Annotated in this window: 62 protein-coding genes and 1 tRNA gene (2 of these 63 running past the window's edge); 34 read left to right on the top strand and 29 right to left on the bottom strand. The window is 62.4% G+C overall.

What is annotated here, in order from left to right; genetic code table 11:
• Positions 1-169, bottom strand: the 5' end (the start) of a protein-coding gene (gene ubiE / locus NKI97_RS01800; protein WP_352448275.1) for a bifunctional demethylmenaquinone methyltransferase/2-methoxy-6-polyprenyl-1,4-benzoquinol methylase UbiE. Its footprint begins 608 nt before the window's first position; the window shows 169 of its 777 coding nt (coding positions 1-169); the start codon lies at positions 167-169; its stop codon lies off the left edge, out of view.
• Between the two features lie 167 nt (positions 170-336).
• On the opposite strand from ubiE, the gene NKI97_RS01795 reads away from it, so the two are divergent.
• From NKI97_RS01795 to NKI97_RS01785, 3 genes are all read left to right on the top strand, one after another.
• Positions 337-1,311, top strand: a complete 975-nt coding sequence (locus NKI97_RS01795; protein ID WP_352448276.1) for an adenosine deaminase — start codon at positions 337-339, stop codon at positions 1,309-1,311.
• A 135-nt stretch (positions 1,312-1,446) separates the two neighbouring features.
• Positions 1,447-2,076 (top strand): uracil phosphoribosyltransferase, encoded by a 630-nt coding sequence (upp, locus tag NKI97_RS01790; RefSeq protein WP_023675320.1) that lies wholly within the window; start codon positions 1,447-1,449, stop codon positions 2,074-2,076.
• A 100-nt stretch (positions 2,077-2,176) separates the two neighbouring features.
• On the top strand, positions 2,177-2,737 hold the full coding sequence (locus NKI97_RS01785; RefSeq protein WP_352448277.1) for a TIGR02281 family clan AA aspartic protease: 561 nt from the start codon (positions 2,177-2,179) through the stop codon (positions 2,735-2,737).
• Positions 2,738-2,846: 109 nt separating this feature from the next.
• Here the strand turns inward: NKI97_RS01785 and deoA are convergent, their stop codons facing one another.
• Genes deoA through NKI97_RS01755 form a run of 6 tightly spaced genes read right to left on the bottom strand, consistent with a single transcriptional unit; the run spans position 2,847 to position 9,021 of the window.
• Entirely contained in the window at positions 2,847-4,166 is a 1,320-nt protein-coding gene (gene deoA, locus NKI97_RS01780) for a thymidine phosphorylase (RefSeq protein ID WP_352448278.1), read from the bottom strand.
• Entirely contained in the window at positions 4,166-4,984 is an 819-nt protein-coding gene (locus NKI97_RS01775) for a purine-nucleoside phosphorylase (RefSeq protein WP_352448279.1), read from the bottom strand. Before NKI97_RS01775 ends, deoA begins: the two co-directional genes overlap by 1 nt.
• Positions 4,981-5,373 (bottom strand): cytidine deaminase, encoded by a 393-nt coding sequence (gene cdd / locus NKI97_RS01770; RefSeq protein ID WP_023675315.1) that lies wholly within the window; start codon positions 5,371-5,373, stop codon positions 4,981-4,983. Before cdd ends, NKI97_RS01775 begins: the two co-directional genes overlap by 4 nt.
• A 6-nt stretch (positions 5,374-5,379) precedes the next feature.
• Positions 5,380-6,351 (bottom strand): ABC transporter permease, encoded by a 972-nt coding sequence (locus NKI97_RS01765; RefSeq protein ID WP_352448280.1) that lies wholly within the window; start codon positions 6,349-6,351, stop codon positions 5,380-5,382.
• A gap of 1 nt (position 6,352) precedes the next feature.
• Positions 6,353-7,492 carry an ABC transporter permease gene (locus tag NKI97_RS01760; protein WP_023675313.1) on the bottom strand — a complete coding sequence of 380 codons (1,140 nt, stop codon included), beginning with the start codon at positions 7,490-7,492 and terminating at the stop codon, positions 6,353-6,355.
• Complete coding sequence (locus NKI97_RS01755; RefSeq protein ID WP_352832372.1) at positions 7,489-9,021, bottom strand: ABC transporter ATP-binding protein; 1,533 nt, start codon at positions 9,019-9,021, stop codon at positions 7,489-7,491. The genes NKI97_RS01760 and NKI97_RS01755 overlap by 4 nt, the downstream gene beginning before the upstream one ends.
• A 181-nt stretch (positions 9,022-9,202) precedes the next feature.
• On the opposite strand from NKI97_RS01755, the gene NKI97_RS01750 reads away from it, so the two are divergent.
• Complete coding sequence (locus NKI97_RS01750; RefSeq protein WP_031211352.1) at positions 9,203-9,412, top strand: SlyX family protein; 210 nt, start codon at positions 9,203-9,205, stop codon at positions 9,410-9,412.
• Positions 9,413-9,496: 84 nt separating this feature from the next.
• Here the strand turns inward: NKI97_RS01750 and NKI97_RS01745 are convergent, their stop codons facing one another.
• From NKI97_RS01745 to NKI97_RS01735, 3 genes are all read right to left on the bottom strand, one after another.
• Positions 9,497-10,486, bottom strand: a complete 990-nt coding sequence (locus NKI97_RS01745; RefSeq protein ID WP_292657345.1) for a BMP family lipoprotein — start codon at positions 10,484-10,486, stop codon at positions 9,497-9,499.
• Between the two features lie 215 nt (positions 10,487-10,701).
• The gene (gene msrA, locus NKI97_RS01740; RefSeq protein ID WP_352832369.1) at positions 10,702-11,364 is read right to left on the bottom strand and encodes a peptide-methionine (S)-S-oxide reductase MsrA; all 663 of its coding nucleotides are present in this window, start codon (positions 11,362-11,364) and stop codon (positions 10,702-10,704) included.
• Between the two features lie 66 nt (positions 11,365-11,430).
• Complete coding sequence (locus NKI97_RS01735; protein WP_352448284.1) at positions 11,431-11,754, bottom strand: hypothetical protein; 324 nt, start codon at positions 11,752-11,754, stop codon at positions 11,431-11,433.
• Between the two features lie 429 nt (positions 11,755-12,183).
• On the opposite strand from NKI97_RS01735, the gene NKI97_RS01730 reads away from it, so the two are divergent.
• Positions 12,184-12,273, top strand: a tRNA-Ser gene (locus NKI97_RS01730).
• Positions 12,274-12,569: 296 nt separating this feature from the next.
• A complete protein-coding gene (locus tag NKI97_RS01725; protein WP_352448285.1) occupies positions 12,570-12,875 on the top strand; it encodes a hypothetical protein in 306 nt (101 codons plus the stop codon).
• A gap of 111 nt (positions 12,876-12,986) precedes the next feature.
• Here NKI97_RS01725 and NKI97_RS01720 read toward each other — a convergent pair whose 3' ends face one another.
• The 4 genes from NKI97_RS01720 to NKI97_RS01705 form a co-directional block, all read right to left on the bottom strand.
• The gene (locus NKI97_RS01720; protein ID WP_352448286.1) at positions 12,987-13,262 is read right to left on the bottom strand and encodes an Arm DNA-binding domain-containing protein; all 276 of its coding nucleotides are present in this window, start codon (positions 13,260-13,262) and stop codon (positions 12,987-12,989) included.
• A 383-nt stretch (positions 13,263-13,645) separates the two neighbouring features.
• Positions 13,646-14,053, bottom strand: coding sequence for a hypothetical protein (locus tag NKI97_RS01715; RefSeq protein WP_352448423.1), 408 nt, complete (start codon positions 14,051-14,053; stop codon positions 13,646-13,648).
• Positions 14,054-14,324: 271 nt separating this feature from the next.
• Positions 14,325-14,597, bottom strand: a complete 273-nt coding sequence (locus NKI97_RS01710) for a hypothetical protein (protein ID WP_352448287.1) — start codon at positions 14,595-14,597, stop codon at positions 14,325-14,327.
• A 457-nt stretch (positions 14,598-15,054) separates the two neighbouring features.
• Complete coding sequence (locus tag NKI97_RS01705; protein ID WP_352448288.1) at positions 15,055-15,663, bottom strand: YdeI/OmpD-associated family protein; 609 nt, start codon at positions 15,661-15,663, stop codon at positions 15,055-15,057.
• 505 nt (positions 15,664-16,168) lie between these two features.
• On the opposite strand from NKI97_RS01705, the gene NKI97_RS01700 reads away from it, so the two are divergent.
• From NKI97_RS01700 to NKI97_RS01635, 14 genes are all read left to right on the top strand, one after another.
• Positions 16,169-16,603 carry a DUF3597 domain-containing protein gene (locus NKI97_RS01700; RefSeq protein WP_352448289.1) on the top strand — a complete coding sequence of 145 codons (435 nt, stop codon included), beginning with the start codon at positions 16,169-16,171 and terminating at the stop codon, positions 16,601-16,603.
• Between the two features lie 407 nt (positions 16,604-17,010).
• A complete protein-coding gene (locus NKI97_RS01695; protein ID WP_352702982.1) occupies positions 17,011-17,241 on the top strand; it encodes a hypothetical protein in 231 nt (76 codons plus the stop codon).
• 73 nt (positions 17,242-17,314) lie between these two features.
• Positions 17,315-17,593: a DUF982 domain-containing protein gene (locus tag NKI97_RS01690; protein ID WP_352702984.1), complete on the top strand. Its 279-nt coding sequence runs from the start codon at positions 17,315-17,317 to the stop codon at positions 17,591-17,593.
• Positions 17,594-17,708: 115 nt separating this feature from the next.
• Positions 17,709-17,900: a DUF3606 domain-containing protein gene (locus NKI97_RS01685; protein ID WP_352742158.1), complete on the top strand. Its 192-nt coding sequence runs from the start codon at positions 17,709-17,711 to the stop codon at positions 17,898-17,900.
• Positions 17,900-18,082, top strand: a complete 183-nt coding sequence (locus NKI97_RS01680) for a hypothetical protein (protein WP_352448292.1) — start codon at positions 17,900-17,902, stop codon at positions 18,080-18,082. The genes NKI97_RS01685 and NKI97_RS01680 overlap by 1 nt, the downstream gene beginning before the upstream one ends.
• A gap of 200 nt (positions 18,083-18,282) precedes the next feature.
• The gene (locus NKI97_RS01675) at positions 18,283-19,722 is read left to right on the top strand and encodes a hypothetical protein (RefSeq protein WP_352448293.1); all 1,440 of its coding nucleotides are present in this window, start codon (positions 18,283-18,285) and stop codon (positions 19,720-19,722) included.
• A gap of 333 nt (positions 19,723-20,055) precedes the next feature.
• Complete coding sequence (locus NKI97_RS01670) at positions 20,056-20,145, top strand: K(+)-transporting ATPase subunit F (RefSeq protein ID WP_023675300.1); 90 nt, start codon at positions 20,056-20,058, stop codon at positions 20,143-20,145.
• 25 nt (positions 20,146-20,170) lie between these two features.
• Positions 20,171-21,874, top strand: coding sequence for a potassium-transporting ATPase subunit KdpA (kdpA, locus tag NKI97_RS01665; protein WP_352742933.1), 1,704 nt, complete (start codon positions 20,171-20,173; stop codon positions 21,872-21,874).
• A 213-nt stretch (positions 21,875-22,087) separates the two neighbouring features.
• Positions 22,088-24,181 (top strand): potassium-transporting ATPase subunit KdpB, encoded by a 2,094-nt coding sequence (gene kdpB / locus NKI97_RS01660; RefSeq protein ID WP_352832364.1) that lies wholly within the window; start codon positions 22,088-22,090, stop codon positions 24,179-24,181.
• A 12-nt stretch (positions 24,182-24,193) separates the two neighbouring features.
• Complete coding sequence (gene kdpC / locus NKI97_RS01655) at positions 24,194-24,763, top strand: potassium-transporting ATPase subunit KdpC (protein ID WP_352702993.1); 570 nt, start codon at positions 24,194-24,196, stop codon at positions 24,761-24,763.
• 53 nt (positions 24,764-24,816) lie between these two features.
• Positions 24,817-27,558 (top strand): DUF4118 domain-containing protein, encoded by a 2,742-nt coding sequence (locus NKI97_RS01650; RefSeq protein WP_352832361.1) that lies wholly within the window; start codon positions 24,817-24,819, stop codon positions 27,556-27,558.
• Positions 27,555-28,247 (top strand): response regulator transcription factor, encoded by a 693-nt coding sequence (locus NKI97_RS01645; protein ID WP_352454001.1) that lies wholly within the window; start codon positions 27,555-27,557, stop codon positions 28,245-28,247. The genes NKI97_RS01650 and NKI97_RS01645 overlap by 4 nt, the downstream gene beginning before the upstream one ends.
• Positions 28,219-28,674 (top strand): hypothetical protein, encoded by a 456-nt coding sequence (locus NKI97_RS01640; RefSeq protein WP_352568207.1) that lies wholly within the window; start codon positions 28,219-28,221, stop codon positions 28,672-28,674. The genes NKI97_RS01645 and NKI97_RS01640 overlap by 29 nt, the downstream gene beginning before the upstream one ends.
• A 130-nt stretch (positions 28,675-28,804) precedes the next feature.
• Complete coding sequence (locus NKI97_RS01635; RefSeq protein ID WP_352832359.1) at positions 28,805-29,314, top strand: NUDIX hydrolase; 510 nt, start codon at positions 28,805-28,807, stop codon at positions 29,312-29,314.
• Positions 29,315-29,392: 78 nt separating this feature from the next.
• Here NKI97_RS01635 and NKI97_RS01630 read toward each other — a convergent pair whose 3' ends face one another.
• The 6 genes from NKI97_RS01630 to NKI97_RS01605 all read right to left on the bottom strand — a co-directional run bounded on the left by NKI97_RS01630 (position 29,393) and on the right by NKI97_RS01605 (position 35,380).
• Positions 29,393-30,244 carry a citryl-CoA lyase gene (locus NKI97_RS01630; RefSeq protein ID WP_352448301.1) on the bottom strand — a complete coding sequence of 284 codons (852 nt, stop codon included), beginning with the start codon at positions 30,242-30,244 and terminating at the stop codon, positions 29,393-29,395.
• Positions 30,241-31,425, bottom strand: coding sequence for a CaiB/BaiF CoA transferase family protein (locus NKI97_RS01625; RefSeq protein WP_352448302.1), 1,185 nt, complete (start codon positions 31,423-31,425; stop codon positions 30,241-30,243). The genes NKI97_RS01630 and NKI97_RS01625 overlap by 4 nt, the downstream gene beginning before the upstream one ends.
• A gap of 15 nt (positions 31,426-31,440) precedes the next feature.
• Complete coding sequence (locus tag NKI97_RS01620) at positions 31,441-32,964, bottom strand: tripartite tricarboxylate transporter permease (RefSeq protein ID WP_352832356.1); 1,524 nt, start codon at positions 32,962-32,964, stop codon at positions 31,441-31,443.
• Between the two features lie 4 nt (positions 32,965-32,968).
• Complete coding sequence (locus NKI97_RS01615) at positions 32,969-33,502, bottom strand: tripartite tricarboxylate transporter TctB family protein (protein WP_352448304.1); 534 nt, start codon at positions 33,500-33,502, stop codon at positions 32,969-32,971.
• 155 nt (positions 33,503-33,657) lie between these two features.
• The gene (locus NKI97_RS01610; protein ID WP_352448305.1) at positions 33,658-34,635 is read right to left on the bottom strand and encodes a Bug family tripartite tricarboxylate transporter substrate binding protein; all 978 of its coding nucleotides are present in this window, start codon (positions 34,633-34,635) and stop codon (positions 33,658-33,660) included.
• 205 nt (positions 34,636-34,840) lie between these two features.
• Positions 34,841-35,380, bottom strand: a complete 540-nt coding sequence (locus NKI97_RS01605) for a GNAT family N-acetyltransferase (RefSeq protein WP_352832353.1) — start codon at positions 35,378-35,380, stop codon at positions 34,841-34,843.
• Between the two features lie 226 nt (positions 35,381-35,606).
• Here NKI97_RS01605 and NKI97_RS01600 point away from each other — a divergent pair, with 226 nt between their 5' ends.
• The 4 genes from NKI97_RS01600 (at position 35,607) to NKI97_RS01585 (ending at position 39,292) form a co-directional block, all read left to right on the top strand.
• Complete coding sequence (locus NKI97_RS01600) at positions 35,607-36,062, top strand: DUF2214 family protein (protein WP_352832350.1); 456 nt, start codon at positions 35,607-35,609, stop codon at positions 36,060-36,062.
• Between the two features lie 184 nt (positions 36,063-36,246).
• Positions 36,247-37,224: a tripartite tricarboxylate transporter substrate-binding protein gene (locus NKI97_RS01595; protein WP_352832348.1), complete on the top strand. Its 978-nt coding sequence runs from the start codon at positions 36,247-36,249 to the stop codon at positions 37,222-37,224.
• A 79-nt stretch (positions 37,225-37,303) separates the two neighbouring features.
• Positions 37,304-37,771: a tripartite tricarboxylate transporter TctB family protein gene (locus NKI97_RS01590; protein ID WP_352448309.1), complete on the top strand. Its 468-nt coding sequence runs from the start codon at positions 37,304-37,306 to the stop codon at positions 37,769-37,771.
• Positions 37,772-37,780: 9 nt separating this feature from the next.
• Entirely contained in the window at positions 37,781-39,292 is a 1,512-nt protein-coding gene (locus NKI97_RS01585; RefSeq protein WP_352832345.1) for a tripartite tricarboxylate transporter permease, read from the top strand.
• A gap of 34 nt (positions 39,293-39,326) precedes the next feature.
• On the opposite strand, the gene nth is transcribed toward NKI97_RS01585, so the two are convergent.
• Positions 39,327-40,148, bottom strand: coding sequence for an endonuclease III (nth, locus tag NKI97_RS01580; RefSeq protein WP_352832342.1), 822 nt, complete (start codon positions 40,146-40,148; stop codon positions 39,327-39,329).
• Between the two features lie 22 nt (positions 40,149-40,170).
• Between nth and NKI97_RS01575 the strand changes: the two genes are divergently transcribed.
• Positions 40,171-40,665, top strand: coding sequence for a DUF2244 domain-containing protein (locus NKI97_RS01575; protein ID WP_352448312.1), 495 nt, complete (start codon positions 40,171-40,173; stop codon positions 40,663-40,665).
• A gap of 259 nt (positions 40,666-40,924) precedes the next feature.
• Here NKI97_RS01575 and NKI97_RS01570 read toward each other — a convergent pair whose 3' ends face one another.
• Positions 40,925-41,491, bottom strand: a complete 567-nt coding sequence (locus tag NKI97_RS01570) for a class I SAM-dependent methyltransferase (RefSeq protein ID WP_352832339.1) — start codon at positions 41,489-41,491, stop codon at positions 40,925-40,927.
• Positions 41,492-41,606: 115 nt separating this feature from the next.
• On the opposite strand from NKI97_RS01570, the gene NKI97_RS01565 reads away from it, so the two are divergent.
• From NKI97_RS01565 to NKI97_RS01540, 6 genes are all read left to right on the top strand, one after another.
• Positions 41,607-42,500, top strand: coding sequence for a methylated-DNA--[protein]-cysteine S-methyltransferase (locus NKI97_RS01565; RefSeq protein ID WP_352448314.1), 894 nt, complete (start codon positions 41,607-41,609; stop codon positions 42,498-42,500).
• Between the two features lie 116 nt (positions 42,501-42,616).
• Positions 42,617-43,525: a ribokinase gene (locus tag NKI97_RS01560; protein WP_352832336.1), complete on the top strand. Its 909-nt coding sequence runs from the start codon at positions 42,617-42,619 to the stop codon at positions 43,523-43,525.
• Between the two features lie 6 nt (positions 43,526-43,531).
• Positions 43,532-44,992 (top strand): amidase, encoded by a 1,461-nt coding sequence (locus NKI97_RS01555; protein WP_352448316.1) that lies wholly within the window; start codon positions 43,532-43,534, stop codon positions 44,990-44,992.
• A gap of 103 nt (positions 44,993-45,095) precedes the next feature.
• Positions 45,096-45,710: a LysE family translocator gene (locus NKI97_RS01550; protein WP_352465943.1), complete on the top strand. Its 615-nt coding sequence runs from the start codon at positions 45,096-45,098 to the stop codon at positions 45,708-45,710.
• Between the two features lie 52 nt (positions 45,711-45,762).
• On the top strand, positions 45,763-46,131 hold the full coding sequence (locus NKI97_RS01545) for a hypothetical protein (RefSeq protein WP_352832333.1): 369 nt from the start codon (positions 45,763-45,765) through the stop codon (positions 46,129-46,131).
• 3 nt (positions 46,132-46,134) lie between these two features.
• Complete coding sequence (locus tag NKI97_RS01540; RefSeq protein WP_352448318.1) at positions 46,135-46,494, top strand: hypothetical protein; 360 nt, start codon at positions 46,135-46,137, stop codon at positions 46,492-46,494.
• A 9-nt stretch (positions 46,495-46,503) separates the two neighbouring features.
• Here NKI97_RS01540 and NKI97_RS01535 read toward each other — a convergent pair whose 3' ends face one another.
• Positions 46,504-47,445: a nucleoside hydrolase gene (locus NKI97_RS01535; protein ID WP_352448319.1), complete on the bottom strand. Its 942-nt coding sequence runs from the start codon at positions 47,443-47,445 to the stop codon at positions 46,504-46,506.
• Between the two features lie 144 nt (positions 47,446-47,589).
• Between NKI97_RS01535 and NKI97_RS01530 the strand changes: the two genes are divergently transcribed.
• Positions 47,590-48,015 (top strand): Hsp20 family protein, encoded by a 426-nt coding sequence (locus NKI97_RS01530; protein WP_352448320.1) that lies wholly within the window; start codon positions 47,590-47,592, stop codon positions 48,013-48,015.
• Positions 48,016-48,078: 63 nt separating this feature from the next.
• Positions 48,079-48,336 (top strand): BQ00720 family protein, encoded by a 258-nt coding sequence (locus tag NKI97_RS01525; protein WP_023675269.1) that lies wholly within the window; start codon positions 48,079-48,081, stop codon positions 48,334-48,336.
• A gap of 92 nt (positions 48,337-48,428) precedes the next feature.
• Here the strand turns inward: NKI97_RS01525 and ptsN are convergent, their stop codons facing one another.
• The 6 genes from ptsN to lptC form a co-directional block, all read right to left on the bottom strand.
• Positions 48,429-48,893 (bottom strand): PTS IIA-like nitrogen regulatory protein PtsN, encoded by a 465-nt coding sequence (ptsN, locus tag NKI97_RS01520; protein WP_023675268.1) that lies wholly within the window; start codon positions 48,891-48,893, stop codon positions 48,429-48,431.
• Between the two features lie 59 nt (positions 48,894-48,952).
• Positions 48,953-49,537, bottom strand: a complete 585-nt coding sequence (gene hpf, locus NKI97_RS01515; protein WP_023675267.1) for a ribosome hibernation-promoting factor, HPF/YfiA family — start codon at positions 49,535-49,537, stop codon at positions 48,953-48,955.
• Between the two features lie 291 nt (positions 49,538-49,828).
• On the bottom strand, positions 49,829-51,355 hold the full coding sequence (gene rpoN / locus NKI97_RS01510; protein ID WP_352742963.1) for an RNA polymerase factor sigma-54: 1,527 nt from the start codon (positions 51,353-51,355) through the stop codon (positions 49,829-49,831).
• A 197-nt stretch (positions 51,356-51,552) separates the two neighbouring features.
• Complete coding sequence (gene lptB, locus NKI97_RS01505) at positions 51,553-52,371, bottom strand: LPS export ABC transporter ATP-binding protein (RefSeq protein WP_292664962.1); 819 nt, start codon at positions 52,369-52,371, stop codon at positions 51,553-51,555.
• Positions 52,371-52,970, bottom strand: a complete 600-nt coding sequence (locus NKI97_RS01500; protein ID WP_352448322.1) for an LptA/OstA family protein — start codon at positions 52,968-52,970, stop codon at positions 52,371-52,373. The genes lptB and NKI97_RS01500 overlap by 1 nt, the downstream gene beginning before the upstream one ends.
• Positions 52,957-53,670 (bottom strand): LPS export ABC transporter periplasmic protein LptC, encoded by a 714-nt coding sequence (lptC, locus tag NKI97_RS01495; RefSeq protein ID WP_023675263.1) that lies wholly within the window; start codon positions 53,668-53,670, stop codon positions 52,957-52,959. The genes NKI97_RS01500 and lptC overlap by 14 nt, the downstream gene beginning before the upstream one ends.
• A gap of 308 nt (positions 53,671-53,978) precedes the next feature.
• Between lptC and sppA the strand changes: the two genes are divergently transcribed.
• Positions 53,979-54,002 carry the 5' portion of a signal peptide peptidase SppA gene (gene sppA / locus NKI97_RS01490; protein ID WP_352448324.1) on the top strand. The gene runs 933 nt beyond the window's last position, so the window shows 24 of its 957 coding nt (coding positions 1-24); it begins with the start codon at positions 53,979-53,981; the stop codon falls past the right edge of the window.

Genomic DNA, 54,002 nt, shown 5'->3' with positions numbered 1-54,002 from the left:
TCCACAATCGATGCAAGCCGGCCGACATCAGGTCGTTCATCAGGTCGTAGCGGTTCGCCACCTTGTGGAAAACATCATTGACCAGGGACTGCTTGTCGCCTGGCCCTACCCGCTTGAAACCATAGGAGGTTTCCATGCCGCCCGCAGCAGTGGTTCTTTCAACCGACATCGTTTTGATCCGCCATAAAATCGGCGGGACCATAGCCGATCGATGGTGCGGGCGCTATTGTTTAAGGCGCGGTGTTCGGCCGCGCTTCGAAGCGGGTTCCGGAAAAGTGTCACACGGTTTTCCGACAGGAACTTGTGTCATAAGAAAAAGCCTGACGGGATAATTGAATGCCTTTGAAAGCAGAACTGCACTGCCACATCGAAGGGGCAGCGGCGCCTGAACTCGTCCTCCGCCAGGCTGAGAAATACGGCAAGGAAGCCTCGCGCTACATCCAGGACGGCTCCTTCGTCTGGCGCGACTTCACCTCTTTCCTCGCCGCCTACGACTTCTCGTCGGATCTGTTCCGCACCGAAGAAGACTATGCGCGGCTGGCCGACCATTACCTGACCAGCCTCGCCCGCGACGGCGCCATCTATTCCGAGGTTTTCACCTCGCCCGACCATGCCAGCAAGGCCGGGCTGTCGCCGAAGGCCTATACCGACGCGCTCGGCGAAGGCATGGCCCGCGCCAAGGCGAAGACCGGCATCGAAGGCCGCATGATCGTCACCGGCGTGCGCAATTTCGGTGTCGAATCGATCGAGCGGGCGGCGCGTTTCGCCGCGCGCTGCGGGCATCCGCTGGTCACCGGTTTCGGCGTCGCCGGCGACGAGCGGATAGGCGACCTGGAAGATTATGTCAGGGCCTTCGAGATCGCCCGCGAGGCCGGCCTCGGCATCACCGTCCATGCCGGCGAATTGATGGGCTGGGAGAGCGTCGAGGCGGCACTCGACCACATCCGCCCGTCTCGCATCGGCCATGGCGTGCGCGCCATCGAGAACCCCGAGCTTATGCGGCGCATCGCCGACGAAGGCGTCGTGCTCGAATGCTGCCCTGGCTCCAACATCGCCCTGAAAATCTTCGACAGCTTCGCCGACCATCCCTTCCCCGCCTTGCGGGCAGCGGGCTGCAAGGTGACGCTCAACTCCGATGACCCGCCCTATTTCTGGACCTCGCTGAAACGCGAATACGACATCGCTGCCGAGCATTTTGCGATGGACGACAAGGCGCTCACCGCCGTCACCAGGACGGCCATCGAGGCAGCCTTCGTCGACAGGAAGACCAGGGCGGTGCTGCTGGGCAGGCTCGGCGCCAAGGGCAGGTGAATGGTGAATGGTGAAACCGGCGCTTCGGTTCGTCAACCGCGAGTTTTTCCGCGCAACCAAGGACTCGCAAACCAGTTCACTATTCACTATTCACCATTCACCATCCACTATTCACCTGCGCAGTTGGAGAACACCATGAAGGGCGTTACCGTCGTCGACCATCCGCTTGTCCAACACAAGCTGACCATCATGCGCAAGAAAGAGACTTCGACGGCCGGCTTCCGGCGGCTGCTGCGCGAGATCTCGCTGCTGCTCGGCTACGAGGTCACCCGCAACCTGGAACTGACGACGACGACCATCGAGACGCCGATCGAAACGATGGAGGCGCCGACGCTGGAGGGCAAAAAACTGGTCTTCGCCTCGGTGCTGCGCGCCGGCAACGGCTTGCTCGAAGGCCTGCTCGATCTCGTGCCGGCGGCGCGTGTCGCCCATATCGGCCTCTATCGCGACCATGAGACGCTGGAAGCGGTCGAGTATTTCTTCAAGGCGCCGGGCGACCTCGCCGACCGGCTGGTGATCGTCGTCGATCCGATGCTGGCGACCGCCAATTCGGCGATCGCGGCGATCGACAAGCTGAAAGGCCGCGGTGCCACCAACATCCGCTTCCTCTGCCTGTTGGCGGCACCAGAGGGCCTCGAGCGGTTTACCCAGGCACATCCCGATGTTCCGGTCTTCACCGCTTCCATCGACCGCCAGCTCAACGAAAAGGGCTACATCATGCCGGGTCTCGGCGATGCCGGCGACCGCATGTACGGCACCAAATAGATCCGTTTACCGATTGTTTACGCAAACGGCTGGTTTCCGCACTCGTTAAAGCGGCAATCACCATGTCGGACTAAGGATCGGCAACCACAAAGGCCGGTCCATGCTGCGCAAGCTCCTCATCCTTGGCGTGTTTGCCGGAACGTCGGCATCGCTGCCGATCGTGTATCAGTCCAATTCACAGGTAATCGAGCGGCTGTTGAAATCCGCCATCGGAGCCAGGCCGGCGGACACACAAACCGACCTGAATCTCGCCGCCGTCCGGGACAGGCCCACAACGCCGCAGCCGCTCGGCCGCAAGGTCGTCGTCGCCGCGGACTCGCGCGGGCATTTCATGTCGGTCTTCAAGTTGAACGGCCGGCAGATCGACGGCATGATCGATACCGGTGCCACGCTCGTCGCCATCAACACCTCGACTGCGCGCAGGATCGGCATCTCGCTCAATTCGACGGACTTCAGCCATCAGGTCAACACCGCCAACGGGGCGATCAAGGCAGCATTGGTCATGATCGACCGCCTGCAGATCGGCAGGATCACCGTCGAGGGCGTCGAGGCCGTCGTGCTCGACGACAGGGCGCTGCACACCAACCTGATCGGCATGAGCTTTCTGCAGCGGCTCGAAAAATATCAGGTCGAAGACGGCAAGCTGCTGCTGGTTCAGTAGAACGTGATCCCGAACCGCAGGTCCGCGCCAGCGAAAAGTGGGGACCGGTTTTCGGACAAGATCGTGGTCCAAAGAAAGATAGAGCCCATCCGATACCATCGGAATGGCTCTACCCGCGCGGCAGGATCCGCCGGATGACGGTTTTCTCCGTGGCCGGTTTGGAAGTGCCGATGGTATAGGCCGAAAGCACGGCGGCCGCGGCCGCTTCGGCATCCTCGCTATTGCGGGCATGGACCAGCGCCAGCGCTTCGCCGGCCCGCACTTCAGCGCCGACCGGCAACAGCCTGGTGATGCCGACGACGTGATCGATCCTGTCGTCGGGCCGCGTCCGCCCGCCGCCAAGCCCGACCACGGCAAGCCCGATCTCGCGGGTCGCGATGCCGGTGACAAAGCCGTTCGCGCTCGCCTTGACCGCGAATTCCGTTGCCGCTTTCGGCAGATATTTTTCCGGATTGTCGACAAAGTCGACGGGACCACCCAGTGCCGCCACCATGCGCGCGAAGATGGAAGCGGCGCGGCCGCCGGCCAGCGTTTCGGCGGCGCGGCGCAGGCCGTCCTGGTTGGACGATACCAGGCCTGCCGATTGTAGCATCTCGGCGGCCAGCGCCAGCGTCACGTCCTCCAGCCGCCGGTCGCGAAAGCGGCCGGTGAGAAAATCGACGGCGTTGCGCACCTCGACCGCATTGCCGGCGGCGGACGCCAGCGGCTCGTTCATGCCGGTGACCAGCGCCGAGGCCTTAAGGCCGGCGCCATTGGCGACGTCGACCAGGCTGTTGGCCAGTGCGGTTGCGTCGCGCGATTTCTCCATGAAGGCGCCGTTGCCGACCTTGACATCGAGCACCAGCGAACCAAGGCCGGCCGCCAGCTTCTTCGACAGGATCGAGGCGGTGATCAGCGGCACCGATTCCACCGTTCCTGTCACATCGCGGATCGCGTAGAGCCTGGCGTCGGCGGGTGCGAGATCGGCGGTCTGGCCGATGATGGCGCAGCCGGTTTCGAGCACGGTCTTGCGGAACCGCGCAACATCCGGCTGGCTGATATAGCCGGGGATGGCATCCATCTTGTCCAGCGTGCCGCCGGTATGGCCGAGACCCCTGCCGGAAATCATCGGCACATAGGCGCCACAGGCAGCGACGATCGGCGCCAGCATCAAGGAGACATTGTCGCCGACGCCGCCCGTCGAATGCTTGTCGGTGACCGGGCCGGGCAGATCCGACCAGTCGAGCACATCGCCGGAATCGCGCATCGCCATAGTCAGCGCCACCGCCTCGTCGCGGCTCATGCCGTTGAAGAACACCGCCATGGCAAAGGCGCCGACCTGCGCGTCGGTGACTGTGCCGGCGGTCAGACCTCCGATAAAGAACGCTGTCTCCTCAGCCGAGAGCTTCTGGCCGTCGCGCTTGCGGCGGATGATTTCCTGGGGAAGCATCAGGCGTCGACCCTGTGCTCCGGAAGCCCGTCCTGAAAAACACGCTGCAGGATGGTCGCCAGCCGCGCACCGCCGACCGGCGCCATGTCCTTGGTCTCCTGGTGCGACAGCTCGGCTCCGGTCATGCCGGCGGCAAGGTTGGTCACGACCGAACACGCGGCGACGCGCAGCCCAAGGAAGCGGGCGAGAATGACCTCCGGCACCGTCGACATGCCGACCGCGTTGGCGCCCATGACGCGCGCCATGCGTATCTCGGCGGGCGTCTCGAAGCATGGGCCGGAGAACCACATATAGACGCCCTTGTGCAGCGTGGTACCGGTGGCCTTCGCCGCCTGCTCGATGGCGGAGCGGAGACCGGCGTCGTAGGCTTCGGTCAGGCCGACGAAACGGCGGTCGCTCGGTTCGCCGATCAGCGGGTTGGAGCCCGAGAAATTGATGTGATCGGTGATCAGCATCACCGAGCCCGGGCCCATCCCGGGATCGACCGAACCGGCGGCGTTGGTGAGGATCAGCCTGGAGATGCCGAGGCCGGCGAGCACCTCGAGTGCCGGCCGCATCGCCGCCGCGTTGCCGTGCTCGTAATAATGCGCCCGGCCGGACAGCATCAGCACCGGCGTGCCGGCAAAGAGCCCCGCCACCACCTCGCCCGCATGGCCGCTGACTCCGCTTCGGGGAAACCCCGGCAAGTCGGCGTAGGAGATGCGCACCGCATCCTCGACCTGGTCGACAAGCCCGCCAAGCCCTGACCCCAGCACCAAGGCGGTAGTCGGCGCCAGCCCGTCCAGCCTTTCGACGAGGTGATCGAGCGCTTCCTTCATTTCAGCACATCGCCTTCAAACCCGTATGGCAGCAACTCGCCCATGGTCACGGTCTCGACCACGCCGCTATCATCGCACAGATAGAACTTCGTCTCCGGCCGGCAGAATTCCGCCAGCCGCTGCCGGCAGCCGCCGCAGGGCGAGCATTTTGCCACGCGTTCGGCGATCACGGCGATTTCCGTGATCTTGCCGCCGCCGCCCATGACGTAGTGGCCGAGCGCGGTGGTTTCGGCGCACCAGCCCTCCGGATAGGACGCGATCTCGACATTGGCGCCGGTGAAGACACGGCCGTCCTCGGTGCGCAACGCCGCGCCGACCGGAAATTTCGAATAGGGCGCATAGGCCTTGGCCATGGCGGCTTTCGCCGCTTCGAACAGATCATGAGCCATGATAGATCAGCGTTCCTTGACATAAGGCACGCCGCCGGCGCGCGGCGGGATTGCCTTGCCGATGAAGCCGGCAAGCAGGATGACGGTCAGCACATAGGGCAGCGCCTGCATGAATTGCACCGGCACCTTGCCGATCAGCGGCAGCGGCGTGCCTTGCAGGCGGATCGACGCGGCGTCGAGGAAGCCGAACAGCAGGCAGGCGAACATGGCGTTGACCGGTTTCCATTTGGCGAAGATCAGCGCGGCCAGCGCGATGTAGCCCTTGCCAGCGGTCATGTCCTTCACGAAGCCGCCATTCTGCACCATCGACAGATAGGCGCCGGCAATGCCGGTGAGCACGCCGGTGCAAATCAGCGCCCGGTAGCGCAGCCAGGCGACCGAGATGCCGGCGGTGTCGACCGCGGCCGGGTTCTCGCCGACGGCGCGCAGGCGGAGCCCGAAGCGGGTGCGAAACAGCACCCACCAGGTGAACGGCACGGCCAGGAAGGCGAGATAGACCAGCACGGAGTGGCCGGAGATGAGTTCCGAATAGATCGGCCCGAGGATCGGCACGCTCCTGAACGCCTCCGCGCCTGGCCAGGTGATTGCCTCGAACCGCTCGCCGGCGGCCAGCGCCGGCGTGCGCCCGCCTTGCTGGAACCAGGCCTGGCCGAGCATGATCGTCGATCCGGCGGCAATGAAATTGATCGCGACACCAGAGACGATCTGGTTGCCGCGATGGGTGATCGAGGCAAAGCCGTGGATCAGCGCGAAGGCGACCGAAATGAGGATGGCCATGCCGAGGCCGAGATAGGCCGAGTGGAAGACCGAGGCGGCGGCCGCACCGGCGAAGGCGCCGGCAAGCATCTTGCCCTCGAGCCCGATGTCGAAGACGCCGGCCCGCTCCGAGTAGAGGCCGGCGAGACAGGCGAGCAGCAAGGGCACCGACAGGCGGATGGTCGAGTCCAGGACCTGTACGATGGCGTTGAAGAAATCCATCTCAGGCGCCCTTCCCCTTGACCGCTTCCATGCCGACCGATTTCGGGCTGAGCGAGGCGAACAACGCCTGGACGTAGGGCCGGAACATATGCTCGAGCGCGCCGGCGAACAGGATGACGAGGCCCTGGATGATAACGATCATGTCGCGGCTGATCGCCGGCATCTCGAACGCGAGTTCGGCGCCGCCCTGGTAGAGCATGCCGAACAATATTGCCGCCATGACGATGCCGACCGGATGCAGGCGGCCCATCAGCGCCACCGCGATGCCGACGAAACCGGCGCCCGAAACGAATTCGAGCGCGACATTGTGCTGGTCGCCCATCGTCGGGTTGAGCGCCATCATGCCGGCTAGCGCGCCCGAGATCATCATCGCGATGATGATGATGCGGATCTCCGAAATGCCGGCATAGCGCGCCGCTTTCGGGCTGTGGCCATAGGTGCGCATCTCGTAGCCGAGCTTGGTGCGCCAGATCAGCACCCACACCAGGAAGGCCATGGCTAGCGCCAGCAGGGAACTGACGTTGAATGGCGCCGAACGGATTTTGGCGCCGAACAATTCGATGACCCAGTTGAGCTTCGGCAGTTGCGCGCCTTCGAGGAAGGTGCGCGTCTGCGGTGCCATCGAGGCGGGGGGCTTCAAGTACCCGACCAGCGCACGGACCATGACGCTGGCGGCGATGAAATTGAACATGATGGTGGTGATGACGATGTGCGAGCCGCGCTTGGCCTGCAGATAGGCCGGGATCAGCGCCCACAGCGCGCCCATCGCCGCGGCGGCGATAATGGCGATCGGGAAGGTCAGCCACCAAGGCAGCACGCTGTCGAAGGCCAGGCAAACAATGCCAATGCCGAGACCGGCGATATAGCCCTGGCCCTCGCCACCGATGTTGAACAGGCCGCAATGCGCCGCAACCGCTACCGAAAGCCCGCTGAAGATGAAGGTGGTGGCATAGAAAAGCGTGAACGCGATGCCTTGGCCGCGGCCGAAGGCACCCTCGACCAGGACGACGGCTGCGCGCAGTGGGTTCTCGCCAACCAATATGACGACGAAGCCGGCAACGACGAAGGCGACGAACAGGTTGATCAGCGGGATCAGCACGTAGTCGGCCCAGGCCGGCAGCTTGGCATAGGGAGTGCTCATTCCGCCGCCTCGCGCTGCTCGACGCCGGCCATCAGCAGGCCGAGCTCGCCCTCGGTCGCGTCGGGGCCGCGTTCGCCGACGATGCGGCCGGCAAACATCACCAGAATGCGGTCGGACAGCGAGCGGATCTCGTCGAGCTCGACCGAAACCACCAGCACCGCCTTGCCCTGGTCGCGCATGGCGATGAGGCGCTTGTGGATGAATTCGATGGCGCCGACATCGACGCCGCGTGTCGGCTGGCCGACGATCAACACGCCGGGATCTTGTTCCATTTCCCGCGCAAGCACGATCTTCTGCTGGTTGCCGCCGGAGAAATTGGCGGTCTTGAGGCGGCAGTCCGCCGGTCGGATGTCATATTTGACGATCTTGTCCCTGGCATCGTTACGGATGGCATCGATGTCAAGGAACGGCCCCTTCAGATAGCGCTCGTCGTCCTGGTAGCCGAGGATCGAATTCTCGTTCTCCTCGAAGGCCAGCACCAGGCCGACATGATGGCGGTCCTCCGGCACATGGGCGAGGCCGCGCTCGCGCAGTTCACCGGGATCGGCGGCGCCGGTGAGGTCGATCGGCTTTCCGTCGAGCATAACGGAGCCCGAAACGGCATGCCTGATGCCGGAAATCGCCTCGAGCAGTTCGGACTGCCCGTTGCCGGCGACGCCGGCAATGCCGACGATCTCGCCGGCATGGACGTCGAAGGAGACGTCGTCGACCATTGTGACGCCCCGGGAATCCTTGACCGTCAGGTTCTTGACCGCGAGCTTGACGCCGCCGGCCTTCGCCTCGCCCTTTTCGACGCGCAGCAGCACGCGCCGGCCGACCATCAGCTCGGCAAGCTCCTCGACCGTGGTCTTCCTGGTTTCGCGTGTCGCCACCATCGTGCCCTGGCGCATCACCGAGACTGTGTCGGTGATCGCCATGATCTCGCGCAGCTTGTGGGTGATCAGCACGATCGTCTTGCCCTGCTCCTTCAACTGCTTGAGGATGCGGAACAGGTGGTCGGCCTCGGCCGGCGTCAGCACGCCTGTCGGCTCGTCGAGGATCAGGATCTCGGCGCCGCGATAGAGCGCCTTGAGGATTTCGACGCGTTGCTGCAGGCCGACCGGCAACTCCTCGATGATGGCGTCGGGATCGACTTCGAGCCCGTATTCGCGCTCGAGCCGCTCCAGCTCGGAACGCGCCTTGGCGATGCTCTTCTTCAGCAGCGCATCGCTTTCGGCGCCGAGAATGACGTTTTCCAGCACCGAGAAATTGTCGACCAGCATGAAATGCTGATGCACCATGCCGATGCCGAGCGCGATCGCATCGTTCGGCGTCTTGATCGATGCCGGCTGGCCGCCGACACGGATCTCGCCGGAATCGGCCTGGTAGAAACCATAGAGGATCGACATCAGCGTCGACTTGCCGGCGCCGTTTTCGCCGACGATGCCATGGATAGTGCCGCGCATAATCTCCAGATTGATGTCGCGGTTGGCGCGCACGGCGCCAAAGCTCTTGTCGATGCCGATCAGCTCGATTGCGGCTTGCGCCATGCAGCCTGTTCCCACTGTTATTTTTTTACCGCTTGGTCAAACGCCTAGCATGACGCCCAGTCTGTGCCAATTGGGTCCGTACCAATTGGCCGGAGCAGGGTTCACTCTCGACAAATCCCGCCATGCTTGTCAATTTCCAACGTGGCCGCAGCCTGCACAATCGCCTGATCGAGGATTTCAAATGACCATGCCCGAGGACCGGCTGACGACGCTGGAAATCCGCGCCGCCGAGCAGGAGAAGACCATCGAGGAACTGTCCGGCCAGATCGCCGAGCAGTGGAAGGTGATCGAGCGCATGCAGCGCAAGCTCGACGCGCTGGCCGAGCGCTTCCTGGCGCTGGAGGAACAGGCCGCACCCGACGTGCCGGTGACCAAGCCGCCGCACTGGTGAGCGGGCCGACAAGACAAAACCGCCGGGCTTTCACCCGGCGGCTCGTCAGTTCAGCAGTGCCAGTCGATCAATAACGGCAATCGATCAATACGGGCAGGCATTGTCCGACATGTAGTCGTGCACCTTGATGGTGCCGGCGATGATGTCGGCCTTGGCTTTTTCGACCGCCGCCTTCATCGCATCGTCGACAAGCGCCTTGTTGTTGTCGTCCATGGCGTAGTCGACGCCCCCTTCCTTGAGGCCGAGATCGTTAACGCCGGCCGTGAACTTGCCGTCCTTGGCATCCATGAAGGTGTTGTAGACGGCAACGTCGACGCGCTTGACCATGGAGGTCAGCACCTTGCCGGGCTGCAGGCCGTTCTGGTTGGAATCGACGCCGATGCCGAGCTTGCCGGCGTCGGCCGCTGCCTGCAGCACGCCGACACCGGTGCCGCCTGCCGCCGCGTAGACCACGTCGGCGCCCTGGTCGATCTGCGTCTTGGCGATCTCGCCGCCCTTGGCCGGATCGTTCCAGGCCGCTGGCGTATCGCCGGTCATGTTCTGGATGACGTCGGTGGCGCCGGCCGCCTTGGCGCCGCCGACATAGCCGCAGCCAAACCTGCGGATCAGCGGAATGTCCATGCCGCCGACAAAGCCGACCTTCTTGGTCTTGGAAGCCATCGCCGCCATCACGCCGACGAGGTAGGAGCCTTCCTGCTCCTTATAGACCAGCGAGCGGACATTGGGCTTGTCGACGACCATGTCGATGATGGCGAATTTGGTATCGGGGAACTCGGTGGCGATCTTGTCAAGCGCGTCAGCCCACGAGAAGCCCGCCATGACGATCGGGTTGCGGCCGTCCTCGGCGAAACGGCGCAGCGCCTGCTCGCGCTGGGTGGCGTTGCTGACCTCGAATTCCACATAGGGGATGCCGGTCTCGGTCTTGAACTTTTCAGCGCCGTGGAAGGACGCCTCGTTGAACGACTTGTCGAACTTGCCGCCGAGATCATAGAGGATCGCGGGTTGAATGTCCGCGGCGAAGGCCGGAAGAACCATTGCAGCTGCGGCCATGAGGCCGAGAACGATACGTTTCATGTGATCCACACCCCTGTCGGTTATTTGTCCATTATGCATCGCATGCCGGCCCGGTTCTCCGGCAGGCGTGCGGTGTCGGGCAGGAGTGTCTTCCTCCCGCTTCGGGTCAATCTGGCACGGCCCGAAACAAAATTCACGTGGAATTTTGACCTTTTGGAAAAGCATGGCGCCGCATCGCGGCGCCACAGCATATTCCTTGCGTCAGGGGCATAAAATCAGGCGGAGACGGCGGCCAGAATGGCGCAGGAGACGCCGGTTCCCTGCAGGCCGCAATAGCCGTAGGGGTCCTTCGCCAGATATTGCTGGTGGTCTTCCTCGGCGAAGTAGAATTCCGGCGCCGGCGCGATCTCCGTGGTGATCTTGCCGCGTCCGGCGCCGCGCAGCGAAGCCTCGTAGGCGTCGCGCGAGGCGATCGCAGCCTGGTGTTGAGCGTCGTTGAACGTATAGATCGCCGAGCGGTAAGTGGTGCCGACATCATTGCCCTGGCGCATGCCTTGCGTCGGGTCGTGGCTTTCCCAGAACAGCTTCAAGAGCTCGGCATAAGACACGATCTTGGGGTCGTAGACGACGAGCACGACTTCGGCATGGCCGGTGAGCCCCGTGCAGGTTTCCTGATAGGTCGGGTTGGGCGTGACGCCGCCGGCATAGCCGGCCGCCGTGACCCAGACGCCCTCGACTTGCCAGAACAGGCGCTCGGCGCCCCAGAAGCAGCCCAGGCCGAACATCGCCGTTTCCATCCCTTCGGGATAAGGACCCTTGAGCGGCCTGTTCGAGACAAAGTGCTTCGATGCGGTCGGGATCGGCCGGTCGCGGCCGGGCAACGCCTCGGAGGGTTTCGGCAGGTTGAGCTTCTTGTTCAGCATGTCGCTGAGAAACATGTGTGGCTTCCTTTTCTTCTTGGTTGAGCCTTCCTGGTACGGGAACACCGGGTCAGGCTGGAAATGTCAGGTTGCGGCGAACCGCCCGCTGGGGCGCTGCCGCCTGTAACCGATGGCATAAAGAATGAACGCCAGCACCGCGAACACGGCAAAGCCGGGCTGGCTGAGCACCCAGGCGATGGCACCGTCCCACAGCAGCGGGTTGATCTTATCGCGGACGAAGCTTTCGAAGGCGCTGCGCGTATCCGGCGAGACAGCGAGCCAGCTGGTGTTGAGCGGGGTCATCACCAGCGCCGAAGCCGCCACCGAGCGGGTCGCATCGAGCACGGCCATGATGACCGAAACCGAAAGCGCAATCATTGCGGCAAGACGGAAGATAAAGCGGAACATCCGGACCCTTCCTCCCCAGGAGTTTATCAGAATGTCGTGTGGACTGTTAAATAGGATCTGCGTGCTTTATCCGCAATCGCGACACGCGAAGTTGAACCTACGGCAGCCGGGTTCGCCGAAACCGTCGGCGCGCCGGGGACGGCAAGCACACCTCCGCCGCTCCTTTCGATAGGCTCCCAACGGGTGCTCCGATAACATGGGCTGAGCATCCGTATCCGGCAAAGCGAATAGACTGCCGTTATGTCTTGGCATTCGGCACCGGATCGACTAGATGAGCCCCGCGCCTGTTGCTTTGACGGCTCGGGTGCGGGGAAAGGGTATCCGCTGGTTGACGGCGCCCACGGCCGGAATTCCGGCCGGAATCCCAAAGGAGATGCATCTCCCCAACCCGCGCGGCGAAACCGGCCGCGTCGAAAATGCTAAAAAGACGGAGAGGTGGCCGAGTGGTTGAAGGCGCACGCCTGGAAAGTGTGTTTACGGGAAACCGTAACGCGGGTTCGAATCCCGCTCTCTCCGCCAGTTGCCTCGCCAAATTGCTGAAATACCTAATAAATTTCATGGCTCGCAGTATTTGACCCACTTTTTGCCCCACATAATTGTGTGGATTAAAATGGCTGTCACAGGCTTTCTCTGGACGCTATCTCTAGCAAGAGCGCTTCATTGTGGAGCGAAGTTGAGCGCCCCTCCAACTATGTGAGTCTGGGGCCGGATGGTCCTGTCACTACGGGGACGACGGCGACGTTGGCGGGTGTGTGGAGAGGCTTTGATTTTGGTGGGCGTGTTGACCTGTCGCCCGATCCTGTGGGGAGCGAAAGATGGTGACGATACTGAAGTGGATTGCCATCGCTGTACTTGGGCTGCTGGCATTGATGCATGCGGCACTGACTGCTTCACTGATCTGGCACATGTTCCGCTACGATGTACCCGGAGCTTGGATTGCGGAGCCCGAATTAGTCAGGCAATACCTGATTCCGCTGGCTTCCATTTTTGGTCTCTTGATACTGATGCGATACGCCAAGCCGACCGAAAGAAAGGCGTGCATCGCAGTTCTCGCTGCCGTTACTGTGTCCTTTGCGCTGTTTCTATTGTTGCATTTAACCGGTCGATTGACGATCAAATAGAGGGGACACTTGGGGCCCGCGCAGCGATTTTTGGCTGTTCTGCATGCTGATTTTTGCCTCTGATAGTGCTTCGCGCGGGTAGAATTTTGCGTTCGCGGCCTGCAAATTTTGTCATCGAATCCGGTTTGCGCGCACGAAATTTGGGCTCTTCTTGCGGTAAGCTAGCGCGGTTTCTCGTGCATCGGCGAGCGAGATGATCGACGTGCCGCCCAATCCGATGTCTCTACGCCTGCCTTGGACGATGATCCGGAGGAGCCAACGCTTCGCTCCCGACGGGTCCACGACGAGGTAAAGGCCATTGCCATCGGCATATCGTCCCGGAGTCTTAGCCTGCCGCACCTCGATCGCGCTTAGCGCCTTGTCCGGGTGCTTTCCCGATTTTTGCATCGTCCGCCCAACTCACCCCACCCCACATTTTCACCCACATTGTATCGGCGATTTTGTTGGACGGCAATGAATGTCGTTGGACGAACTGAAAAATTAACGGCTTGATTTCAAAGCGTTATTGGACGTCATTGGCCGCAGACGAACAGCCGACTGGCTGCCGCTCTCTCCGCCAGATAAATCTCACCGGTTCGCCAGCCTAAAGGGACGCTGGACGGCTACTGCCGCTGCGGTGCAGGTATCTTGGGGCAGGCAGAGGGGGGCGCGAAGGCTACGGAGCGGCTTTCATCTTCGCCGCACCCTTACCTCAGATCAGCCTACAACCAATCGGCCCGCGCTTCACCAGAAGCACGGGCTTGGCCGACTCGGCGCCATCGCCGCCCCGTCTAGCGCGGGACCGCTTGTATTCCCGAGACCGAGCGCTCTGTTTCGGCGGAGAAAACCACGAAGGCAAAGATCAGCACGGCGACAGCGACAATCATTGAGCCGGTGGCGACGATCGGCTCGAGCGCCGGGTTTCCCTGCAGCATCAGGTAAAGAGCCGGCAGCATCACGACCAGGCCGAGATTGTAGACGCCGTAGTGGATCATGGCGCTCCTGCGGGCAGCCTTCGCCGGATTCAGCGCATAATAGCCGCCGAATATTGCACTGGTGACCCACCCCAGCAGGTTGATGTGCGCGTGAGCCGGAAACGCGCCGTGATCGCCTGAAATTGCCATCTGCAGGCCAGCTGCAATTCCCAGAATAAGAAAGACGATGGCTGTCTTGAAAAAGAGCTCCGAAACTTTAGGCATGCTATTTCTCCCAAACCCGTTTTGCCGCCGCATCATGCTGTGGTTCCGGCGATCTTGCCAAGGGACCGTCGGGCCTGCGGAAGCATGTGTTGCCGGCCTGACAGCCCGTTGGCGACCGGTCGCCGGGCCTGGCCGGTTGCGAGTCCAGCCGGCAAAAAATATGCGCTTACGCTAATTTAATTGCAACATCACCGGCCAGGCTTCGATGTCGTTCTCGCTAGCGAACTGTCCTGCGCGATGGTGGTGCCCATACGCGCCAAAGGTCTGCCCGTCAGTGTTGCAGCAGGGCCTCGCCAAACTTCTCCCACAGCTGTTCGCAATCTGTTGCTCTGAGGCTGGGGGTTCCGAGTGGGCCATATCTGATGACGGCGGCGTGAACATCATAGCCAACGATAGGTGCATTGGCGACAAAGTGGATAGCCTCGCCCAATCGGCGAGAGCCAATTGGCGCATCGGTTTTGTTGGTGATGTCGAAGACACCACAAATATCCACTTCCTGGTTCCTGGCTGCCAACGCAGCTTCCATTACCTGTTCGTGCATCATCGAAGTCTCTCCTATCGGTCTAAGTCTAAGAACCGCGGCTTGTGTTGGCCCGGCAACTGACAACCGGCAAATCGAAGTGCCTTTTGCAGCATTTCGATTGGCTCTTGCTGCGAGCCACTCCGCCCGCTCCCGCGGCAAGCCGATAAGGCAACTGCCAGCGAAGTCCGCAGGCACGTCCACCGTCGCATCAAACACGGCCCACGTGCCAGTCGGCTCCTGAATGGGCAAAAAACGTCATAGAAGCGCCTGCTAATATACGTATGCCGACTGTGGGGACGGAGCTTTGTTCCTACATCGATTAAACGAATGAGAAATGGAGTCGAAATGTCAGGCGACGCTGGTCGAAAACAAATCGTCGGCGACATCGCCAGGAATGCGCTTGAGCTGCGATCCGGCCGCATTCGGGGCTCGCCGACAGGGCGAGCACACGACGCAGCAGGCAAGCGCGGCCAAATGCTCATCCAGAATCGCGATTTCGTTGCGGATAGATCGTCTCGCCGCGCTTCAGCATCTCCACGAAAGCCGCGATCTTCTTCTTGCGTCCGGCTTCGGTTTTCATGTTGTGGATGCGGAAGGCGAGCGCGAAGCGGTTTTGCTGGCTGAGTTTTGCCAGCATCTCTTTCGCCATGGGCTCGGCGTCTATTGCCGCCTGGAGGTCGTCGGGGATCTTCATCTCCTTGCCGCTCTTGTAGGCGCGCGCCCAGCGGCCGTCGGCCTTGGCTGCCTCGACCTGCCTCAGCCCATGCTCGGTCATCCGGCCCTCCTCGATCAGCCGAGCGACATTGTCGACATTGATCTGGCTCCAGGTGCTCTTCTTGCCGCGCGGGGTGTAGCGCTGCAGGTAGCTTTTGCCGTCCAAGGCCTTGCGCACCGCATCGATCCAGCCCCAGCACAACGCCACGTCGATGGCTTGCTTCGGAGTGATCGACGGCAGCCCCGAATCGAGCTTATGGATCTTGATCCAGACTTCGTCCTCGCTGTCGTGATGCTCGCCAAGCCAGGCATGGAAGCTTTCGGCATCCCTGAACTCGCGCACCTTGGCGGGGTCGACCTTGACGGGCGCCATCAGCCGGTCCGCCCGTGACGCAGGCGCGTAACGACGCCGAACCGGTTGCCGGCCGCGCGCGCGCTCATCTCAGCTCCGACAACTAGGATCATGGTTCGCTCCTCTCAACGATGCGAATACGAAACCTAGACGATCTTTCTATTTTCATCATCAAGAGCGTCTCCCTCCTCGTACCGCTCCAATGCCTCCATTAGCCACCGACACTGATTTTACTGGTATGGAATCGCTCGGCATCCGCATATCTATTTGCAACTTCTAATTTAGCCCGATGCGTGCCGAGAGCCCTCAATTCGGCCGTCATCCATTGCACTTGACGGTCTCTCGAGCTGTATACGGCCCGAACTGTTGCCGTATCGGCCGATTTTTCAGCGCAACCAAGCCTTTACCTTTCGGCCAGTTCGGAGTTGCCCTTCAGCCATGTTCGTGGTCCCGTACAACCAGGGCGCTCAATGCGGCATTCGGCACCGGTCGCCTCACCGACCGTCAAGGCACACAGGAGATAGCAATGGGCATTTTCGACAGTATCAAAGGTGCGATTTTCGGAAACGCGGTTGCGGCCGAAGCGCCGCCGGCGCAACCGTCTCCCGCGCCTGCTTCGAGCACGGCCACCCAGCCGACGGCGCCTACCCGATCCGCCCCGGCTGCAACCCCGGCCTCGACCGCGCCGGCCGCGCCGTTCTCTGCCCCGAACATCGCTGCCATTCTCGACAAGGCGGTGGCCGCGAAGGGGCAGAAACTCAACTGGAAGAATTCGATCGTCGACCTGATGAAGGCTCTGAATATCGACAGCAGCCTCGGCGCCCGCAAGGAGCTTGCCCACGAGCTGAACTACACCGGCGATATGAACGACACTGTAACGATGAATCTGTGGCTGCACGACGCACTGATGAAAAAGCTGGCCGAGAATGGCGGCAAGCTTCCGAGCGACCTGGCCGCCTAGAGTCACAAGACAAGCAATTCCAGGAAAACGTGTGAACGGTTTTCCGTCGGGAATTGCGTCAAACAAAAAAGACAGACCGGTTCGGCGTTTCCGTGAAACGACGAACCGATCTAGTCCTGTCCGCACCGCGGTATTGCTGCGCTGACTTCAGCCGCAACCGAGCAAACCAGACTGCCAAGCCATCAAACTGCAAAGTAAATAAATTGGGATCCATCCCGGCCGCCGGGATTGGGTCAGTGGCGAAGTCGCATGGCACAAAAGCGCTGCCGCCTCGCCCGGCTTGTCTCACTCAAAACCGATGATTTTCGGTCGCCGTCCGCACGCTGGTAGGACCACCATTTTGCTGGCGAAACGCGACGTTCGGCGTATCATTCTCCCGGGCGAGGGTTCATGGTGGGAGGAAGCCAATGAACGTGGTGCAGAGGGTGACTGTCGCCGACTTGACGGCCCAAGAGCTTGTTTCATCTGCGCTTTCAAGATTCGGCGCCGGCGACACCATATCGACGAGGGCGATGCTGGACATCCTTCGCCGGACGGCCCCAGCCTGCGGCGACAGTGACGACGATCTGGTCGAGCTTATCGTCATGACGGCCGTTGGTAGGACCATGGGGGTCGTGTTCGACCATCGCTCCCGTTAGCAATCCGGAACGAATACCAGGCTGCACCGTTCAGTCCGCAAAACTTATCTCGCTTGAGTTGTGGAATGGTGCCATGCGTGATGAACAATTCGACGTTCCCGTGACAATCGAAACTGGGCGGAACGGACGCATTCTGACGGTGACGCGGGCGGTCGAGGCCGCATCACTGCTGGTCGAAAAGTGGCCGAACGAAAAGCGCGGGCCGAAATACCGCTCGGCCTTGCAAGCAATGATGGACGCCCTGGAGCAGCGGCGGGCGGTTGGCAGCGCTCGACGGGCATTCACCGCGGCCGCCAAAGAGGCCAGCCTTTTTGTGCGCGAAGGCCGGCCTGACACCAAGCCCTTGTTTTGAGCAAAATCGCCGCGCATACCGGGTCATGCCCGAGGGCAGGCAATTGGGCGACACGCTCGAAGGAACTCGCTGAAATCTTGCCCGTTATGCTCTCGTCGAGATGAGGAGAGCTGCCATGGCCGACGACAAAACCAAGACCGATAGTCGCGACCGCTCACGAGTGGCGGGCGGCGGCGAAGATTATGAGGTACATCATTTCGCCGAGGAAGCGGGCATTACCCCGGATCAGGCCCGTACGCTGATCAAGCGCCACGGCACCGACCGCAAGGTGCTGAACGAAATCGCCGAGAGCATAAGAGCGTTGTAATGGCTGACAAGAAAACCGCAATGGCCGACCGCAAGACGCGCGATGCGGACGAAAAGAAGGCTCTGCACCTGGCTGAAACCACCGACGTTTCGCCGAAGCAGGCGAAGGATCTGATGCGCAAGCACGGCAAGGACAGCCCGAAGGTCGAGAAGGAAGCCAAGAACTTCAAGGCCGAGGGCTGAGCCGCCGAAGGTCTTTGTGCGTCACCCGCAACTTGACAATCGCTGCTGAACGCGCCCAGCCGGTTGGACGCGCGGCATAGGGGCCGCAATCCTGCGGCTTATCGGTTTTCTAACAAATTCGGCCTATGCCTTCCGCTATCGCGGCTCAGGGATGCCATATGCGCGGGATGTCTGGTGAGGCGAGGCCGTCGATAGATGACATGCAGCATGTGAGGCTGGTGTTTTGCCTGTTGGCCGCGGTTGTGATGGCGGCGGCGCTCCTCGCCTTTGCCACCTCCCTCCTGCAGGATCCCGATAGCTGGTGGCACATTAAGGTCGGCATTGATATGCTGGCAAGCCGCACATTCCCGACCATCGACATTTACTCCTACACTTTTGCCGGCCAGCCATGGATCGCCAAGGAATGGCTTAGCCAGGTTCTCCTTGCAATTGCCTATGAAGCCGGCGGTTGGAACGGCGTGGTGCTGCTGGCGACTGCGGTAATCGCGCTGACGGCCTTCTTGACGTCGTGGTATCTCAGCGCGTGGTTGAAGCCGACGCTGGCGATAGGACTGACGCTGGTGCTCGCGCTCGTGATCGGGCCAATCTATGTCGCCCGACCCCACATCTTTACCTTGCCCATTATCGTCGTCTGGACCGCCGGTCTTTTCCAGGCCGCACGCGACGGGAAAGCGCCGCCTTTATGGCTGCTGGCGCTGCTTTGCGTGTGGGCCAATCTCCACGCCACCTTCACCTTCGGTTTCGTCATCGCCGCCTTCGCCGGCCTCGATCTGCTTATGCGCACGCGCTTATCGAACCCCCGGCTGCTGGCCAAGTGGATTGCTTTCGGGCTGCTTTGCCCGCTGGTCAGCCTGCTCAACCCCTATGGCGTCAAGGCAATACTCGCCACATTCACCGTGGCCTATGGCAATGAGGCGGTGCCTTACATTGCGGAGTGGCAGCCATTCGACGCCTCGCGGCATACCCTCCAGGAGGTGATCCTGCTGGTGGCGTTTTTCGGGCTGGTCGTGTCGAGATTGCGCATTGGCTGGGCCAAGGCGCTGTTCCTTGTCTTCACGTTGCACGTCTATCTCACCCACATACGGTTCATGTACCTGTTCTTTCTTCTCGTGCCGGTGGTCCTTACCGTCGAGGTCGCGCAACAATATCCAGTGCTTTCAGCCGAGAAATGGGCGGCGGAAAAGCGCGACGGACTTGAACAATTTTTCGCACGGAAATTTTCCAGGATTTGCGCTGGACTTGCCGTTTTGCTGGTTTTGGCGGCTGCCGCCTTCACGACCTATCCGGTCGCGCCGAGCCAGAAGACCTCGGCGAGGGACGCACTGGCCTTCGCCCAAACCCATAATCTGTCGGGCAATCTGCTGAACTCCTACGATTTCGGCGGTACGCTGATTTTTCATGGCATCAGGACGTTTATTGACGGCCGCGCGGATCAGCTCTTCCTGAATGGCTTTACGGAAACGGATGAGCAGACTGGGCACAGCCGGGGCAAGCCGATCCTGAAAGCCCAACTCGACAAATATACGATAGGCTGGGCATTGTTGACCGCCGACGACAGCCGCATTCCGTTCTTCGACCAACTGGGCTGGAAGCGGGCCTATGCGGACGATTACGCGGTGATCTACACCCGCGCGGACTGAGCCCCGGCAGCTTCGCGCGCCGGTGCGCACCTCCCCCCTGAAGCTGTGGCCAGCGCCGAGGCGGCGAAATCCTTATGGGATTTTGATTTCTTTGCTCCGCGTCCCGTCTCGAACCTTTATGGCACTTTGATCCATATTCACAGGAGCGGTGTATCCAGCCGCCGATATGATGCGGCGACGGGTTTTGATAGTTTGTTAAAGTAAACAAACAAATACAACATAAGGAAAACGCGCGGTGGACATAGTTGTTGTCGCGACTGGAATCGCGTTTTTTGCTCTATGCTTCGGCTACATCAAAGCTTGCGACAAGCTGTAAGTTTAGGGGATCGTAACATGCTTTTCGACTATATCCTCGGCGGCGCCGTGACCTTGTTTCTTCTCGCCTACCTGACATACGCCCTCGTTCGCCCGGAACGCTTCTGATCTCCGCTGGCAAGGAGCCAACCCCATGACAATCAACGGATGGCTGCAGATCCTCGTCTATTGCGGGATCGTCGTTCTGCTGGCCAAGCCGCTCGGCGGCTACATGCATCGCGTTTTCAGCGGCGAGCGCACATTCCTGTCGTCAATTCTGGCCCCGCTCGAGCGCGGGCTCTACCGCATATCAGGGACCAGCGAGCGCGAGGAGCAGCATTGGACCTCCTATGCGGCGGCCCTGCTGTTCTTTAACCTGGCCGGCTTCCTGGTGCTCTATTCGCTGCAACGGCTGCAAGGCGGCCTGCCCTACAATCCGGCCGGCATGACCGCCGTCGAACCTGGGCTGGCCTTCAACACCGCCGCCAGCTTCATGACCAACACCAACTGGCAGAACTACGGCGGCGAAAGCACGATGTCCTATCTCGTGCAGATGGCCGGCTTGACCGTGCAGAATTTTCTGTCGGCGGCGACCGGGATCGCCATTGCGGTCGCACTGATCCGCGGCTTTGCCAGAGCCTCAGGCAAATCGATCGGCAATTTCTGGATCGATATGACCCGCTGCACGCTCTATCTGCTTTTGCCGCTCTGCACCGTCCTGACGCTGGTCTATGTCTATCTCGGCATGCCGCAGACGCTCGCTGCCTACGTCAACGCGACGACGCTCGAAGGCGCGCAACAGACTATCGCGGTCGGGCCGGTCGCTTCCCAGGTTGCCATCAAGATGCTCGGCACCAATGGCGGCGGTTTCTTCAACGCCAATGCAGCGCATCCCTTCGAAAATCCCGACGCAATCTCCAACCTGATCCAGATGGTGACGATCTTCGCCCTCGGCGCGGCGTTGACCAATGTCTTCGGCCGCATGGTAGGCAACCAGCGCCAGGGCTGGGCAATTCTGTCGGCTATGGGCGTACTGTTCATCGCCGGCGTTGCCGTCTGCTACTGGGCGGAAGCCGCCGGCAATCCGCTCGTCCATGCGCTGGGCGTCGACGGCGGCAACATGGAGGGCAAGGAGAGCCGCTTCGGCATCGCCCTGTCGGCACTGTTTGCCGTCATCACCACGGCCGCATCCTGCGGCGCGGTCAACGCCATGCATGACAGCTTCACCGCACTCGGCGGCATGATCCCCATCATCAACATGCAGCTCGGCGAGGTCATTGTCGGCGGCGTCGGCGCCGGCTTCTACGGTATCCTGATGTTCATCGTCATTGCCGTTTTCGTCGCCGGGCTGATGGTCGGACGCACGCCCGAATATCTCGGCAAGAAGATCGAGGCCAAGGAGGTCAAGATGGCTATGCTGGCCGTGCTCTGCCTGCCGCTTGCAATGCTGATCTTCACCGCTGTCGCGGTGGTGCTGCCGACCGGCGTTGCTTCCATCGCCAATGCCGGCCCGCACGGCTTCTCCGAGATTCTCTATGCCTACACCTCGGCCGCGGCGAACAATGGCTCCGCCTTTGGCGGCCTCAGCGGCAACACGCCCTGGTACAACGTAACGCTCGGCATCGGCATGCTGATGGGCCGGTTCCTGGTCATTATTCCGGCGTTGGCGATTGCTGGCTCGCTGGTTGCGAAGAAGACCGTCCCTGCCTCCGCCGGCACCTTCCCGACCGACGGTCCGCTGTTCGTCGGGCTGCTGGCCGGTGTCATCCTGATCGTCGGCGGCCTGACCTTCTTCCCGGCCCTGGCGGTCGGACCGATCGTCGAGCACCTGGCGATGATTCACGGTCAGACATTCTGAAACGGCGATGCCCTGGTTCAACATCATACCTCGAAAGGTCCGGCATCGCCCCGAGCCGGAGGGGGAGAAAACGCCCCCTCCTTTCCCGACGCTGTCCACATTCCTCGCTATTGCGGCAGCCTTGATCATGATCTGGCTGCTGGCTTACGGGCCGCCGCACCTTCGTTCGGCACACGATCGACCGGTCAACAACATCGACACTGGAGCTACCAAATGAGCCCGTCGAAATCCGTGAGCATCATGGATACCCGCATTCTGTGGCCCGCTATCGGCGGTTCCTTCAGAAAACTGAACCCGCGCACCTTGATGCGAAACCCGGTGATGTTTGTCGTCGCCGTCGTCTCGGCGCTCACCACCGTGCTGTTCGTCAAGGATCTCGTTACCAGCGGCGGCGATCTTGGCTTCATGCTGCAGATCATCATCTGGCTGTGGTTCACCGTGCTCTTCGCCAATTTCGCCGAAGCGGTGGCCGAAGGCCGCGGCAAGGCGCAAGCTGACTCGCTGCGTCGGGCGCGAACCGAGACGCAGGCCAAGCTGTTGAACGGTGGCGACCGCAGCAAGTTCAAACTGGTGCCCGGCACCAGCCTGAAGGTCGGCGACATCGTGCTTGTCGAAGCCGGCGACATCATCCCCTCGGACGGCGAGGTGGTCGAAGGCGTGGCGTCGGTCAACGAGGCGGCCATCACCGGCGAATCCGCACCGGTCATCCGCGAATCCGGAGGCGATCGTTCGGCGGTGACCGGCGGCACGCAGGTCTTGTCCGACTGGATCCGCGTGCGCATCACTGCGGCTGCCGGTCATACGTTCCTCGACCGCATGATCTCGCTGGTCGAGGGCGCCGAGCGCCAGAAGACACCCAACGAGATCGCGCTCAACATCCTGCTCGTCGGCATGACGCTGATCTTCGTGCTGGCGACGGCGACGATCCCGAGCTTCGCCTCGTATTCGGGCGGCTATATCTCGGTGACCGTGCTGGTCGCCCTGTTCGTTACCCTGATCCCGACCACAATTGGCGCCCTGCTGTCGGCTATCGGCATTGCCGGCATGGACCGCCTGGTGCGCTTCAACGTGCTCGCCATGTCGGGCCGCGCCGTCGAGGCGGCCGGCGATGTCGACACGCTGCTGCTCGACAAGACCGGAACCATCACGCTGGGCAACCGTCAGGCGACGGCATTTCGACCGGTCAAGGGCGTCACCGAACAGGAACTGGCCGACGCGGCTCAGCTTGCCTCGCTTGCCGACGAAACGCCGGAAGGCCGCTCGATCGTCGTCCTGGCGAAGGAAAAATACGCTATCCGCGCCCGCGACATGGCAAGCCTGCACGCGACTTTCGTGTCCTTCACCGCGCAAACCCGCATGAGCGGTGTCGATCTGGAAGGCTCCTCGGTCCGCAAGGGCGCAGTCGATGCGGTACTTGCCCACGTCAACCTCTCGACCGTTGCCACAGGCAGTACGCGCCCCGGCAGCGACACCGTCCGCGACCTTCAGGCGATCGCCGACGAGATCGCCAAATCGGGCGGCACTCCACTCGCGGTCGAGCGCGACGGGCGCCTGCTCGGCGTCGTCCATCTGAAGGACATCGTCAAGGGCGGCATCGCAGAACGCTTTGCCGAATTGCGCCGCATGGGCATCCGCACGGTGATGATCACCGGCGATAATCCGATGACCGCGGCGGCGATCGCGGCGGAAGCCGGCGTCGACGACTTCCTTGCCCAGGCGACGCCCGAGGACAAGTTGAAGCTGATCCGCGACGAGCAGGCCAAAGGCAAACTGGTCGCGATGTGCGGCGATGGCACCAACGATGCGCCGGCCCTTGCGCAGGCCGATGTAGGCGTTGCCATGAACACCGGCACGGTCGCGGCACGCGAGGCCGGCAACATGGTCGATCTCGACAGCGATCCGACCAAGCTGATCGAGATCGTCGAAATCGGCAAGGCGCTGCTGATGACGCGTGGCTCGCTGACCACCTTCTCCATCGCCAACGACGTGGCCAAGTATTTTGCCATCATCCCGGCAATATTCGCCGTCTTCTACATCGCCCCGGGCCAGACCGCCGGGCCGCTGCAAGCGCTCAATGTCATGCATCTGGCGACGCCGCAGAGCGCTATCCTCTCGGCCATCATCTTCAACGCGCTGATCATCATTGCGCTGATCCCGCTGTCGCTGAGGGGCGTCAAATACCGCGCGGTCGGCGCCGGTGCGCTGCTCAGCCGCAATCTCATTGTCTATGGCCTTGGCGGCGTCGTAGTGCCCTTCGTCGGCATCAAGATGATCGACATGGCCATCACCGCTCTCGGTCTCGCCTAAGGAACCACGTCGATGCTCAATCAAATCAGGCCCGCGATCGTCATGATCGTCTTCTTCACCATTCTGACGGGTTTGGTCTATCCGATCGGCATGACCGGCATTGCCCAGGCGCTGTTTTCGCGCCAGGCCAATGGCAGCCTGATCGAGAAGGACGGCAAGCTCGTCGGTTCCGAGCTGATCGGCCAGGCTTTCGAAAGCGACCGCTACTTCCATGGCCGCCCGTCGGCTGCCGGCGACGGCTACAATGCCGCCGCCTCGGGCGGCTCGAATCTCGGCCCGACCAACCCGAAGCTCATCGACAGGATCAAGAGCGACGCCGAAAAGCTGAGAGTCGAAAACCCGAGCCAGCCGGTACCGATGAATCTGGTCACCACGTCCGGCAGCGGCCTCGATCCGCATATCAGCCCAGATGCGGCCTATTTTCAGGTTGCCAGGGTGGCCAAGGCCAGGGGCGTCGATGAATCCAGGATCAAATCGCTTGTCGACAGCCATGTCGAAGATCGCGAATTGGGGTTCATCGGCGAGGCGGTGGTCAATGTGCTGGCCCTCAACCTTGCGCTGGACGATGCGATGAAACAGTGAAGGACCGGCGCCGGGATCGACACCGAAGCCGGCGCCGTTCATGATTGACCCTTATGCCAGACGACAGCCGCACCGCCGAAACCAGGCCCTCTCCCGACGCGCTGCTCGAGCATGCCGAGCGGGAGGAGCGCGGTCGCCTGAGGATATTTCTCGGCGCCGCCCCCGGTGTCGGCAAGACCTACGAGATGCTGATGTCGGGCCGCGCCAGGCTGGCCGACGGGGTCGACGTGGTGATCGGCATCGTCGAGACGCACGGCCGCAAGGAAACCCAGACGCTCGTCGAAGGCTACGAGGTCATTCCTCGCCTTGAGATCGATTACAAGGGGCGGATCCTTGAGGAGATGAATCTCGACGCCATCCTCGCCCGGCACCCGGCGCTAGTTCTGGTCGACGAACTCGCCCACACCAACGTCGCCGGCAGCCGTCACCCCAAGCGCTATCTCGACGTCCAGGAAATCCTGACGCACGGCATCGATGTCTACACGACGCTGAATATCCAGCACGTCGAGAGCCTGAACGATGTCGTGGCGCAGATCACCCGCGTCAGGGTGCGGGAAACTGTCCCCGACTCCATAATCGACCAGGCCGACGACATCGAGATCATCGACCTCACCCCCGACGATCTGATCAAGCGGCTTGAGGAAGGCAAGGTCTACATCCCCAGCACCGCCCAGCGCGCCATCGAGAACTATTTCTCGCCGGGCAATCTGACGGCGCTCCGGGAATTGGCGCTCCGCCGCACTGCCCAGCGGGTCGACGAGCAGTTGCTGACCCACATGCAGGCCCACGCGATACCCGGGCCTTGGGCGGCGGGGGAAAGGGTTCTCGTCTGCGTCGATGCGCGTCCGGGCGGGGCGGCCCGTGTACGTTATGCGCGGAGGTTGGCCGACCGGCTCCGCGCCCCTTGGACGGCGCTTCATGTCGATACCCCTCGTTCAGCTGCCATGCCCGAGGAGGACAAGGATCGGCTGGCGACGCAGCTGCGCCTTGCCGAGCAGCTCGGTGCCGAGGTGACGACCATTCCGGGTCAGAACGTCGCGCAAGACATCGTTCGGCATGCGACGGCGAACAACTTCACCCATATCGTGATCGGCAGGCCGACCCGATCGCGCTGGCGGGAATTGATCGAAGGCTCGCTCACTTACGATCTCATCCGCAATGCCGGCGACATCAGCGTCCATGTCATTTCGGGAAGCGAACGCAACGCCGAGGCGACGTCGAGGACCGTCAAGGCGGCGGACGAGCAGTGGCAGTTCGAGATCTGGCCCTATCTCATGGCCACGGCCTATGTTGTTGGCTCGCTCGCCTTCGCCGTCCTTCTCGACCAGTTTCTCGACGTCCGCAATCTGGCGATCATCTTTCTCATTGGGGTCCTGACGTCGGCGGTGACCGGCGGTCTCTGGCCGGCTTTGTATGCCTGCCTCATCAGCGCCATTGCCTTCAACTATTTCTTCCTGGAACCACGCTACACGCTGACGATCGAGGATCCGGAGAGCATCGTTGCGCTGGCTGTCTTCCTGGTTGTTGCGGTCATTGCCAGCAATCTAACAGCGCGCGTGCAGCGTCAGGCGGTCGCTGCGCGCTCGCGGGCACGCGCCACGGAAGATATTTATCTCTTCTCAAAGAAGCTCGCCGGCGCTGGGACGCTTGATGACGTTCTCTGGGCGACTGCCTTCCAGATCGCCTCGATGCTGAAGCTGCGCGTGGTGCTGCTTCTGCCGGAGAACGGCACAATTGCGGTCAAAGCCGGCTACCCACCCGACGACACGCTGGCCGAGGCCGACATCGCAGCAGCCCGCTGGGCCTGGGAGCATAACCGCGCCGCCGGGCGCGGCGCCGACACGCTGCCCGGAGCAAAGCGCCTCTATCTGCCCTTGCGGACCGGACGCACGGCGGTAGGCGTTGTCGGCCTCGACAACGACAAGCAAGGTCCGCTGCTGACACCCGAGCAGCAGCGTCTGCTCGATGCGCTCGCCGACCAGGCGGCGGTCGCCATCGAGCGCATCCAGCTCGTCGCCGATGTTGACCGGGCCAAGCTTGCGGCCGAGGCAGACCGTCTGCGCTCAGCCTTGCTCACCTCCATTTCCCACGATTTGAAAACGCCGCTTGCCGCCATCATGGGCGCGGCCGGAACACTCAGGGACTTCGAGGCCGCGCTTCCCGAGCAGGACCGGGCGGAACTGCTGTCGACCGTGCTCGATGAAGCGGAGAGGCTTAACCGCTTCATCGCCAATCTGCTCGATATGACCAAGATCGAATCCGGCACGATGGAGCCGAACTATGCGTTTCACTATCTCGGCGACATTGTCGGTTCAGCTCTGTATCGGGCCCGCAAAATCGTCGGCGAGCATAAGACCGAGATCGACATTCCATCGGATCTGCCGATGTTGCGGGTCGACCCCGTTCTGTTCGAACAGGTGCTGTTCAACCTCCTCGACAATGCTGCAAAATACGCGCCGCCAGGTTCGACGATCCGCCTGCAAGCCTGGGCCGACAACGGCTTCGTCATCCTGCAGATCATGGATGAGGGACCAGGCATTCCGCCAGCGGATCTAGAGCGCGTTTTCGACACTTTCTACCGTGTGCGCAAGGGTGACCAGGTGCGTGCCGGCACGGGGCTCGGCCTGTCGATTTGCCGCGGCTTCGTCGAAGCGATGGGCGGGACGCTCTTGGCGGCAAACAGGTCCGACCGCTCGGGGGCGGTTTTCACGATCAAGATGCAACTGGTGCCGGCGGAACTGCCCAATCTCGGCGAACCCGAGACGGGCCATCAAAATATGGACGATCTGGCATGACGAGCCTGGACGTCAGGATATTGGTGGTCGACGACGAACCGCCGATCCGGAAACTGCTTCGCGTCGGGCTTGGCAGCCAAGGCTATGCGATCAGCGAGGCGCCGAACGCCAGGGCGGCGATTGAACTCATCGAGACGGAAAAGCCGGACCTTGTGCTGCTCGATCTCGGCCTCCCCGGCATGAGCGGCCATGATTTGCTGCGCAAATGGCGGGATGATGGCCTGGACATTCCCGTGGTTATTCTTTCCAGCCGCACTGATGAGGCCGGCATCGTGTCCGCCCTCGAACTCGGCGCCGACGACTATGTCACCAAGCCGTTCGGTATGAACGAGCTTGTCGCACGCATCCGCGTAGCGCTTCGCCACAAGTTTCAGCAGCAGGGTGAGAGACCGGTGTTCCAGACCGGCGACCTCTCCGTCGATCTGGTGAAGCGCGTCGTCAAGGTCGAGGACAAGGAGATAAAGCTCTCGCCGAAGGAATACGACATTCTTCGCACCTTGGTGCAGCACGCCGGCAAGGTTCTCACCCACCAGTTCCTGCTGAAGCAGGTCTGGGGCGATTCCACCGACGTTCAATATCTCAGAGTCTACGTCCGGCAGATCAGGCAAAAGATCGAAAAAACGCCCGACCAGCCCCGCTATATCACCACCGAGACCGGCGTTGGATACCGGCTGCGCGAAATCGATTGACGCGACGAGCATCCGAAGCCGAAATGCCTCTTCCAATCCGCTTCAAATCAGCGGCGGCCATGGTGTCGCCGGACAAAAGCCCTATATTAAGGAAAGATCGGTTTTGTGCGGGAATGAATGGATGTCACGGCTTCGTCTATTGACGTTTTTAGGGTCGGCAATGCTGACCGCGGCGATGCTGTCGGGCGTAAATCCTGCTGCATCGGCACAGGTCGTCAGTCCCGCCGACCGCAACGTGTTGATCCAGCAGGACCAGTTGCAGATGTTGGAGAACAGGCTGCGGCGGCAGCAATACCAGCAGCAGCAACAGCAGTACCGTGCCCAGGATCGCCAAATCCCAACACCGCAACGGCAGGAGGTGCCGCAGATGAGGCCAACTTGCCAGTTGCTGCCGTCGGGGAGCGGCTTTGTCAGCACCTGCCGCTGACGACCGGCCCTTTCCATTTATTTAGCCGACTTATATATTGTGGAAACCGTTCCGCTTGCGCCCCATTGAAAGCGGGCGAGTTTGCAACGCTGCCCTTGCCGTCTGGGCACCGATTCGACTGGATTATCGAATGGCAGCCAGCAAGAAGAAGGTTGTACGCAAGGCAAGGAAGGGCGACGGGGTTCGCCAGGTCGCGGCGATTCCCTTTCGGCTGAACGAGCATGGCGATGTCGAGGTGATGCTGGTCACATCGCGAACGACGAGGCGCTTCATCGTGCCGAAGGGCTGGCCGATGAAGGGCAAGAGCGGCCGCAAGGCGGCCACTGTCGAAGCACAGGAAGAAGCCGGCGTTCTCGGCAAGACACTGAAACAACCGGCCGGCACCTATTGCTACTGGAAGCGGCTGGCAAACCGCTTCGTCCGTGTCGACGTCGTCGTCTATTTGCTGGAAGTAACCGAGGAACTTGCCGACTGGCAGGAAGCCAGGAGGCGGCAGCGGGCATGGCTGGCACCAGCCGACGCGGCGTTGCTCATCGACGAGCCGGATCTTTCGGCGCTGGTGAGGAACATCAGGATTGCCGAGCTGGAGCATAATCCCAAAAAGCAGAGTCCGGCGTTCGGAAAAGATCCCGCTCAATAGAAGATGGAGGCCTGTCCCGACTGTGTCGGGATGGAATTGATTCCAGCGCCCGCCGCCGCCGTCTCTTGAACCGATGCCTCACTGACTGCCATCGTCTTCCTCGGGCAGAGGCCGCGCCGGCGTGCCGGCATAGGCCCACAGCCATTCGCGCGGCAGCGGCCCCTTGTTGCGGTCGCTTTCCTGCGACTGTTCCCACGCATGTGCGAGGATACCGACCGAGCGCGACAGCACGAAAAGGCCGCGCGTCAGCGGCGGCGGAAAGCCGAGCTCGCCGTAGATGACGGCCGTGGCGCCGTCGATATTGAGGGGGATTTTTTTGCCCTTGCGCCGCGCCACCTCGGCCTCGATCGCCTCGGCGATGTCGGCGAAGCGCCCGCTGACGATGCCGCGCGCGGCAAAGTCGTGGGTTAGCTCGATGAGGCGGGGCGCCCGCGGGTCGACCGGATGGAAACGATGGCCGAGCCCGGGCACATAGCCGTTTTCCCCGGCAAGGAAACGATCGAGCCGCGCCGACACGGCGTCCGCAAGCGGCATGCCGGCGTCCAGTTCGGCAGCGATGTCTCCGTAGAAGGAAAGCGCCTGTTCGCCGGCGCCGCCATGCACATCGCCAAGCACGTTGACGGCTGATGCCATGGCGCTGTTGATGCCGACGCCGCAGGTGATCGCCATACGGGCGATGGCGATCGACGGCGCCTGCGGCCCGTGGTCGACGGCAGCACCCAGCGCGATGCCAAGCAGCGCCGCCTGCTCCTCGCTTGGCAGTTCGCCGCGCAGCATCAGCCAGATCATTGCCGGAAAGCTGACGCGGCCGATCAGATCCTGGATTTCATAGCCGCGCAGCCGGATGACGCCGGGGCGCATCTCGATGATGCCGGTCTGCCACCATTCCTCGCCGCGTCCGCGACCAGTCTTGTTTTGCGTTCCGCTCATGCCTTCGCTCTTTTCCTGGCACGCGGCGGCAGGCCGGCAAAAACCTCGTCCATATGCTCGCCGAGCCCCGGCGGCGGCCTGCTCGGCAAAGGTGCCTCGCCATCGACCATGAAGCCGCCGCGCACCACGGTCAGCGGCCTGGCCATCCCGGACACAGCCTGGAAGCGTGCCGTCATGCCGCGCTCGACCACCTGTTGCTCCTGCAGGACCTGCGGGATCGTCAGCACCCGGCCGGCCGGCACGCCGGCGCGATTGAACGTCTCCTCCCAGGCGGCGGCAGAGCCGCTCGCCAGGGCGTCCTCGATCAGCGCTTTCAATGCGATCCGGTTCTGCTTGCGCGTTTCGCGCTCGGCAAAGCGGACATCCGAGGCCAGCTCCGGCCGGCCGATCAATCGGCAGAGCGCGACGAACTGCTCCTGCTTGTTAGCGGCGATGTTGAGCAAGCCGTCGCCGGTGCGAAACGCGCCAGACGGTGCGGCCGTCATGTTTTCATTGCCCATCGGCTGCGGCTCGACGTCCGCCGTCAGATAGTTCGACACCGGCCAGCCGAGCGCAGAAAGCGTGCATTCGAGCATCGACACGTCGAGGAACGCGCCCTCGCCAGTCGTCTTCTGCTTGACCAGTGCGGCGGTAATGGCGAAGGCTCCGACCAGCCCGCCAAGCGTATCGGCGACGGGATAGCCGACACGCAGCGGCGCCGTTTCCGGTGTACCGGTGATGCTCATGATGCCGGAAAGACCCTGGATGATCTGGTCGTAGGCTGGATTGTCGCGCATCGGCCCGGTCTGGCCGAAGCCCGATATCGCACAGTAGACAAGGCTTGGCCGGACCTCCTTCAGCCTGGCATGGCCAAGCCCCAGCCGGTTCATCACGCCGGGGCGGAAATTCTCGACCAGCGCGTCGGCCGAAGCGACCAGATCGAGGAAGCGTTCGCGGTCGGCCTCCTGCTTGAGATCGAGCGCCACCGAGCGTTTGCCGGCATTCTGCGCCAGGAACGAAGCGCCCATGCCCGCCCGGTTGAGCTCCGGAGAGGCGCCGAGCTGGCGCGCCAGATCACCGCCTTGCGGCGTCTCGACCTTGATGACGTCGGCCCCGAGCAACGCCAGCTGGTAGGCGCAATAGGGGCCGGCCAGTACATTGGTCAGGTCGAGAACGCGGATGCCGGAAAGCAGGTCTGTCATGACGTCACGAACAGCTCAGGCATCGCCCGGCACGTGCTCCGGTCCACGCATGCGCCTGTGCTCGATGTAGGCCCAGATATGCGGTCCAACCAGCCCGATGAAGGCCAGCGTCAGCAGCGTCAGCGACAGCGGATGCTTGTAGAACACCGTCCAATCGCCGTTCGAGATGGTCATCGCGCGGCGGAACTGCGTTTCCGCAAGCGGCCCGAGAATCATGCCGATGATGACCGGCGCGGTCGGGAAATCGAAACGCCGCATCAGGAAGCCGGCGGCACCGAGCAGATAGAGGATGACGAGGTCGATCGGCGATTGCGAGATGCCGTAGGTGCCGACCGTGGCGAACACCAGGATGCCGGCATAGAGCTGCGGCGCCGGGATCTTCAGCAATCGCACCCAAAGCCCGATCAGCGGCAGGTTGAGGACGACGAGGATGACATTGGCGATGAACAGGCTGGCGATCAGCCCCCACACCAGGTCGGCCTGTGTCGTCAGCAGCAGCGGCCCGGGATTGATGCCGTAGCTCTGGAATGCCGACAGCATGATCGCGGCCGTCGCCGAGGTCGGCAGGCCGAGCGTCAGCATCGGCACCAGCACGCCGGCCGCGGATGCATTGTTGGCGGCCTCCGGCCCGGCAACGCCCTCGATGGCGCCGACGGTGCCGAACTCCTCCTTGTGTCTGGAGAGTTTCTTCTCGATCGCATAGGACAGGAAGGTCGGGATTTCGGCGCCGCCGGCCGGCATGGCACCGATCGGGAAGCCGATCAGGGCACCGCGCAGCCATGGCTTCCACGAGCGCGCCCATTCGGCTGCGGTCATGTAGAGCGAGCCCTTCAACGGCACGATATCGTCCTTGCCGGCATAGCGGCGCGAGGCCATGTAAAGCGTCTCGCCAACGGCGAACAGGCCAACGGCGACGACGATGACGTCGACGCCGTCGAGCAATTCGCTCGTGCCGAAGGTGAAGCGCGGCTGCCCCGTCTGCAGGTCGACGCCTATCATGCCAACAACGAAGCCGACGAACAGGCTGGTCAGGCCGCGCACCGACGACGAGCCGAGCACTGCCGAAACCGTCATGAAAGCCAGCACCATCAGCGAGAAATATTCGGCCGGGCCGAAGGCCAGCGCGAATTTGACGACGATCGGCGCCAGGAAGGCAACGCCGATCGTGCCCAGCGTGCCAGCGACGAAGGAGCCGATCGCCGAGGTTGCCAGGGCCGCACCGCCGCGGCCGGAGCGGGCCATCCGGTTGCCTTCCAGCGCGGTGACGATGGTGGCGCTTTCGCCAGGCGTGTTGAGCAGGATCGATGTCGTCGAGCCGCCATACATGGCGCCGTAGTAGATGCCGGCAAACAGGATGAACGACGCCTCCGGTGCCACCTGGTAGGTGATCGGCAACAGCAGCGCGATGGTCAGTGCCGGCCCGAGGCCGGGCAGCACGCCGATCGCAGTCCCCAGCGTGGTGCCGACCAGGCACCATATGAGATTGATCGGCGAGAAGGCGACCGAAAATCCGTGCGCGAGATGGCCGAGCGTTTCCATGGCGTCAGCCCCTCAGCATGGCAACGACCGAATCGACGATCGCGTTCAGCTGGTTTTCGATGAAGCCGGCGCCGATATTGACGCCAAGCGCCCTGGCAAAGCCGAAATAGGCGGCCAGCGCCAGGATCAGCCCGAGCAGCACGTCACGCAGCGGACGCCGGCTGCCGAAACCGTGGCAGATGAGAACGAACATGACGACAGATGCAGCGGTAAAGCCGAGCGGCTGGATCAGCACGAGGTTGGCGATCAGTCCGAGGGCAGCGATGCCCATCGCCTTCCAGTCGGTCGGCGTCTCCTTTTCGTCCTCCGGCTGCCAGCCGCCCCGCAAGGCGGCAATGATGAGCAGCAGCGACAGGATCACCATCCCGGTCATGGTGATGTAGGGAAAGACGGTCGGACCGACCTTGGAATAGAGCGGCGACACCGGGATTGCCAGCGTCTGCCAGGCAACCGCACCGGCACAGGCGAGGAGCCCGACGCCGATCAGCAGTTCGGGCACTGCAAGGCGCGGCGGCGCCGGCTGGTCGCTGGTGCTCATCATCGTCCTCCCAATGTCGGTCCCTTGGGGCCGGTTCTCCTTAGACCGGTCTCACTCGGCCGATCTCGGCGTAGTTTCACCTCCGGCGCCGCGTATGTCCATGCGGCTGGCGAAAGTCGGCAAGGGTTGGCGCAGGCCGCCCCTTGCCGAGAGCATCACGCCAGGCCGAGGTCCTTGAGTATCGTCCCGATGCGGGCCGTGTCTTCGGCGACGAATTTCGTATAATCGTCACCGGTGAGCAGGATCTGCGTCCAGTTGCGGTTCTTGCATTCGGTGGCCCAGGCGTCGCTCTTGGCCATGGTCTCGATCAGCTTGATCATTGCTGCCTTGTCGGCGTCCGAGACGCCGGGCGGTGCGAAGACGCCGCGCCAGTTGAACAGCTCGACATCGATGCCGGCTTCCTTCATCGTCGGCGCATCGATTCCCTCCTGGCGTTTATCTGCGGAGATGGCCAGCAGCCGCAGCGCACCCGCCTTGACCTGTTCGGCGAACTCGCCATAGCCGGAGATGCCGGCCGCGACCTGGTTGCCGAGCAGCGCCGAGAGCGCCTCGCCACCGCCGGCAAACGGCACATAGGAGAGATTGGTGGCCGGAACACCGACGGTCTTGGCGATGAGGCCGAACAAGATGTGGTCCGAGCCGCCAGCCGAACCGCCGGCGACCGGAACCTGCGTCGGGTCGGCTTTGAGGGCGGCAACAAAGTCGGCCGCAGTCTTGAATGGCGAGGCGGCCGGCACCACAAGCGCCTCAAACTCGCCAGTAAGGCGGGCGATTGGCGTGACCTCGGTAAGGTTGTTAGCCGCCTTGTTGGCGATGATCGCGCCGACCATGACCATGCCAGCCACCATCAGCGCATTGCCCTTGCCCTTCCACTGGTTGACGAATTGCGGCAGGCCGACAGTACCGCCGGCGCCGCCGACATTGGTGATCTGCGAGCCGGAGATCAGTTTTTCGCTGCGCAGCACCTGGTCCATGGCGCGCGCCGTCTGGTCCCAGCCGCCGCCTGGCGCCGCTGGCACGAAAATCTGCAGCTGCGGCGCGTCCTGCGCGAAGGCGGGGATAAAATGCGATTGCGCGAGTCCGGCAGCACCTGCTGCCGCGGTGCTCATCAAGAATCGGCGTCTGTTCAGCATGGGATTCCTCCAAATCGCGACACCTCCTCCGGTGCCTGCCAGAAACGTGGCCTGACTTCAGACCCGCTCGACAAAATTCATGCAGAGTTTGCGTCCTCCTGTCAAAGACAGAACACTCCGCATGCGGCAATCGGCCTGCGCGATTTTCAGGCTGGCGAACCGGACGCCCGAAGACGACGTGGCAGGCAGTGCCAAACAGCATCCGTCAGGGTTGCCGCTCCAGCAGGATGGTCGGCTTGCCTTGGTAGACGGTTCGCAGCACTTCGCCATAACCACATTTTGCCGCGACGTTCAGCGATCCGGTGTTTTCCGGATCGATGATGCAGACGGCCTTCGCGGCGCCGAACGTCTCGTCGCCCCAGGCAAGCACCCGTGCGACGACTTCGCTGGCCAACCCCTGGCCATGCACGCCCGAAACCAGAGCCCAGCCGGCCTCCGGAATGCCCTCGATCGACGGCGTCATGTCGCGTTTCAGATCGTGAAAGCCGGCCTCGCCGATGAAGCGGCCGGTCGCCTTTTCCTCGATCGCCCAGAAGCCGTAGCCCAGAAGCGACCACAGGCCGGCATGCCGCAGGAAGCGCATCCAGCTTTCCTCCCGCGTGCGTGGCTTGCCGCCGATAAAGCGGGTGACGACGGGATCGGCCCACATTGCGACATAGGCGTCGAAATCGTCAAGCCGGTGCGGCCGCAGGACCGTGCGCGAGGTCTCAATCACTGGGGCGACAATTGTATGCGGACTGGCCATGATCATGTCTCGGTTGTGTTGCCGGTGCCTAATGCAGGTCTTCCAAAAGTGGGGACAGCGACACGCCCGAGACGGGAAATCCAAATCCGTTGCGAAAAACAAGAGCCAAGGCTGTGTAGATCATCTTCCAGGCTGATGTGAATCCTGCCAGGCGGTGTTAGTTTTTCTCCAGTACTGGTTCAGGCGCGTTGGGTTTCGGCGCTGCCGTCCGACAGAGGGGAACAGCATGGACACCACCGACCTTGTGCTTGCCATCTTCCATCATCTGCTGGTGTTTTCGCTGGCAGGCATCATCGGCGCCGAGTTCGTCCTGATCCGCAGCGACTTGTCCGCCGCGACGCTGAAGCGGCTTGTCGGCATCGATCGCCACTACGGCATCATCGCCATGCTAATCATCGTCGCCGGCATCGGCCGCGTCGTCTATGGTCTGAAGGGCTGGGAATTCTACGTCTACAATTGGATGTTCTGGGCAAAGATGGCCGCTTTCGCCATTGTCGGCCTGTTGTCGATTATCCCGACCATCCGTTTCCTGTCCTGGAACAGGAAGGTAGTCGCCAATCCCGGCTTCCAGGTGCCTGCGGCGCAGCTAACGTCCGTTCGCACCTATGTCCGCACCGAGGCATTGATCTTCCTATTGATCCCGGTGTTCGCGGCGGCGATGGCGCGCGGCTATGGCTACTAGCATAGGTTGGAGGAAGGGCATCGCACGGCCCAGCCTTCCCACTCATTTGCGCGGATAGACGTGCAGTTTGCCGTTTGAGCCCGATTGTCATTTGTCGGGTTGCGCTAGTTATTGCTCCATCTACATTCGGTTTTGAGAGGAACTCCGCGCAGCGGTTGGCAATCATATCCTGGGAGGAATCACGATGAGAAAATTCGTCGCCGCGCTAGCTGTCGCTGCGGCCGCCATGCTTTACCCACCGGCCGCTGGCGCGCAGACCTACCCCGAACGCACCATCACCATTGTCGTGCCGTTTTCGGCCGGCGGCCCTACTGACACCGTCACGCGTCTTGTCGCGGAAGCCATGTCGAAGGACCTCGGCCAGCAGGTCATCGTCGAGAATGTCGGCGGCGCCGGCGGCACACTGGGCGCCGGCCGCGTCGCAAATGCCGAGCCTGACGGCTACACGCTGCTCCTCCATCACATCGGCATGGCGACAAGTGCTACGCTCTACAGAAAGCTCGCCTACGACACGCTGAACGCATTCGAATATGTCGGCCTCGTCACCGAGGTGCCGATGACCATCGTCGGCCGCAAGGACCTCGAGCCGACCGATCTGAAGGGGCTGGTCGACTACGCCAAGGCCAACAAGGACAGCATCACCGTTGCCAATGCCGGGATCGGTGCCGCCTCGCATCTGTGCGGCATGCTGTTTATGAGCGCCATCGGCACGCCGCTGGTCACCGTACCCTCTAAGGGCACCGGTCCGGCCATGACCGATCTTCTCGGCGGCCAGGTCGACATCATGTGCGACCAGACGACCAATACCACCAAGCAGATCCAGGGCGGCACGATCAAGGCTTATGCCGTAACCTCGCCGCAACGGCTAGACGTGCTGCCGGACGTGCCGACGACGATAGAGGCCGGTCTTCCCCAGGTGCAGGTCGGCATCTGGCACGGCATCTATGCACCGAAGGGCACGCCGGCCGAGATCACCGAACGCCTGTCGAAATCTCTGCAGGTGGCGCTGAAGGACCAGAACGTCGTCGCCCGATTTGCCGAACTCGGCACCAAGCCGTCGCCCGAGGCCGATGCCACGCCGGCCGCGCTCAAGGCCAAGCTGGAAAGTGAGATTGCGCGCTGGAAGCCGATCATCGAAGCGGCCGGCCAGTACGCCGACTGAAGGTTTTTAACGAGGCGCCGCCAGCGCCCCGTTTTTACACCGGCATCGGCACGCCCGTGAGGCGGGCCGGGAGGACGCCATGAAACCTTTCGCAATCGACAGAACCAACGGTATATGCGCCGCGCTGTTGATCTTTATTGGCGCCTTTTTCGCGCTGCAGTCGCTGGGCCTCGAAATCGGCACCGCCTTTCGCATGGGGCCGGGCTATTTCCCCCTGGTTCTGGCGATCGTGCTCATTCTGCTCGGCGCCGTCATCCTAGTCGAGGCAGTGCGCTTCGAGAGCGAGCCGATCGGTTACATTGCGTGGCGCGGCATGCTGTTCATCCTGCCTGCTCCGATCTTCTTCGGCCTGACGGTGCGCGGCCTCGGCTTCATCCCATCGATCTTCCTGACGGCGCTGATCGCATCGTTTGCCAGCGGCCGCATGAAGCCGCTGACCGCGCTCGTGCTGTCGGCCGGCCTGACGCTGTTCGCGTTCGTCATCTTCAGCTACGCACTCGGCCTGCCGTTCCGGCGTTTCGGCCCGTGGCTGCCCCTATCATTGTGAGGAGATGAAATGGAACTCCTCAACAATCTCGCACTCGGCTTTTCGACGGCCACATCTTTGGCAAACCTCGGTTTCTGCCTGATCGGTGTCCTTCTCGGCACGCTGATTGGTGTCCTGCCCGGTATCGGCGCCACCGCAACCATTGCCATGCTGTTGCCGATCACCTTCCAGATCGGCGATCCGGTTTCCTCCCTGATCATGCTCGCCGGCATCTATTACGGCGCGCAGTATGGCGGCTCGACTACCGCTATTCTCATCAACATGCCCGGCGAATCCTCGTCGGCCGTCACCGCCATCGACGGCTACCAGATGGCCAGGAACGGCCGCGCCGGGGCGGCACTGGCGACCGCGGCGATAGGCTCGTTCTTTGCCGGCACGGTGTCGACCTTCCTCGTCGCCATCTTTGCCCCGCCGCTGACGGCGATAGCGTTGAAATTCGGTGCTGCCGAGTATTTTTCGCTGATGATTGTCGGTCTGGTCTCGTCCGTCGCGCTCGCCCACGGCTCGATCGTCAAGGCGCTGGCCATGGTCGTGCTCGGCCTGCTGCTCGGCCTTGTCGGCACCGATATCTACACCGGTACACCCCGTTTCACGCTCGGCATCCGCGAATATGCCGACGGGCTGAATTTCGTCGCAGTGGCGGTCGGTGTCTTCGGCGTCGCCGAGATACTGCGCAACCTCGAAAACGAGCATGAGCGTTCCGTGCTGATCCGAAAGATCTCCGGCCTTATGCCGACCCGCGAAGATTTTCGGCGCATGGCGGCTCCCATCGTGCGCGGAACGATCATCGGTTCGGCGCTCGGCATCTTGCCGGGAGGCGGCGCGATCCTTGCCGCCTTTGCCTCCTACACCGTCGAAAAACGTGTCTCGAAAAATCCCGGGGAATTCGGCAAGGGCGCCATCCAAGGCGTCGCCGGACCGGAATCGGCCAACAATGCCGGCGCCCAAACCTCCTTCATCCCGATGCTGACGCTCGGCATTCCGGCCAACCCGGTAATGGCGCTGATGATCGGCGCGATGATCATCCAGGGCATCGTGCCCGGCCCCAATGTCGCCATCGAACAGCCTGCGCTGTTTTGGGGTATCATCACCTCGATGTGGATCGGCAATCTGATGCTGATCATCTTGAACCTGCCGCTGATCGGGCTTTGGGTGAAACTGCTTACGATCCCGTATTACGTGCTCTTCCCGATCATCATGGCGTTCTGCTCGATCGGCGTTTACAGCGTCAACACCAACGTCTACGACCTCTATGCCGTCGCCCTCTTCGGCTTGCTTGGCTATCTCCTGACCAAGCTGCGCTGCGAACCTGCGCCGCTGCTGCTCGGCTTCGTGCTCGGCCCGCTGCTCGAGGAAAACCTGCGCCGCGCCATGATCCTCTCGCGCGGCGATCCGAGCACCTTCGTGACGCGGCCGATCAGCGCCAGCCTGCTCCTCATCGCGCTTGCCGTGCTCGTCATCGTGTTTCTCCCCGCGGTCAGGAAGAAGCGCGAGGAGGTGTTCGTCGAGGAGAGTTGCTGAACGTGGACGGCGCCACATACGAGGAACTTCACAGTCACTTGCCGGGCACTGACTCAGTAGCCGCTTCTCCTGGCCCGAGCGGCGCGATCTCCACCAGCGGTGCAGGCACGCTGGTCGTCTTTTCCTTGGCCTTGCAGATATCGGCGATGACGCAGACCGGGCAATCCGGCTTGCGCGCCTTGCAGACATAGCGGCCGTGCAGGATCAGCCAATGATGCGCATGCCGCATATATTCATCCGGAATGATCTTCAGGAAACCTTGCTCGACCTGTTCCGGCGTCTTGCCCGGCGCCAGGCCGAGCCTGTTGCCTATGCGGAAGATGTGCGTGTCGACCGCCATCGTATGCTGGCCGAATGCCACGTTGAGCACGACGTTGGCGGTCTTGCGGCCGACACCCGGCAGCTCGACCAGTTGATCGCGATCCTCAGGCACCTCGCCGCCATGGTCGCGGATCAGCGCCTCCGACAGCGCGATGACGTTCTTGGCCTTGTTGCGCCATAGCCCGATGGTGCGGATATGGTCGCCGAGCTTGGCCTCGCCCAGCGCCAGCATCTTTTGCGGCGTGTCGGCAATTTTGAACAGCGCCCGCGTCGCCTTGTTGACGCCGGCGTCCGTCGCCTGAGCCGAAAGCACCACCGCCACCAACAGCGTGAAGGCGTTGATATGTTCGAGCTCGCCCCTCGGTTCCGGCCGCTGAACGGAAAAGCGCCGGAAAATCTCATGCACCTCGGCCGCGCTGTAAAGCGCCCGCGATCTCGCCGGCCGCGGACGCGGCTTGACGTTCGAGCCGTCGCGGCGGCCGGGCAACAGCTCTTTTTTTAGCGCAGAAGAGTTTTTGGGCTTGGGGCTTGTCATTGCCTTCCTATAATATTCCCCAATGAGCGACACAAACGCCTCATTTCAGGCCGACGAGCCATTTTTCCAGGCGCTGCTGACACCGCACCGGTCGCTGGGCAAGACCGGCTTTGCCATATTGATGAGCGCCCTGCTGTTCGGCTGGCTGGTGACCGGAGCTTTTTTTCTGTCGCGCGGCGCCTGGCCGGTGTTCGGCTTCTTCGGCCTCGACGTGATCGCCGTCTACATCGCCTTCCGCGCCAATTATCGTGCCGCCCGGGCTCGCGAGGAGGTATCGGTGTCGCGCACCAGCCTCGACATCCGCAAGACTGCCCCGTCAGGCAAATCGGAAGCACACCGCTTCAATCCGTTCTGGGCGCGCTTTTCGATCGCCCGCCACGCCGAGATCGGCATCACCAGAATGGCGGTCGAGGCGCAAGGAAGAACCGTCTCGATCGGCGGCTTCCTCAACCCTGACGACCGCGAAAGTTTTGCCACCGCATTTTCGCGCGCTCTGGCGACCGCCAAGACGCGCTGAGCCAGCGTTTCAGAACCGATAGCGCAACAGCCTGCCGATCTTGCGCAATGCTGGAATGTTTTTCCAAAGGCGAACGAACAGTTTCGCGAACCAGCGCATGCGAGCGGCATGTTCCGGCTTATAGGCAGGGATGTCCTCGACGAACCGCAGCTTCGGAACGGCTCGCTCCAATTCACGCGGGTTCTCGATGCTCCAGTGGACCTCGGCACCGGTGGCGCGGAAGGAGGAATTGAGGCGAATGATCTTCAGGCCCAGGCGACTATAGGCATCGAAAAACCAGTTCGCCGCTCGAAAGATGTCCCACCAAACGAGAAAACAGTTGCTGCCCCTCTTCGGCGCCCAGGTAGGGAGTCAGGCCTTCCGCCACGACTATGGCCGGGCGATCCCGAGGTACTTCGTTCAGCCATCCCGGTTCGGTGACCGACGAAGCGATCAGGTGGTAGTGATCCCGCACTGGATAGAGCTTGCGCCTGAGGTCGATGACTTCGGGATAGTCGACGTCGAACCAGTCCACGCCGGCTGGCGGGTCGATACGGAATATGCGCGTATCGAGCCCACACCCGAGATGCAGTACGATGGCGTCAGGATTTCGGGCGAGAAAGTCCTGAACGCAGACGTCCAGCGTCTTTGCCCTGATTGCTAGACCGACGCCGAGATTGTTGTCGACCCTGAGCCGTGAGAAATCATAGTCGATGTTGCGCACCGCCTCGTCGGCAAAGTAGTCCCTGAGCAGCGAATTGGGCAGCCGGCTCTCCAGCGCCTTGCCGTAAAGTGTCAAAAACAAGGTCTCCTTTGCCCCGGTCAGGTTTACTTTTTCACCAGCCACGACCGTCCTCCCCATTCAAAGCCCAGCTCTATCTGGGTACATGCCGCGGGAAAGCAAGTTTCGGGTGGTGATCGGCGCCGCGAAGGACGATATTCGCACTCAAGGAGATACTGCCATGAACGCCCAAATGCCTCTCAAAACGACAGCAATCCTTCAGAAAGACATCACGCCTGAAGGCGGCGACTACGAAATCGTCCGTCGTGCCATCGAAAAGATCAGCCTCGACTATCGCGACCAGCCTTCGTTGGAAGTGCTGGCCGAGGAGGTCGGCGAGACGCCGACCGGGCTGCAGAAGCTGTTCACCCGCTGGGCCGGCCTGTCGCCCAAGGCTTTTCTGCAGGCCGTCACCCTCGATCATGCGCGCAAGCTGCTCGATGCCGGCATGCCGCTGCTTGAAACCTCGTTCGAACTCGGCATGTCCGGCCCAGGCCGGCTGCATGATCTGTTCGTCACCCACGAAGCGATGTCGCCGGGGGATTACAAAACCCGCGGCGCAGGGCTCACCATCCGCTACGGCTATCATATCTCGCCTTTCGGCATCGCGCTGATCATGGTGACGGACCGCGGCCTCGCCGGCCTCGCCTTCAACGACCCCGGCGGCGAGCGTGCGGCCTTTGCCGACATGACCAGCCGCTGGCCGAATGCGACCTATGTCGAGGACATGGCGGCGACGGCGCCCTATGCCGCGCGCATCTTCGATCCGTCGCTGTGGCGCGCCGACCAGCCGCTGCGCGTTGTCATGATCGGCACAGACTTCCAGGTCCGTGTCTGGGAGGCCTTGCTGCGCATTCCGATGGGCCAGGCCTGCACCTATTCCTCGATCGCCGCGCGCATCGGCGCACCGAGTGCCAGCCGGGCTGTCGGTGCCGCGGTCGGTGCCAATCCGATGTCCTTCGTCGTGCCGTGCCACCGGGCTCTCGGCAAGTCCGGCGCACTCACCGGCTACCATTGGGGCCTGACCCGCAAACGCGCCATCCTCGGCTGGGAGGCGGGACAGGTCTCTTCTTAAATAGCCAACGAATGGAACGATTGGAGCGATGCAAGGACCGCTAGGGTGACAAGCAGCGATCTTACGGAGTAGCTTCCCGCGCAATTAGAGTGGTATGCGCTAGCGGGAGGCACTTCTTGATCGTCGTCATCGGCTCCATCAATCTCGATCTCATCGCCAGTGTCGACCGCTTGCCCGGTCCCGGCGAGACGGTGCGCGGCTCCGGTTTCGCTACTGCCCCCGGCGGCAAGGGCGCCAACCAGGCGCTGGCCGCCGCCCGTGCCGGGGCCAAGGTGCGCATGGTCGGCGCGGTCGGCAAGGACAGCTTCGCCAGCGAGGCTCTGGCGCTGCTGCGCGACGGCAAGATCGACCTGTCCGGCGTCGGCGAGACCTTTGCCTCGACCGGTACCGCGTTGATCATGGTCGGCGCCGACGGCGAGAACGTGATCGCCGTTGTGCCGGGCGCCAATGATTCGGTCGTGCCGGGTGACCTTTCCAAGGCTTTCGTAAAAAACGGCGACGTCGTGCTGCTGCAACTGGAGATCCCGCTGCAGACCGTCGAGGCAGCACTCGACGCGGCAAGGACAGCCGCCGCGATCACCGTGCTCAACACCGCCCCTTTCCATGGCGACGCGGCCGGCTTCCTCGGCAAAGCCAACTATGTCGTCGCCAACGAAACCGAGTTCGACCTCTATGGCGAGGCGCTGTCGTTGAATGGCCGCGACCGCCCGGCACGGATGCGCGACTATGCCGCGAGAACCGGCCGCACCATCGTCGTCACGCTTGGCGCGGACGGCGTTCTGGCGGCAACGCCGGACGATCTCCTGATGGTTCCGGCGCTGAAGATCAGTCCGCTCGATACGGTCGGCGCCGGCGACACGTTCTGCGGCTATTTTGCAGCCGGGCTGGCAGCCGGCCTGCCGCTCGACCAGGCGCTTGCCCGCGCTGCCGCAGCCGGTTCGCTGGCCTGCCTGAAAGCCGGTGCACAGCCGGCCATCCCGCTGGCCAGGGACGTCGATGCCGCTCTGCAGAAATCTACAGGCTGAAGCCGGATGACAGCCATGCGCCCGACGACCAAGCATGCGGTGCCGCCCGCCGGCGACATCTGCCGCCTGTCTGCCGTGGCGCTTGCCGGGAAGATCCGGCGCCGGCAGCTTTCGGTGCGCGAAGTGGTCGCGGCATTCCTCGACAGGATCGAGGCGGTGAACCCGCTGGTCAACGCTATCGTTTCATTGCGTGAGCGTGCCGACATCCTGCGCGAGGCCGACAGCGCTGACGCTCATCTGGCGCGAGGTGGAGATACCGGATCGCTGTTCGGCCTGCCGATCGCGATCAAGGATCTTGCGCTGACAAAAGGCCTGAGAACCACCTTCGGCTCGCCGATCTTCGCCGATTTTGTGCCTGAGGAAGACGACTTCTTCGTCGAGCGCGTCCGCAAGGCCGGCGCGATCATCATCGGCAAGACCAACGTTCCCGAATTCGGGCTCGGCTCCAACACCTACAACACCGTGTTCGGACAGACGCTCAACGCATTTGACCCGGCGCTGACCGCCGGCGGCTCGAGCGGCGGTGCGGCGGTCGCGCTGGCGCTCGACATGGTTCCCGTTGCCGATGGCAGCGATTTTGGCGGTTCCCTGCGCAATCCCGCTGCCTACAACAATGTCTATGGCTTCCGTCCATCGCAGGGATTGGTGCCGGCCGGCCCTGACCTTGATGTGTTTCTTGCGCAAATGGGCGTCGAAGGGCCGATGGGGCGTAAGGTGCGGGACATGGCGCTGCTGCTCGACGTGCAGGCCGGCTACCATCCTCGCGCGCCGCTGTCGCATGATAAGCCAGGCTCGTTTCTCCAAGGGGTGGAAACGCCGGCGGCCGGCGGGCGTATCGCCTGGCTCGGCGATCTCGAAGGTCATCTGCCGGTTGAAGCAGGCATTCTACAGCTTTGCGAGGCAGCACTCGGCCGGTTCGCGGGTGTATCCTTCGAGGCCGAGCCGCTGATGCCGGAATTCGACTTCGAAGCGCTGTGGCAAGCCTTTGTAACGCTTCGCCAGGCGAGCAGCGGTTGTGCACTCAAGGCGCATTACGACGATCTCCTGAAACGAAGTCTGCTGAAGCCGGAGGCCGTTTGGGAGGTGGAACATGCACTGCGCCTCACCGCGCCGCAGATCCATGCCGCCACGGTGAGGCGCTCGTCCTGGCATCGAATGCTGCTGTCGCTCTTCGAGCGTTTCGACCTGATTGCGCTGCCAGCCGCACAGGTCTTTCCCTTCGATGTCGTCACCCACTGGCCAAGGGAAGTGGCCGGGCGTGCCATGGACAGCTATCACCGCTGGATGCAGGTCTCAGCGCTCGCCACGCTGGGCGGCTGCCCGGCGGTCAACGTACCGGCGGGCTTCGACGCCAGGGGCAGGCCAATGGGCATGCAATTGATCGGGCGACCGCGCGGTGACCTCTCCGTGCTGAGGGCGGCTGCCGCCTATGAGGCCACGCTGCCATGGCAGGCCGGCGCCTGCTAAAATCAGCTCCGTATTGTCGGCGCCTCGCCGACTTGCACGCAACTCATCGTCATGCATTGATCGCGACAGCGCGCCGCACGAGCGGCATTCTGTGGAGGGAAAAATGTCGCTGGAACTCTACGCCACCTACGTCGTCGCCTGCATCGTCATCATCCTGGTGCCGGGGCCGACAGTGACGCTGATCATCGCCAACAGCATCCGCCACGGCTCGCGCGCCGGTCTCGCCAATGTTGCCGGCACCCAGGCCGGGCTGGCCATCATGATCGCCATCGTCGGCATCGGATTGACCTCGCTGATCGCCGGCATGGGCCACTGGTTCGAGTGGGTCCGGCTGATCGGCGCCGCCTACCTGATCTGGATGGGCGTGCAGATGTTCCGCTCGAAAGGCAAGCTGAACGCCGACGGATCGGCAAAAAGGCCGCGTGGCGGCTTCTTTTTGCAGGGGCTGCTGGTGGCGATCAGCAATCCAAAGACGCTAGTGTTCTTCGGCGCCTTCTTTCCGCAGTTCATCGCGCCTGAAGGCAATTACGCGTTACAGATCGGCGTCATGGGTCTCACCGCGATGATCTTCGCCGCAGTCTCGGATTCGACCTACGCGCTGGCCGCCGGCCGCGCCGGACGCCTGCTGTCGGCCGGCCGCGTCAAGCTCTTGTCGAGGATCAGCGGCAGCTTCCTGGTCGGCGGCGGCCTGTGGCTGGCCTTTTCCAAGGCGAAGTAACGGCCGCGAGCCCGGCGACGCCAACAGCAACATCCTGGAATAGGAAGGCCGATTGAAAGTCGGCCTTCAGGCCACCACATGGATCAACAGTTGGGGATTCATGTCTATGCCGTGGACTTACGCGGATTTGAAAAGGAACGCGTTTGGCGTGATCCTGTTCATCGGTTTGTTCGCGGTGATGGTTCCGTCGGCTCTGAACAAATGGGCGAATGACGCAAGTCCGATCCGGTCGGTTGACCCGGTCGATGCGACGATCAAAAGTAGACAGGGTAAAGGGCGGAATATCCAATATCTGCTGGTCCTTGAGAACGGTTCGACGGTCCTGGTTTACGACGACCTCCCGCATCTGATCGGCTCGCGCGTCGGCATCGAGCGCGTCACGCGCGACAATGGCTTCGTCTTTTACCGATTTGCAAGTTGAACCATGGCAAGAGCGCGGCTGGCCTTCACCTTGTTGAAGCTGCGGGAAAACCTCCGGGGCGTCATTATCACCAGCCTTGTGGTGGGCGTCTGCATTTTGGCAATCGGTGCACTGATTGCAAGGCGGAGCAGCCCCATCGTCGATGTGGAGCGCGTGACAGGCACGGTGGTTAACGTCCTCAATGCTGAAGGGGCGGTCGGTGACGGATTCCGCTATCTCTATGGAATCCGTCTCGAAGAAAGTAACCTCCTGGTGTTCGTGTATGGCGACCCGCGCGCGCCGCGCGCCATCGGCTCGCAAGTATTGATCGAGCGACAGCGTCGCATGAACGACACCGAAACGTATCGTCTGCTTCGGGAATGAAAGACGGCGCTAAAGCCGCCCCAGCCTTTCCAGCAACAGCGCGAAAAACGCATCATGGTCGATGTCGCGCATCACCATGGCGTTCTTCGGCCGTTTGGTCACCCCCCACCAGTCGATCACCGTCATGCCCATGGTGAGCTCCGAGGCGGTTTCCACGCTGACATTGCAGTTGCGACCCTTGAACAGCTTCGGCTTCAGCAGATACGCGATCACGCAAGGATCGTGCAGCGGGCCGCCGTCGGTACCGTATTTCTCCTCGTCGAAACGTTCGAAGAATTCCAGCATGTCCGCGGTGGCCGTGCCGACCCTGGTGCCGAGCTTACGGAAGGCCTTCGTGCGCTTGGCGGTGGTCAGCGCCTTGTGGGTGACGTCGAGCGGCATCATCACGATCGGAATGCCGGATTTGAACACGACATCGGCTGCATGCGGATCGACATAGATGTTGAACTCGGCGGTCGGCGTGACGTTGCCGCCCTCGAAGAAGCCGCCGCCCATCAGCACGATTTCCTTGATGCGCGGCGCGATTTTCGGCTCGCGGATCAGCGCCAACGCAATGTTGGTGAGCGGCCCGAGCGCGCAAAGCGTGATCGTGCCGCTCTCCTCCCTCATCAGCGTCTCGACGATGAAATCGACCGCATACTCTTCCTGCAGTTTCATCTTTGGTTCGGGCAGTTGCGGCCCGTTGAGGCCGGTCTTGCCATGCACTTCCTCGGCGGTGACCAGTTCGCGCGCCAGCGGCCGGATGGCGCCTGCATAGACCTTGACGTCCGGCCGGCCGGCCAGCTCGCAGACCTTGCGGGCGTTTTTTTCGGTAAGTTTCAACGGCACGTTGCCGGCCACCGCGGTGATGCCGACGATCTCCAGCTCGGCGCTGCCGAGCGCCAGCAATATGGCGACTGCATCGTCCTGGCCGGGGTCAGTGTCGATGATGATCCTGCGGGATTGGGGCATTTCAATTCCTTGTTTTGGCAAGTCTTTTTGGGCGGGACGTGTGACGGCTTGAAGTCTGCCGGGCGGCGGACCATATCAAGACCATCGGGAAAAATGCCATCCGGGTTTTTCCACTTTATGTCGCTCTTGAGAGGACACTGTAACATGAGCCGAATGACGCCTTTTTCCAGCCCGCTTCTCCTCGGTTTCGATTCCATGGAAAAGACGCTGGAGCGGTTGGCAAAGTCCGGTGACAGCTATCCTCCCTACAACATCGAGCGCCTCAGCGGTGCCGACGGCAAAACCGAAAGGCTGCGTATCACGCTCGCCGTCGCCGGTTTCGCGGAAAGCGATCTCGATGTCACAACGGAGGAGAACCAGTTGGTCGTGCGCGGCCGTCAGAACGACGACACCGAGCGCGAATTTCTCCACCGCGGCATCGCCGCGCGCCAGTTCCAGCGCTGTTTCGTGCTGGCCGACGGCATGCGGGTGATTGCGGCGGAATTGAAGAACGGCCTTCTGTTGATCGATCTCGATCGGCCGGAATCCGAACGGCTGGTACGAAAAATAAACATATCGGTGAAAGACTGATTTTTGCCGATAGCTCTCATGCGGGATGGCCTTGAGCGGCGTCTCGCGGCAAGGAGGCTTGAAATGACCAGAACTAACGAGAATATCATCATGACCAGCGGCGAATTCGCCCATCTCGGCGAAGGTTCGGTCGCCTATCTCAGGAAAGTGTCGAGCGACGATCTGCGCGGCCGTTTCCCGGGCCTCGGCGAAATCGCGCCGGGTCTGGAACTGTGGGCCCTGTTTGCCGCTAATGGCCAGCCGATCCTGCTTTCGGACGCTCGCGACCGGGCACTGGCTGGCGCGCTGGAAAACGATCTGACCCCGGTCGCTATCCACTAACGTCGTTATCCACTGACAAATACGGCGCAGCGATCTGGCTGGAAACGGACAGGGCCGCTCACGGCGGCCCTTCAACGGATTTAATCAAAACCTCAAGCGGCGTGCGAGGCCTGCGTGTCCGACAGCAGCGCATGGATGGCCACGGCGTCGCGCGTGCCCCTGATCTTGGCAACCGTGTCGGCGTCGCGCAGCACCCGCGCGATGCGCGACAGCGCCTTGAGGTGGTCGGCGCCGGCACCTTCGGGAGCCAAAAGCAGAAACACCAGGTCGACCGGCTGATCATCGAGGGCCTCGAAGTCCACCGGTGTCTCCAGCCGGGCAAAAACGCCGGCGATCCGCTTCACCCCAGCCAGCTTGCCGTGCGGAATGGCGATGCCGTTGCCGACGCCGGTGGAGCCGAGCCGCTCGCGTTGCAGGATGGTGTCGAACACCTCTCGCTCCGGAATGCCGGAAATCGCCGCCGCCCTTTCGGACAGCAATTGCAGCAGCTGCTTTTTGGAGTTCGCCTTCAACGCCGGCATGATTGCCGGAACGCTGACGAGATCGCTCAGATCCATGCTTGAAATCCCTTGTTCGCCTGCCGTCGCCAGTCCCCACGCTCGCGTGCGGCTGGTCTTTACCCCTGCGCGACCTTGGCCGTGGACGGGTCGATCCAGCCGATATTCCCGTCCGGCCGGCGATAGACGATGTTGAGATGGTCATTTCCGGCATTGCGGAAGACCAGGACCGGGCTGTCCTTGGTGTCGAGTTCGATCACCGCTGACGCCACCGACATGGTCCGCAGCGTCATAGTCGATTCAGCGACGATGGCCGGCGCGAAATTCTCCGGTATATCCTCCTCGTCGTCGGCAAGCGGCGCCATCACCGTATAGGCGACGTCGGTGAGCTCGCCGTTGCTATTGCCCGAATTGTGCGACTTCAGCCGGCGCTTGTAGCGCCTGAGGCGCGTTTCCAGACGGTCTGCCGCGGTATCGAAGGCAAGCGTTGGATCCTGGGCATCGCCGGTCGCCTGCAGCGAAGCACCGGAGTCCAGCCGGATCATGCAATCGGCCGTGTAGCGCGACCCCGATTTGACGACTACGATTTGCCCTGAAAAGCCCCGATCGAAATATTTCCCGATCACTTCCCCGACACGGTCGTTGATGCGCGTACGGAACGCATCGCCGATATCCATGTGTTTTCCCGATATGCGCAGTGTCATCTGAAAACTGACCTTCCTTGCTCAGGCTTCAAACTGTCCCGAGTTTATACTCGTGGTCCGCGCGCACAAGCTTTTGCGGCGTCACTTGCGCCGATTTTAGATCCGAACTTTCCGGTTGATCACAAGCCGCCTTCTTGGCCGTCCCGTGGCCTACGTCGTGACGGACCATCTCTCGTGCGGGCATCGGCGAACTCAAATCCACTCGCCAGCCCGTCTCATGCGGGCGGGCTTCTAGCCACTTCGTCGCCGCTTGTCAATGAAGGGCGAAAGCTGTGGAAATTCCGCCGGAGATCAACGGCCGGCGCTGGCCAAAGCGCGTTTTTCGCGCCGCCGCTGCACCGAAGAGGGTATGTTCATGCCTTCCCGGTATTTGGCCACCGTGCGCCTGGCGATATCGACGCCGCTTTCCCGCAGCATGTCCACGATGGCATCGTCGGAAAGCACATCGATGGCTTTCTCCTCGTCGATCAGCTGCTTTATGCGGTCGCGCACCGCTTCCGACGAATGCGCATCGCCGCCACCTGACGAAGCGATCGAGGCGGTGAAGAAATAGCGCAGCTCGAACACACCGCGCGGCGTCAGCATGTATTTGTTTGCCGTGACCCGGCTGACCGTTGATTCGTGCATGCCGATAGCGTCCGCCACCGTGCGCAGGTTGAGCGGCTTCAGGTGCCGCACGCCGTGGACGAGAAAAGCGTCCTGCTGACGCACGATCTCAGAGGCCACCTTGAGAATGGTCTTCGCCCGCTGGTCGAGGCTGCGCGTGAGCCAGTTGGCGTTCTGCAGGCATTCGGCAAGGAAATCCTTTTCCGCCTGGTTTTTCGCATGTGGCGTGACCTGGGCGAAATAGATGTGATCGACCAGCACGCGCGGCAGCGTCTCGGCATTGAGCTCGACCGTCCAGCTGCCGTCATTGGCTGCACGCACCTCGACGTCGGCCACGATCGCATCGCTGGCACCGCGCGAAAACGCCATTCCCGGCCGCGGGTCGAGCGCCCGGATCTCGGCCAGCATGTCGAGCAGATCCTCCTCGTCGACGCCGCAAATCCGCTTCAGCGTCTGGAAATCGCGCCGTGCCAGGAGTTCGAGATTGGCGATCAGCGCCTTCATCGCCGGATCGAGCCGGTCGCGCACGGCCAGCTGCAGCAACAGGCATTCGGCGAGGTCGCGGGCGAATATGCCGGCGGGCTCAAATGTCTGGCAGACCGCCAGGACCGTTGCCACCGCCGTGGCGTCCGTGCCGAGGCGGGCGGCGATCTCGGCCATGTCGGCACGCAGGTAGCCGGCCTCGTCGAGGCCGTCGGCAAGCTCGCCGGCGATCAGGCGCGCCGCCGGATCGGCAAAGGCGAGCGCCACCTGCTCGCCGACATGGTCGCGCAACGTGATGGCCGCCGCCGCCATATCGGCGACGTCGAAGCCGTCGGAGGAAGAGGTGGAACCGTTGCCGGACGCCGATTTCCATTGTGCCGTCAGGTCGGGCCCGAGCCGCTCGCTCGTACCAGGATCGTCAGGAAACAGGTTTTCCAGCGACGTATCGAGCTTTTCCGAGATCGCCTCGGCGCTCCACGCCGTTTCCGCCTCGAACCAGTCGCCGTCGGCAGCCGGTTCCGATGCAGCGTCGCCCTTCTGCGCCTGGTCGCTGGCGGCGTCCTCCTGCGGTTCGGCGCGTTCCAGCAGGGGATTGCGTTCGATCTCGTCGTCGATGAAGCGTTCCAGCTCGAGATGGGTGAACTGCAGCAGGCGGATCGACTGCATCAGCTGCGGCGTCATCACCAGCGACTGTGACTGTCGTAGCTGTAGTTTTGCCGCCAACGCCATGGTTCGGTTTCAAACGCTCCGTCTACGCACCCGCACTGCTGGAAGGAATTTTCCAGGCCAGCATAGAAACTGGCCCGGCTTTTGCTTGTCAAGGCGAGGAGCGGTGAAACTCGCCTGTCGGAGCGTTTTCAGGCAGAAAATTGAAGAAAAAGCTGCTGGACTCCGCCGGAAATCCCGCTCGAGCCGGAATTTCGCACTTAGAGCGTAAATCCCTCGCCGAGATAAAGCCGCCGCACATCGGCATTTGCGACCACTTCGTCGGCTCGACCATGAGTCAGCACCTGGCCGGCATGGATGATGTAGGCGCGGTCGATCAGGCCAAGTGTCTCGCGGACATTGTGGTCGGTGATCAGAACGCCGATGCCACGTGCCGTCAAGTGGCGCACGAGCTGCTGGATGTCGGCGACGGCGATCGGATCGATGCCGGCGAAAGGTTCGTCGAGCAACATGTAGGCGGGGCGGGTTGCCAAGGCGCGGGCAATTTCGAGGCGTCGCCGCTCACCGCCGGAGAGCGACAGCGACGGAGCCTTGCGCAGATGGCTGATGTGGAATTCCTCGAGCAATTCGTCGAGCAGGCGCTCACGCTCCTTGCGGCTCTTTTCGACCACTTCGAGCACGGCCCGGATGTTTTGCTCGACATTCAGGCCGCGAAAAATCGAGGCTTCCTGCGGCAGATAGCCGATGCCGAGACGGGCGCGGCGATACATCGGCATCGACGTGACGTCGAAACCGTCGATTTCGATCGTGCCTTCATCGACCGGCACCAGGCCGGTTACCATGTAGAAACAGGTCGTCTTGCCGGCGCCGTTGGGGCCGAGCAGCCCAACCGCCTCGCCGGCGCGCACGCCCAGCGTCACGCCGCTGACGACTTTGCGGCCCTTGTAGCTTTTGGTCAGCCCCTTGGCGATCAAGGTTCCCTTGAACTTTGCCGCTTCGACGGTGACCCTGGCCGGTGCCGCAAGTTTGCTGGCGGCACGCCCTGGAAGACGCGCCAGCAGCGACGATATACCGGTCATCAGGGTTTCGCTGCTCCAGACTTCGCCGGCGGCGTGATCGACATCATGACGCGGCCGCCGCAAGCGTCGACCTGAGCAAGGCCGCTCTTCATCTGCACGGTAAGCTTGCAGCCGACAAGCACGTTGTCGCCTTGCGAGAGCACGACCTTGCTGCCCGAAAGCACCAGCACTTCGGTCTTCATGTCGAAGGTGCCGCGGTCGCCGGTGGCAACCTGATTGTCCGATTTGATGTAGACCTTATCGTCGACCTCGAGATGGTCGATGTTGGCGGATCCGGTCATTGCCGCGGCACCCGCCGGCTGGGCGCTTTTGGCAGCGCCTGCATCCCTGACGTAATAGACCGTCATTTTGCCGGCCTTGAGCACGGTTGGACCCTGGACGACGTTGACGTTGCCGGTGAAGACGGCAACGCTTTCCGCTTGGCGCACCTCGAGCTTGTCGCTTTCGATCTGGATCGGCTTGTCGCCCGACAGCCTGAGGCCGGACATTTGGCTGGTGGCACTGGATTGCGCCAGCGACGGCGCCGTCCCCAAGGTCAGCCCCAAGGTTAGCAACGCCGAAATCGCGGCGAGGCGCCGTGCCGAACTACTGAACCGCATTGGTCTCTCCGCTCTTTGCCTCTGCCGCCTTCAAACTGGCGGGATCGATGTCGACGCGCACCTTGTTCTCGAAAACCAGGACCTTGCCATTGTCCTGGACCGACATCGAATCCGCCCTGATCCGCGACCCGCCGCGGCTGACATCGACGGGCTCGCTTGTCTTCATAGTGCCTTCGCCCATGTCGAGATAGACTGATTTGAATTTTGCCACCACACCGTCCGTGGTCGACACGGTCACATCGCTGGTCAGGCTGAGCGTGTTGCCGTCGCGATCATAGGTGCCGTGCGTGGCATCGATGGCGGCCGTGTTGTCGGCCGCAATCGGCAGCTTGGCCTTGATGCCTTCCAGATCGATGATGCCTTGTTTGCTGACATCCTGTATGGCGCGCAGGGCTGTCATCGAATAGGGCAGGTTCTGTTTGGTGAAGCCGTTGAGCTTGGGGTTGGCCATCACCAGCTTGCCATCGGCAAAGGCGCCGCCGTCGGCCTGCACCTCGATTGCAGCAGGAGCCATGAGATAGGAATAGACGGGAAACGCGACCGCAATCACGGCAGCGACCAGCGGCACGGCCAGCTTGAGGATACGGACCCGGCGCGAATGACGCTGCGCAACGTCAAACGCGTCGACCCGCGCCCGGCCTGCGGCCTTGGGAGCCAACTCCGTCTCGGTGTTGGTCGGTTCGATTGGTCCCGCTAACATGACTGCTTCTTCTAAACCCCTGCCCGCCAGGCCGCCCTATAGGTGGGGTGCCGGCGCCCTCAAGCAAGCACAAGCCGAGGAAAACCGCAAAAATGTGACAGCCGCCCCTGTACAATGAAAATGGCCCCAGCGCAGCCTGTACCTCATACCAGATATGGGCGCACAGTGTTAGAGCCTGTAGAACGTGACAGGTTGAGGCTTGTCGCGAATGCCTAAGACGGCCTTTGGCGCAAGGCCGTCAGGAAACGGTAGCCGGGCGCGAATGGTTGCTTTAAAAGCATTTGCTCCCACCGACTACGAGGCTGACCATGGCATTGAGAGCCGACGACCTG

Origin of the sequence: Mesorhizobium sp. M0296, assembly GCF_040321675.1 — a bacterium.
Lineage (GTDB): Bacteria > Pseudomonadota > Alphaproteobacteria > Rhizobiales > Rhizobiaceae > Mesorhizobium.
This window is presented reverse-complemented; position numbering and strand designations above follow the sequence as displayed.

Coding starts and splice junctions, on each gene's coding strand:
- NKI97_RS01795 (WP_352448276.1), top strand. CDS start 337: ATGCCTTTGAAAGCAGAACTGCACTGCCACATCGAAGGGGCAGCGGCG.
- upp (WP_023675320.1), top strand. CDS start 1,447: ATGAAGGGCGTTACCGTCGTCGACCATCCGCTTGTCCAACACAAGCTG.
- NKI97_RS01785 (WP_352448277.1), top strand. CDS start 2,177: ATGCTGCGCAAGCTCCTCATCCTTGGCGTGTTTGCCGGAACGTCGGCA.
- deoA (WP_352448278.1), bottom strand. CDS start 4,166: ATGCTTCCCCAGGAAATCATCCGCCGCAAGCGCGACGGCCAGAAGCTC.
- NKI97_RS01775 (WP_352448279.1), bottom strand. CDS start 4,984: ATGAAGGAAGCGCTCGATCACCTCGTCGAAAGGCTGGACGGGCTGGCG.
- cdd (WP_023675315.1), bottom strand. CDS start 5,373: ATGGCTCATGATCTGTTCGAAGCGGCGAAAGCCGCCATGGCCAAGGCC.
- NKI97_RS01765 (WP_352448280.1), bottom strand. CDS start 6,351: ATGGATTTCTTCAACGCCATCGTACAGGTCCTGGACTCGACCATCCGC.
- NKI97_RS01760 (WP_023675313.1), bottom strand. CDS start 7,492: ATGAGCACTCCCTATGCCAAGCTGCCGGCCTGGGCCGACTACGTGCTG.
- NKI97_RS01755 (WP_352832372.1), bottom strand. CDS start 9,021: ATGGCGCAAGCCGCAATCGAGCTGATCGGCATCGACAAGAGCTTTGGC.
- NKI97_RS01750 (WP_031211352.1), top strand. CDS start 9,203: ATGACCATGCCCGAGGACCGGCTGACGACGCTGGAAATCCGCGCCGCC.
- NKI97_RS01745 (WP_292657345.1), bottom strand. CDS start 10,486: ATGAAACGTATCGTTCTCGGCCTCATGGCCGCAGCTGCAATGGTTCTT.
- msrA (WP_352832369.1), bottom strand. CDS start 11,364: ATGTTTCTCAGCGACATGCTGAACAAGAAGCTCAACCTGCCGAAACCC.
- NKI97_RS01735 (WP_352448284.1), bottom strand. CDS start 11,754: ATGTTCCGCTTTATCTTCCGTCTTGCCGCAATGATTGCGCTTTCGGTT.
- NKI97_RS01725 (WP_352448285.1), top strand. CDS start 12,570: ATGGTGACGATACTGAAGTGGATTGCCATCGCTGTACTTGGGCTGCTG.
- NKI97_RS01720 (WP_352448286.1), bottom strand. CDS start 13,262: ATGCAAAAATCGGGAAAGCACCCGGACAAGGCGCTAAGCGCGATCGAG.
- NKI97_RS01715 (WP_352448423.1), bottom strand. CDS start 14,053: ATGCCTAAAGTTTCGGAGCTCTTTTTCAAGACAGCCATCGTCTTTCTT.
- NKI97_RS01710 (WP_352448287.1), bottom strand. CDS start 14,597: ATGATGCACGAACAGGTAATGGAAGCTGCGTTGGCAGCCAGGAACCAG.
- NKI97_RS01705 (WP_352448288.1), bottom strand. CDS start 15,663: ATGGCGCCCGTCAAGGTCGACCCCGCCAAGGTGCGCGAGTTCAGGGAT.
- NKI97_RS01700 (WP_352448289.1), top strand. CDS start 16,169: ATGGGCATTTTCGACAGTATCAAAGGTGCGATTTTCGGAAACGCGGTT.
- NKI97_RS01695 (WP_352702982.1), top strand. CDS start 17,011: ATGAACGTGGTGCAGAGGGTGACTGTCGCCGACTTGACGGCCCAAGAG.
- NKI97_RS01690 (WP_352702984.1), top strand. CDS start 17,315: ATGCGTGATGAACAATTCGACGTTCCCGTGACAATCGAAACTGGGCGG.
- NKI97_RS01685 (WP_352742158.1), top strand. CDS start 17,709: ATGGCCGACGACAAAACCAAGACCGATAGTCGCGACCGCTCACGAGTG.
- NKI97_RS01680 (WP_352448292.1), top strand. CDS start 17,900: ATGGCTGACAAGAAAACCGCAATGGCCGACCGCAAGACGCGCGATGCG.
- NKI97_RS01675 (WP_352448293.1), top strand. CDS start 18,283: ATGCAGCATGTGAGGCTGGTGTTTTGCCTGTTGGCCGCGGTTGTGATG.
- NKI97_RS01670 (WP_023675300.1), top strand. CDS start 20,056: ATGCTTTTCGACTATATCCTCGGCGGCGCCGTGACCTTGTTTCTTCTC.
- kdpA (WP_352742933.1), top strand. CDS start 20,171: ATGACAATCAACGGATGGCTGCAGATCCTCGTCTATTGCGGGATCGTC.
- kdpB (WP_352832364.1), top strand. CDS start 22,088: ATGAGCCCGTCGAAATCCGTGAGCATCATGGATACCCGCATTCTGTGG.
- kdpC (WP_352702993.1), top strand. CDS start 24,194: ATGCTCAATCAAATCAGGCCCGCGATCGTCATGATCGTCTTCTTCACC.
- NKI97_RS01650 (WP_352832361.1), top strand. CDS start 24,817: ATGCCAGACGACAGCCGCACCGCCGAAACCAGGCCCTCTCCCGACGCG.
- NKI97_RS01645 (WP_352454001.1), top strand. CDS start 27,555: ATGACGAGCCTGGACGTCAGGATATTGGTGGTCGACGACGAACCGCCG.
- NKI97_RS01635 (WP_352832359.1), top strand. CDS start 28,805: ATGGCAGCCAGCAAGAAGAAGGTTGTACGCAAGGCAAGGAAGGGCGAC.
- NKI97_RS01630 (WP_352448301.1), bottom strand. CDS start 30,244: ATGAGCGGAACGCAAAACAAGACTGGTCGCGGACGCGGCGAGGAATGG.
- NKI97_RS01625 (WP_352448302.1), bottom strand. CDS start 31,425: ATGACAGACCTGCTTTCCGGCATCCGCGTTCTCGACCTGACCAATGTA.
- NKI97_RS01620 (WP_352832356.1), bottom strand. CDS start 32,964: ATGGAAACGCTCGGCCATCTCGCGCACGGATTTTCGGTCGCCTTCTCG.
- NKI97_RS01615 (WP_352448304.1), bottom strand. CDS start 33,502: ATGAGCACCAGCGACCAGCCGGCGCCGCCGCGCCTTGCAGTGCCCGAA.
- NKI97_RS01610 (WP_352448305.1), bottom strand. CDS start 34,635: ATGCTGAACAGACGCCGATTCTTGATGAGCACCGCGGCAGCAGGTGCT.
- NKI97_RS01605 (WP_352832353.1), bottom strand. CDS start 35,380: ATGGCCAGTCCGCATACAATTGTCGCCCCAGTGATTGAGACCTCGCGC.
- NKI97_RS01600 (WP_352832350.1), top strand. CDS start 35,607: ATGGACACCACCGACCTTGTGCTTGCCATCTTCCATCATCTGCTGGTG.
- NKI97_RS01595 (WP_352832348.1), top strand. CDS start 36,247: ATGAGAAAATTCGTCGCCGCGCTAGCTGTCGCTGCGGCCGCCATGCTT.
- NKI97_RS01590 (WP_352448309.1), top strand. CDS start 37,304: ATGAAACCTTTCGCAATCGACAGAACCAACGGTATATGCGCCGCGCTG.
- NKI97_RS01585 (WP_352832345.1), top strand. CDS start 37,781: ATGGAACTCCTCAACAATCTCGCACTCGGCTTTTCGACGGCCACATCT.
- nth (WP_352832342.1), bottom strand. CDS start 40,148: ATGACAAGCCCCAAGCCCAAAAACTCTTCTGCGCTAAAAAAAGAGCTG.
- NKI97_RS01575 (WP_352448312.1), top strand. CDS start 40,171: ATGAGCGACACAAACGCCTCATTTCAGGCCGACGAGCCATTTTTCCAG.
- NKI97_RS01565 (WP_352448314.1), top strand. CDS start 41,607: ATGAACGCCCAAATGCCTCTCAAAACGACAGCAATCCTTCAGAAAGAC.
- NKI97_RS01555 (WP_352448316.1), top strand. CDS start 43,532: ATGACAGCCATGCGCCCGACGACCAAGCATGCGGTGCCGCCCGCCGGC.
- NKI97_RS01550 (WP_352465943.1), top strand. CDS start 45,096: ATGTCGCTGGAACTCTACGCCACCTACGTCGTCGCCTGCATCGTCATC.
- NKI97_RS01540 (WP_352448318.1), top strand. CDS start 46,135: ATGGCAAGAGCGCGGCTGGCCTTCACCTTGTTGAAGCTGCGGGAAAAC.
- NKI97_RS01535 (WP_352448319.1), bottom strand. CDS start 47,445: ATGCCCCAATCCCGCAGGATCATCATCGACACTGACCCCGGCCAGGAC.
- NKI97_RS01530 (WP_352448320.1), top strand. CDS start 47,590: ATGAGCCGAATGACGCCTTTTTCCAGCCCGCTTCTCCTCGGTTTCGAT.
- NKI97_RS01525 (WP_023675269.1), top strand. CDS start 48,079: ATGACCAGAACTAACGAGAATATCATCATGACCAGCGGCGAATTCGCC.
- ptsN (WP_023675268.1), bottom strand. CDS start 48,893: ATGGATCTGAGCGATCTCGTCAGCGTTCCGGCAATCATGCCGGCGTTG.
- hpf (WP_023675267.1), bottom strand. CDS start 49,537: ATGACACTGCGCATATCGGGAAAACACATGGATATCGGCGATGCGTTC.
- rpoN (WP_352742963.1), bottom strand. CDS start 51,355: ATGGCGTTGGCGGCAAAACTACAGCTACGACAGTCACAGTCGCTGGTG.
- lptB (WP_292664962.1), bottom strand. CDS start 52,371: ATGACCGGTATATCGTCGCTGCTGGCGCGTCTTCCAGGGCGTGCCGCC.
- NKI97_RS01500 (WP_352448322.1), bottom strand. CDS start 52,970: ATGCGGTTCAGTAGTTCGGCACGGCGCCTCGCCGCGATTTCGGCGTTG.
- lptC (WP_023675263.1), bottom strand. CDS start 53,670: ATGTTAGCGGGACCAATCGAACCGACCAACACCGAGACGGAGTTGGCT.